Source organism: Commensalibacter melissae, from assembly GCF_009734185.1.
GTDB classification, from domain to species: domain Bacteria; phylum Pseudomonadota; class Alphaproteobacteria; order Acetobacterales; family Acetobacteraceae; genus Commensalibacter; species Commensalibacter melissae.
Map to the genome: position 1 here is coordinate 1,225,244 of NZ_CP046393.1, position 57,671 is coordinate 1,282,914.

Below are 57,671 nucleotides of genomic sequence, written 5' to 3' on the forward strand. Positions count from 1 at the left end.
AAAACGCAATTTTTTCCATTTTGTCAGGACGTGCATATCCCGTGACATAATTAAATAATTTGGCCGCATCACGCGTTAATTCGGCATTACAGGTAAAATAGGATAAATCAGTATAAATTTTTGCTGTAATCGGATGATAATTGCCAGTGCCAAAATGGGCATAAGAGCGTATGTTTCCCCCCTCTCTTCTAACAACAAGACTCAATTTTGCATGGGTCTTCCAATCGGCAAAACCGAAAACAACCTGCACACCGGCTGCCTCCAAATCCCGTGAAAGACGAATATTGGCTTCTTCATCAAAACGGGCCCTTAATTCAACAATGGCTGTTACGGAAATTCCATTTTCTGCCGCCTCAATTAAAGCTTTGACAATGGGACTGTCCCGGGATGTTCGATATAAAGTTTGTTTAATGGCTAAAACCTGAGGGTCTTGAGCCGCCTGACGCAAAAATTGAATCACAACATCAAAACTCTCGAAAGGATGGTATGCCAACAAATCTTTTGAGCGTAACAGGGCAAAACAGTCCCCGGCACTTTCCCGAATACGCGCGGGAAGATGAGGTGCATAATATGGAAAAAGGAGATCTGGCCTGTTATCAACAATGAGTTGCTTAACATCCACCAATCCCAGTATTCCCTTATGAACCGTCACCTCTTCCGGAGGCACTTCAAGAGCATGGGCAACTATTTCACCAAGTTTTGGAGGGAAATGTTCATCGATATCCAAATGAATCACAACCCCGCGTCTTCTTCTTTTCAAGGCTGTTTCATAGGATCTCACCAGATCCTCCGCTTCTTCTTCAAATTCGACATCTGTATCACGAATAACGCGTAACAAGCCATAATTCGCAATTTTGTATCCAGGAAAGATCGATGAAATAAATATCCTAACCAAATCCTCCAATAAAACAAACCTTTGAATTTTATTGCTACATAACGATAAAGGCAAAGGTATAAAACGCAACAGCTGCGACGGCAATAAAATCATAACATATTTGCGGCTGTTATTTTGGCTAATCAATCTTAAAGCAATTGCGAGATTTAAATTCGGTATAAATGGAATGGGATGGGCAGGATCCAAGGCAATAGGGGTTAGGATTGGAAAAATACGCTCCATAAAAAATTGATGTAACCAAGCCAGATCTTCCTTGTTCAACTCTTCTGCCTTACAAACAATGATACCTGAGTCACTCAATAATTTTATAAGTTCATGATAGATCCGTTGCTGGTCACTAAATAGTCCCTTAACCCTTTCCTGAATAGCAACTAATTGTTCTGCAGGTGTTAAACCATCAGGAGAAAGTGCTATCAACCCCTCTCTCACTTGACCGGTCAGTCCCGCAACACGTACGGAATAAAATTCATCAAGATTGCTTGCACTAATGGATAAAAAACGTACCCTTTCCAAAAGTGGATTATGTTTATTTTCGGCTTCCTCTACGACCCTTTGGTTAAAATCAAGCCATGATAATTCCCGATTAATAAAACGCTCATAATCCATTTTGATATTATTAGATATCTGAATACTGTTTCGCTGCTTAATTTTACGACCCGACTGTTTCACAGTAATTTTATTTTGTGTCAAATGATTGATATTCGATATATTTTTAGGATTTTTTTGGATCATGTAATATTACTTTATACTGAATTATTTGCATTAAAAATTATTTTATTAATTTATCAATTTTAACACAATTTTCTCTAGTTTTTTCAAATAATTCAAAATCACGTTTAATTATAACATATTATTTCTATATCATTATAAAATTGACAATTCATCAAGAATTTTCATGACCAGATTTCTGGTCATTCCCCCCTGTTCAACAAGGGTTATTTCATCTAACCGTTCAATAAACTGACGTACAGCAAAAGCTGTTCTTGGTAATCGTAACTGAATAATATCCATAATGGACGTTGGAATAACCAATTGCCTGTCAGCTACTAACCGAAGAAATAAAAGCCGTAATAATTCCTCTTCAGGTTGTTCAATTTTAATCGCTATGATTGACCGTAATCGACTAGCCAAATCGGGCAACTCAACTTCCCATCGAGCTGGTGGGGAACGCCCTCCTAGAACAGTTACGATCCGCAACTCTTTGGTCATGTTTAAAATATGCAACAATGAATGAAAATCAGTGACTAGATCGGCATCATCTATAACAATGGCTTTTATTTCTTTATTTTGTAATTTTTCCGACCAATATACAGAAGAGGTTTGTTGTAAAGCAGAAGCTGGAATATATAATGCCTGTTCCCTTTCCGCCCATATTTGCAATAAATGCGTTTTACCTGTTCCTGAATCTCCCCATATTGCCAAACGTCGATCTGGCCAATCTGGCACATTGTAGGTTGTTTTACTGATCCTAAGCCAGGTCCGTGCAGCAAAATTTGAAGGTGAATTTATAAAATCTGAAGAAATAAAACGAGGCTTATAGGTAAAGGGTAAAGCGAGCTGCCTTGACGTATTAAAAAAACAATTTTGTTTATTTTTTTCCTGCATTACTACTTTACCAAAATTCAATCTATCCTATAAACCCTATTATGGTGTAAAACTATCCTATAACCATTTCAAGATAAACCTATAAAGCAAGAATAGAGGCTGCTTAATAATGAAGTCAGATTTTTCTGAGAATACAGAACTAAATAACCAGCAGGATGAAATCACCTATGAAAATGCTGGTGTCAGTATTGCCACAGGGGATGCATTGATCGAAGCTATAAAACCGGTTGTCTCCCAAACTCATAATAATGGTGTTATGGGTAATCTGGGCGGATTTGGTGCGTTATTTGACTTAAAAGCAACTGGCTATCTAGATCCAATTCTTGTTTCAGGAACCGATGGGGTTGGAACAAAGCTTTTGCCCGCAATCGAAACAGGGCTGTGCGACAATATCGGATTTGATCTAGTTGGAATGTGTGTGAATGATATCGTTGTGCAAGGCGCAAGACCTTTGTTTTTTCTCGATTATTTTGCTACCGGAAAATTAGAGCTTGATCAGGCACAACGTATCATACAAAGTATCAGTAAGGCCTGTGAAGCAAGTGGCTGTGCCTTGATTGGTGGAGAAACAGCGGAAATGCCGGGGATGTACAAGGAAAAGCATTATGATCTGGCCGGATTCGCCGTTGGAGCAGTTGAAAGAGATCAGATTCTACCCAAAAATATCACTGGCGGTGATAAAATTATCGCTTTGACATCAAATGGTGTTCATTCCAACGGATTTTCCTTGGTACGCTCAATTGTAAAAGCCCAAAACCTGTCATGGGACGATGTGGCACCTTTCGATCCCAACCAGTTTCTTGGAGAGGCATTACTCGCCCCGACACAGCTTTATGTAAAACCTGTACTAAAACTTCATGAGGCTGGTCTACTAAACGGGGCCGCCCATATTACAGGCGGTGGAATTGTCGGCAATCTTCCACGTATTTTGCCAGACAATCTTGTGGCTGTTGTTGACGGACAAAGCTGGCCCATGCCACCAGTATTTTCATGGCTGGCCCACGCTGGCAACGTTCAACCAGAGGAAATGCTGAAAGTATTTAATTGCGGTATCGGCATGATATTGATCACATCAGATTTTGAAGCCGTGAATAAACTACTTAATGATACCGATGTCCAAGCTTATATCATTGGCCAGATTGAACCAAAAACCGAACTCGATAATGATCAACAGGTATTCTTCAGCGACCTACCCGATTTTACCTTTATTCCTGAAATTGATTAACAAGGTGAGAACCCTTTAAATGTCGAAGAAAAAACGTATAGCGATCATGATAAGCGGACGTGGTTCAAATATGCGTTCCCTTATTGATGCATGTGCCAAACCCTCTTTCCCAGCATCAATTGAGTTGATCATTAGTAATAACCCAGATGCAGAAGGATTGGAAATCGCCCGCAAATCGGGTATTTCCACTCAAGTCATTGATGACTATGATTTTGGCAATAACAGACAAGCTCATGAACGCCAAATTAATGCGGCCCTTCAAGCCCATCATGTTACAACAATCTGTCTTGCAGGTTATATGCGACTTTTAAGCCCGTTTTTGATCAATGAATGGAAAGGTAAAATCTTAAATATTCATCCAAGTCTCTTACCAGCTTTTCCTGGTTTAGATACCCATAAAAAAGCCCTTAAAAAAGGGGTAAAGATACATGGTTGCACCATTCATATCGTAACAGAAAAAATGGATGATGGTCCTATTCTAGGTCAGGCAGCAATTCCTGTTCTTCCCGATGATACAGAAAACACCTTGGCAAAACGTGTATTGGACCAAGAACATCTTCTTTATCCAAGAGTTTTAAAGAATTTTCTATTGGGATTTGAAGCTGATTCGACTTCTGATACCCTGATTAATGGATAAATTTAAAAAGGTTGGAGATAAAGATCTCCAACCTTTGATTTTATACGCAGATTTCAATGTCTGAAAAAAAGAAGCGAATTTCAATAGCTGCATTTTCGGCAGAATCAGATCCATGAACTGAATTGGCCTCAATTGATTCAGCAAATTGCGCACGAATCGTGTGTGCCTGAGCTTTTTTAGGATCTGTTGCACCCATGATATCACGATTTTTTTGAACAGCGTTTTCGCCCTCCAAAACCTGAACCACGACAGGACCACTTATCATAAATTCAACCAAATCATTGAAAAAAGGACGTTCTTTATGAACTGAATAAAAAGCTTCAGCTTGCTGCTTGCTTAGCTGAATACGTTTTTGTCCAACGATTTTTAATCCCGTCCCTTCAATTAAAGCGTTAATTTTACCAGTCAAATTACGACGTGTTGCATCTGGTTTTAAAATTGACAGCGTTCTTTGTAAAGTCATATTGAAATTTCCTTTAATCTATAAATATATTGCAGAGAAAAAATACTCTATTGGTAAATAGAAGTATTTCTCTTATCTTGTCGATAGTTTTTTTATCATATTTTGCAGGCAGATTTGTGAGTACGCTGGTTATAAATCACCTTACCCTTCGAATTTTAGGTCGCCCCCTCTTGGAAGATGCTTCCCTTACCATTGAGAATGGGCAAAAAGTTGGACTGGTTGGCCGAAATGGAACAGGCAAATCAACATTGCTAGCCGCAATTTCTGAAGATATATCAATTGATGGAGGTGAGATCCTTTTATCAAACCGTATAAAAATGGCACGGGTTAAACAGGAAACACCATCTGGTAATTTATCATTAATTGAAACAGTGCTTTCAGCGGATAAAGAACGTACGCATCTCATAAATGAGGCTGAATCAACACGGGATGGGTATCGGCTTGCTGAAATTCATGAAAGACTAATAGCCATACAAGCTGACAGCGCTCCAGCTCGCGCAGCAACCATTCTTGCAGGTTTGGGTTTTAATGCAGAAAACCAACAACGTCCTATTTCAGATTTTTCTGGTGGATGGAGAATGCGAGTTGCTCTAGCGAGCACATTGTTTTTAAATCCCGATTTACTGCTCCTTGATGAACCCACCAATCATCTTGATTTAGAAGCGACTTTGTGGTTGCAATCCTGGATCAACAATTTTTCTGGCAGCGCAATAATTGTCAGTCATGATCGCAATCTTTTGAATGAATGTGTTGATGCCATTGCCCATCTTCATCATCAGAAATTGTCCATGACAATTGGAGGATATGATGAATTTATCAAAATACATAACGAAAAAATACTTCAACAAAATCGGGAAACTGAAAAAATAGCCGCGAAACGTGCTCATATGCAAGCTTTTGTCGATCGCTTTCGTGCCAAGGCGACCAAGGCCAGACAAGCGCAAGCACGCTTAAAAGCACTTGAAAAACTGCCTGTTTTGGAAGAAATTGTTGAGGAAAGGGCAATACATTTCGAATTTCCCCAACCTGTACAATTACCGCCTCCATTAATTACCCTTAATCAAGTCAAGATTGGATACGGCGATCATGTTGTACTTTCCAATTTAACATTAAGAATTGATCCAGATGACCGTATTGCTCTCTTGGGTGCAAATGGTAACGGTAAATCAACCTTTATCAAACTTATCGCAGGTTGTCTGAAACCAATGGAAGGTAGCATTCATAATCACACCAAACTTTCTGTTGGTTATTTTGCTCAACATCAGTTAGAAGAACTTATTCCTGGTCAAACCCCATTCAGTCATCTTGAAAAGGTTTTACCAAAAGCCACACCCACTGAATTGAGAGCGCAACTTGCCCGATTTGGATTAAATACCGAGCAAACTGATACCCCTGTTCAATCCTTGTCTGGTGGAGAAAAAGCTCGACTTGTTCTGGCTCTTATCACACGTCATAAACCCAATATCCTATTGCTTGATGAACCTACCAATCATTTGGATCTTGATGCCAAAGAATCCCTAATTCATGCATTATCCTCCTTTGAAGGAGCTGTCATACTTATTTCCCATGATCCACGTCTGATAGAACTGATAGCTGACCGGCTTTGGTTGGTTAATAATGGTACAGTTGAATCTTTTGATGGTGATATCAATGATTACCGTCAATGGCTAACGGATAATAAACGTATTCTTGATTCATCCGTAAAAAATACAGAAACTGGCTCATCTCAAAAATTAGCACGCAAGGAAAGAGCGGAAAAACGGAAAATACTTCAACCGTTAAAAAATAAAATAAAGGCTCTTGAATTACTTATTCAGAAAAATAGTGAAGCCTATCTCAAAATTGAACAAAAAATGGCTGAACCAGAGTTTTATTCAAATGTATCAGCTGAAGAAATAACAAAATTACAAATCGAATTGGCTGAATATCAAAAACGAAAAAATCAAGCCGAAGAAGATTGGCTTATTTTACAAGATAAACTGGAAAATACTGAAAAAGAATTGTAAATAATTTATAATATACTAACAGGCAATGAATATGATTTCATCATTGCCTGTTAATAAAATATTGAATCAGTCCAGTTTAGGATGTTGATCAATCAGTATCTGTCTACGTCGTTCCAAATCTGCAATTTTTTCATCAATTTCCTCAACTTTTTGCTCTATCGTATCAAAATGTTCTGATAAAATTTCTTTGGCCTCATTACGATCGGAAGCTGTTGGTGTTTCACCTCTCAAGGGTTTATTGGCCGTTTCAGGCATTCGTATTCCTGTCCACAGTCCTATTAATGAAATACCCATCAAATAAAATGCAGGCATATTTAAGTTATGCGTTGCTTCAACCATCCATGCCACAATTGTTGGTGTCATGCCTGCGATTAAAATCGAAATATTAAAAGCAATCGCCAATGCGCTATAACGAATTTGAGTTGGAAAAATAGCTGGCAGGATTGAAGCCATCACACCGATAAAACAATTCAATAATATGGCAAGAATTAATAAACCAATAAATATAAAACCGACTGAATTGGTTTGAATCATCAAAAAGGCAGGATAAGATAATAAAAAAAGTCCAGTGCTACCCCCCAATATAAAAGGACGCCGTCCAATTTTATCACTTGTCATTCCAATTATAGGCTGAACAAATAACATACCAACCATTACGGCAATAATAATCAGTACGCCGTGATTTTCTGAATAATGCAAATTATGTGAAAGATAACTCGGCATATAAGTCAAAAGAACATAATACGTCACGTTGGTAACAATTACTATTCCAACACATATCATTAAACTTTTCCAATATTTACCGGCCACTTCCCGATATGATAGCTTGGGTGAATTTCTGAGGTTTACCTTACTTTCAGCCTCCATGTCCTCGACATGCTTTTGAAAGGCTGGTGTTTCCTCCAATTCATGACGCAAATATAATCCTATTGCTCCCAAAGGAAGGGCTAAAAAGAAAGGAATACGCCATCCCCATCTCTCAAACTGCACATCAGAAATCATGCTGGATATCAAAACAACAACACCAGCCCCAATTACAAACCCTGCGATGGATCCGAAATCAAGCCAACTTCCCATTAATCCACGTTTACGATCAGGGGAATATTCCGCGACAAAAATTGCAGCACCGGAATATTCTCCACCTACTGAAAACCCCTGTACAAGCTTTGCAATCAATAATAAGATCGGGGACATAATACCAATGGATTGATAACTTGGGATTAATCCAATACTACAAGTACCCAAGGACATTATGATTATAGTTATCGCCAGGATTTTTTGTCTTCCGTATCGATCCCCCAAAATACCACAAACTATTCCCCCCAATGGACGAACAAGAAAAGGAACAGAAAAAGTCCCCAATGAGGCAATCATTTGAACACTTGGTGAAGCATCAGGAAAAAAAACCTTACCCAATACAAAGGCCAAAAATCCATAAACCCCAAAATCGAACCATTCCATTGCATTTCCAAGTGCGGCTGCAGTTATGGCTTTTTTTAATTTATCATCATCGATAATGGTGATGTCATTAATATTCATTGGTTTATATATTTTTTTTACTGGCCTCATTAATATTTCCTTCAAAAGTATAATTTATCTTCATAAATCAATTTTTTTTATTTTTTAAATTTTTAATTTTTTTTGATTTTAACAAGATTTAAACATTTTAAGGAAAATCTGTCCTTTCATAATCATATTGATCAACAAGCTTTCTTAATGGATCAAAAGCACTATCATTACAATCTTTTACAAATATCTTGCTTTCACTCTCATTGATGACTTCATAAAATATCTTATTATTCCAATCCGCCTGACTGATCCCAAGCCACAATACCAAAGTGAAAGGATGAGGTTTTTCATGTTCAGGTTTGTTAATATAATAGTTTTTGTCCAGATCACGATTAAACTGAATTTCAACATCCCCGGTAGATGGCGGGTTCTGATGTAATGGTCCCCAACCTTTTAGATTGGATTTTATCCATTTCTTAACCAATTCAAGCTCTGAAGGTGTTAAACTACGTTTTTTGTGCAAGGGCCCAACAACAAGTTCCGCATTGACTATCGGTGGAAAAGTAACAGGTTGAATTTTATCCCTGACCGAAAGCCATATAATCATCACAATGGTAAGACAAACGATTAATACAAGGGTTAAAATTATATTTTGCTTTCTCATTCTTTTATTTTTTTACTTTTAAAACTGCTTGAATAACACGGTTAACCTGAGCATTCGAAAGTTCTGGATGAATAGGTAATGCCAAAATCCGTTTGGAAACTTCCTCTGATACTGACAAATATGTTCCATCATGATAGGAGTGATAGGCAGGTTGTAAATGCAATGGTAAGGGATAATAAATGGCCGAGGGAATATTTTCAGCCTTTAACGTATCTTGTACAAATTTGCGTTCTGCTTCATCACTTAATAGAATTGAATAAATTGCCCAGGCACTTTTACTATTTAATACCCGAGCGGGTATTTTTACACAAGACAAAAGCGCGGCATCGTATAAAGTTGCAATTTCTTCTCTTCTTACAAGCTCCTCTTCAAGATAACCGAATTTGGCCAACAATATTGCTGCCTGTATCGTATCCAAACGTCCATTTATTCCCGTTCGCAAAACCTGATAACGTGTTTGTCCTTCGCCATGCGAACGCAACGAGCGATAAAGTTCAAACTTTTCTAAACTGTTTGTAAAAATTGCACCACCATCCCCATAGGCTCCAAAAGGTTTGGATGGAAAAAATGAAGTGATCGTAGCATCTGCCTGACTCCCCAGCTTCTTTCCATGATATTGACCACCAAAGGACTGAGCACAATCATCCAACAAAAATAAATTTTCATCGTTAGCAATCTGGCATAATTCATTCCATGGCGCAGGCTGTCCAAAAAGATCTACCCCAATAATGGCTTTAGGTTTTAATTTATTTTCTTTTTTAACCTTATCAATTGCACTTTTGAGATTAATTGGATCAATTTGAAAAGTTTCAGGATTAATATCAACAAAAATGGGAGTTGCACCCAGCAATAATGGAACCTCAGCTGTTGCTGTATAGGTAAATGCAGGTAAAAATACAGCATCCCCTCTTCCAACATTTTCACCCATTAACGCAATCTGGATTGCATCTGTTCCAGATGAAACCCCTATACAATATGAAACACCGACATATTCCGCCAAACGATCTTCAAGCTCCTGAACTTCAGGTCCTAAAATAAACTTTCCATGTGAAAAAACCTTGTCTATACGATCTTTTAAAATCTTTCCTATACGTACCTGTTGTTTGTTCAAATCTAAAAATAATATCGGATCATTCATATTCACCTCTAGAATAATTTTTTTAAACTATCTTATTCGATTTTTTGATTTCGTTCATTTAATTCGACAAATGTTTAAATTCAGGCACTAATTTCTGCACATATGTTATTGCCTCAACAACATCATTATTATCACATGCATATCTAATCCGATCGATATATTCCGTAACCACCTTGATATCCATACCTTTGGGCGTTGCCATCAATAAACCGTCATGATCAGTTGGAACTGGGGCTTCACGACCATAAAATAATTCCTCAAATAATTTTTCACCAGGTTTTGCTCCGGTAAATTCTATGACTATATCCTCATCCGGTTTTAACCCGGCAAGGCGAATCATCTGACGTGCCAAATCCAGAATTTTTATGGGTTTTCCCATATCAAGTACAAAAATGCCCCCCTGATGCAACATCTCATCCGTTTTGTCTCCATTCCCAAATCTTATTGTTGCTCTTACGCTAGCCTGTAAAACCAACCCCACCGCTTCTGGAATAGTCATAAAATAGCGTTGCATATTTGGATCGGTAACCGTCAAAGGTCCTCCATGACTCAACTGACGTTTGAACAGGGGAACAACAGATCCTGTTGAGCCAAGAACATTTCCAAACCTTACCGTAATGAATCGCATTTTGCTCATACCCAACCATTCAAAACCCTGATTTTTCTTTTCAGAATCATTGTCACGAATGGTTTTATCGAGAGACTGACAATACATTTCTGCAATTCGTTTTGAAACGCCCATAAAGCTTGAGGGATTAACGGCTTTATCAGTTGATATCATAATAAATGCCTGTGTCCCGCATTTAACAGCAGCATCAGCCACAACACGCGTACCAATAATATTTGTTAAAAATCCCTCGATTGGATTATTTTCGATTGTAAATACATGTTTCAATGCTGCAGCATGAAAAACCAAATCTGGTTTATATTTTTGAAAGAGGGAATCCACTCTTTTCTTTTCTCGTATATTGATTAAGATCGTTTCCCTTAAACCTGCAAAATTACTTTCCGATAATTCAATATTTATCTTCCATAGTGCATATTCGCTTTGATCAAGCAACAATAATAATTTAGGGGATAAATCAGCAACTTGCCGAACCAATTCTGATCCTATACTTCCTCCCGCACCTGTAATGGCCACGACTTTGCCCTTTATCATTTCAGCCATGCCAGCACGATCCAAGACAATCTGTGGCCTGTTCAATAATTCATCAAGAGCAATCGGTTTCAATTCTAAATTGGCGGCAGGTGATAAATGGGTAATTACTGGTGTTCTCTGAACATCAATATTCCATTTACCCGCAATTGCTAAAAAATCCCGCAATTGCTCCCCTCTTAATTCTTGACCAATAATCACGAATAAAGAAGGTAATTTTTTTTGTGCATCAAGCTGTGTAAGTATGACAGAAAAATCATCCAAACTTCCTAAAATGGGAATATTATGAATACGATGTCCTTTTCTATTCTGACGAAAAGAGATCAGTCCCATAACCGATAATGCGTTTGAATGATCAAGCCGTATAGCCCGCATAAACAGATCAATATCTGCATCATTTCCAACAATGATAATTTTTCTTTTTTTATTGAAATAATTTCTAAATGCTTCTGAAGATAAAATCCGGTAACCTATTCTACCACCGCCCATTAATAGCAAAAGAACCATTGCATAAATAAACGGAAATGTCACGGAAGGTAATGGATATCCGGTTACATACAATAAACAGGTAAATAATATCGCACTGCCTACAGATGCAGCGGCTATATTTAACAAATCTGCTATCCCGGAAAAACGCCAATATTGTTGTGGAATATGAAATGGTATTCCACTAACCAGCAAGGTCAATACACCACCCGTTAAAAACCATAATGGATGGATAAACCCGCCCTGTGGATCAGAAAGCCAACGTGCCAATGGAGCGGCAATGGCTGCCAACAGACCATCCATAAAAATATTGATAGCAATACGATTAAATATCTTTTTTTGTTGGCTAGAAATAGTTACATTAGGCTGTTGCAAAATCACTTTTCCATTTAAATAATGTAGAATAACTTTATTTAATTACATTACATTTAAAAAACAATGAACTCTGTAAACTATAAATATTTGTTACTTATCTGGCTTATCTCCAATACACTATTATCCGCAACAATTGTGAAATATGTTGCCTCAGTTGGTATTATGGATAATCCAAACCAACGGAGTTCTCATACATTTCCAATACCAAAAGGCGGTGGGATAGGTATCATTTCCGCCTTTTTAACTGCCAATATAAGTTTTATTTACTTATTTAACCAGCATTATTCTTTATCAATCATAGGTTTATTATCAATCATTACATTCATATCATTATTTTCGTGGCTGGACGATATCAAACAATGGTCAGCCTTATCCAAACTGGCAATTCAATTTATTGCATCCGTAAGTGTTTGTATTTTTGTCTTTCCAGCCTCTTTCTTAGAAAACCATTTATATTTGCTTCCTTTTTTTATAATCTGGCTTGTTTATATAACTAATGCTTATAATTTTATGGATGGTTTAAACGGTTTAGCTGCTGGAGTTGCCGCAATCTGCTGCCTGTTTATTTATTTTTATAGCACAAATCTGGAAAATAAAATTTTTGCATTATCTCTATTGACTGGATTGCTCGGTTTTCTTCCTTTTAATTTCCCAAAAGCTGAAATTTTTATGGGAGATGTCGGCAGTCAAGCTTGCGGTTTGATATTGGCCTCTTTTGCCATTATCCCCTTAGGCACAGCGATCAATTCAGACTTTGTCACCTTAATTTCTCAAAATGTAATAATATTTTTTCTTTTGTTTGGTTTCATTTTTGATGTGACTTTTACATTAATACGTAGAATAATTAACAAGGAACCTTATTTACAAGCACATCGCAGCCATTTATATCAAATGGCCCATCGCAGTCATATTTCTCCGATTTTAATCACGTTTATAGAATGTTTATTTTGCATTTGGGGTGGTTTTTTATTCTATATATTCCCGCTTACTTCATTGCAAAACATTGAACTCGCGTGCTCGCTACTGATTTTGCCTCAACTTATCTGGACTTTATTCATTCTTTACAAAACACAGTCTTTAAATATAAAAAAATGGTAACTGTATGATATCTAGTTACCATTTCCAAAAATTCAAACAACTATTTTTTCATTTTATCTAGTTGTTCACCATTTAATTCATCTGCAGTCATATGACTTTTATTTGCAGATTTTTTAATATTTTTTTCTTTCTGCTTGTCAGCTTCAGCTGCTTTTTGCAAATGTTTATCAACAAATTTAATTTCAAAACCTGCAGGTGCACCGGCCAATCTTCCGCCAACAGTGTTTGTATCCATTTTAATGATAACATTCTTTGCATTTTTTAGATTTCCAGCCCCTACACCAACACCAGCTGTGGCTTCACCCGTAGCGGCAGCATATTTTCCAGCAAAATCATATATATTTTTTAACTGAAAAACACGTCCTGTTGCTTGAGATTTTGAAAAACCTAATGCAACAACATCACCACCCTTTATCTTGAACTTGTAAACATGTCCTCTATAATGAAGAATACCATCTCCCCAAGTATAACCAACGCCTAAATCTGCTGAATGAAAGGTCATAGTCACCGTACCTACGGATTTTTCAGAAGATGCAGCAGCTTGGTGAACACGTTTGTGATGATTGGCCGCAAATATTGGATTAATTAAAAAAGACGATCCAATCAGAGTGGCGGCAAAGAGTAAGTTATTATTTTTCATTATGATTTCCCCAAATAGTTTCTGTACTATAATAACACTTACCTGGAAATAAATAAATATATTAAACTACATTCTCATTTTGGGTATTAAATAAAAAAGCAGTTATTGAATTAATAACTGCTCTTACAACATATATAGTAATTGTTATATAACCATTATTATTGCTTCACAGCTTCGCTCATAATGGATTGAATATTCTGCAAATATTCATAACCTTCTTCTGTACGCTGCACTAATACAGAGCGACGATCCATAGGGTCTGTTTTTCTACCTAGCAAATTGAGTTCTTCCAATCGATCCAGAGCTCTTGTGATAGCTGGTTTTGAAACTCTTAGAGCCGCTGCCAATCCACGAACAGTCTGAACTGTTTCATTCAAATAACAAATCAAGAAAACAGCCAATTGACGTGCTGACAAGTCAGGTTTATCCTGACGTACCATTGTCGTGATTGTATTCTGGAGAATAACAATCTGTTGTTCAAAAGGGATTTTTTTAGAAGTCATTTTATAACCTTTGAATAATTACTTACATATAACGTTGTGTCAGTTAAACAAATGAGTATTATGACTTAAAATATCAACCTTCTCTACAAAAAATTATAACAAATTAATTACAATTAATTTGACACACCAAAAAAACATAGGAAAAGTAATAAAAATTTCTCATTGAAAAATTAGTTTATTAAGATTTAAGCTTTATTTACCTCCTTTTTATTTTGATAGTAAAATTATTTTACTCTTTTTTTTTGATTTTGTAACTATATAATAACAAAAAGTAATAAAAATAAACCAAGCACTTCCGATATATAATGCCATACGCGTGTCAAACTGTATCATTAGCGTCAATAACGTGAAAAAAATAAATATTATGCAAAGAATACAGGAGATATATCCACCAGGTAATTTGAAGAAAGAACTCATGTGTTTATGAAAATGTTTTTTTCTATACTGGATATAGGACAGTAATATTAGCAACCAGGTAAATAATGAAATAATTGTCGCAATGGAAGCCACCAAAGTAAAAATTTCAATAATACTTTTATTATTAAAAAGTAATAAGATAACTGAAGTTAATAAACATAAGCAAGAAAATCTCAGACCATTTATCGGTATAGAATGTTTGGATAAATTCCCAAAAAAAGCAGGCGCTTTATTAAGTCTTGCCAAACCATATAACATACGGCTACTGGAAAATACCCCGCTGTTTGTGGATGATGCAGCTGACGTAATCACAACAATATAGACTATTGCAGCAGCTGCAGGGAGACCAGCAAACAAAAACAACATGATAAATGGACTTTTGGATGGATTGATACTTTGCCAAGGAATAACCGCCATAATAACCATTACAGAAAATACGTAAAACATCAAAATTCTTAAAGGGATATTATTAATGGCCTTGGGTAAATTTTTTTCCGGATCTTTAGATTCAGCCGCAACGGTACCAATCAGCTCAACTCCAATAAAGGCAAAGGTGGCACTTTGAAATCCAGCCAAAAACCCCTCAAATCCATTAGGAAACAAATTACCATGATTCCATATGTTTTTTACAGAGGTCACGTCTCCTGATGGAGAACGAAAACCCGTAACGATAAAAAAGATACCAACAAGAATTAAAACAATAATGGCTAGAATTTTGATAATGGCAAAACTAAATTCCATTTCACCAAATATTCGAACAGTCAAGCGGTTTAAAATATAAAATATTGCGATACAGCATAGAGCCGGTATCCAAGAATACAAATTGGGATAAAATATTTGCGTATATCCTGAAATGGCAATTAGATCTGCAATACCAATGACAATCCAGCACAACCAGTAAGACCAACCCAAAACAAAGCCGCAACAAGGTCCAAGCAATTCTGTAACAAAATCTACAAATGATCTGTATCGTAAATCAGATAAAAGAATTTCGCCCAAGGCACGCATTACAAGGAATACAATAATACCAATAATACAGTAAATAAAAATAATAGAGGGACCAGCAAGTGAAATCGTATTAGCCGCTCCCATAAAAAGACCAGTGCCTATACACCCTCCAATTGCAATTAACTGCATATGTCGGTTACTCAAATTTCTTTTTAGTTCTGTATCTATACCCTGACCCATAAAAAACCTTTGTTACATTGATTTTTCAAACGTGTTTGAAAATGATTAATTTTTTGCAAGCAATAAATTAATTATTTAATTATTAATTAAAATAAAATCTCAAAACAATTGTAATTTATAATTATCATTGAATGATTATCTAGTTAATTTATCTATTATCCTGTACGCTTATCAAAAACAGCTGATATAAATTATCTATAATGACACAAATCAAAGCAATACTTGGACCAACAAATACTGGCAAGACCTATACAGCTCTTGAACGCTTGCTTGCTTATCCTTCCGGAATCATTGGATTTCCCCTAAGGCTTCTTGCCAAGGAAAACTATGACCGAATGGTTAAAATCAAAGGAAAAAAAAATGTCGGGCTTATAACAGGTGAGGAAAAAGTTGTCCCACCCCAGGCAAAATGGTTTTCCTGCACTGTTGAGGCAATGCCTGTTCATATACCCGTTGATATTGTCATCATTGATGAAATTCAGCTTTGTTCAGATCCAGATCGTGGACACATTTTTACCCACCGGCTTCTTCATTGCCGCGGAACATATGAAACAATTTTTCTCGGAGCTGATACAATCATCCCTATTTTGAAAAAACTTGTTCCATCTATCGAAATACAAACACGGCCAAGACTTTCATCATTAGTATATAATGGATTTACCAAATTAACAAAATTGCCACCACGTTGTGCAATTGTTGCCTTTTCAGCCCATGAAGTTTATGCCATTGCAGAATTGGTCAAGCGTCAAAAAGGTGGATGTGCAATTATCATGGGACGACTTTCTCCCCGTACTCGTAATGCACAAATGGAACTTTATCAAAATAAAGAGGTTGACTATTTGATTGCCACCGATGCAATTGGCATGGGTTTGAATATGGATGTCAATCATATCGCTTTTGTGAATTTATCAAAATATGATGGACGACAGATGCGTAATCTCTATCCAAGTGAAATTGCTCAAATTGCAGGTAGGGCTGGGAGAGGCTCAAAGGATGGAACATTTGGCATAACCGCGAATTGTCCAATAATTTCTGATAAAATTGTCAATGCCATAGAAAATCATGCTTTCGATCCCATAAAACAAATTTATTGGCGTAATCATGATCTCGATTTTCAAAATCCCCTGACACTTTTTTCCACCTTATCCACACCTTCACTGTTTCCACAGCTTATAACTGGTCAATATTCTTCTGATCTTAAAAACCTATCTTATCTTATCCAAGACCATGAAGTACGTTCAATATGTACGTCACAATTTAAAACTGAATTGTTATGGGAATGTTGTCAAATACCCGACTTTAAAAAAATTGGCAGTGAATATCATGCACGGATATGTAAACAAATTTTCCTTTTTTTGATCAAACAAGGCCATATACCTGAAAATTGGATTGATCAGCAAATTCAACAGCTAAATCATTTGCAGGGGGACATCGATACCTTAATGCAGAGACTTGCCAGTATTCGTATCTATTCATTTTTAACAACAAAAAATAATTGGGTAGAATCATCATCTTATTGGCACGCCCAAACAAAAGAGATAGAAGAAAAACTTTCCGACACGCTACATGACAGTTTGGTATCAAAGTTCGTTAATCAAAGGGTCACAAACCTTATCCATCATTTATCTCACTCTAAACAAATAAATGCCTTTACCTCTATAACAAATGAAGGGAATATTTCAATTGATGGCGAGTTTATTGGTAAAATTCGGGGATTTTGTTTTCAACTTCCGGATTCAATCCATAAAGACGAACGCTCTTTTATTTTAAAAAAAATTAATAAATCGATTGAAAAATTTATCCCTCAACAGGTTAATCGATTAATTCACGATAATGATAAAGAATTTATGATAGATCATGATAAAAAAATTATATCATGGCAAAAATCACCAATCGCTCAATTAAAAAAAGGCAAGGATTTTTTTCATCCAGATATCTGCCTTTTAAATAAGGATTTAATTCAACAAGTTTTTCAAAATTTAATCTTGAGAAGATTGAAAGAATTTTTAGAAAATTATAATCGAAGATTATTTCCAAATTTTTTTAATGCCTTGGATAATGATAACAACACATCAGAACTACGTGGAATTCTGCATCAACTTTATGAAAATGGAGGCATTTTATGGACTGAACAATATTTCAATTTGTCAAAAGACACAATTAAACAATTGAAACATTACAAGATTCATTATGGAAATCACGCAATTTATATCGAAAACTTTTTTAAAGAAAAACAATATTATTTACGACATACACTCCTCACACTCAATGAACAGATTGCTAATCCTGTTTTACTTTCACCTAAACAAGTTGCTTATTTAACTTCTTCGACAATGAACAAAAATCTTGTTGCCAAGATGGGATGGCTTGTTGCCAATAAACAGATCATCAGATTGGATATTGCAGAAAAATTGACGTTCAAGCTTAAGAAAGCGTCAAAAAAACATCCTGTTTGTTTTCATAAAAAATGGATAGCACCTGTTCCATATTATAATGATAACATTATTCCACTACTTAAATCTCTAAAATTGCAACCCAAAAAACCTGAAAAATTAACATATGAAAAATTTGGCCCTCCAGCACCCTTATTAATTAAAAAAATTAAAATAAAAAAACAGCGCAAAATTAAACATATGACGCATCTTACCCAAGATAATCCATTTAACATTCTTAAAAACTTTCTTTTGAATCGTACATGAACTATCAAACTGAGCTAATCTGTCAACGTATTGATATCTGGCTTTGGCATGCTAGAATATATAAATCCCGATCGATTAGTCATTTCTCGATTAAAAACGAAATTATAAAAATAAATTCAAAATCAGTTATCAAACCTGCAACTTTAATAAAAAAAGACGATATCATTACCATTCCCTGGAATAATAGTAGCAGGGTAATACAGGTCTTGGGTTTTTCAACCCGAAGAGTTTCAGCAAAATTATGTCACTCTTTATACAAAGAAATTCTTGAAAAATAGATTTTGATGTAATAAAGAAAATGAATAATTTTCTTGTTAGTCATCAAGATGATACCTAACTTATATAAGTAAGCTATTTTATATAATTAAGAAAAACAATTATTTAGGGAAAAACCCTTATTTAACTAGTATGAATCGGAGAAAACAATGGCCTATGTGGTCACAGAAAACTGTATCCGCTGCAAATATATGGATTGTGTAGAAGTATGTCCCGTCGACTGCTTCTATGCGGGTGAAAATTTTCTAGTTATAAGCCCAGAAGAATGTATCGATTGTGGAGTATGTGAACCTGAATGCCCTGCAGAAGCTATATTCCCTGACAGTGATGATCGTTCTACCGACTGGATTGAGATCAATGCTGAACTGTCCAAATCATGGCCAAACATTACAAGAAAAGAAAATACACCTTCGGATGCTGATGAATGGAACGGAAAGCCTGATAAAAAAGATATGCTTTCCCGGGAACCGCATAAGAGCTAATGTATATCAGTCTTTAATCAATAAAAAACCCTTTATCAAATGATAAAGGGTTTTTTTACAACTTGATTTCATTTTGCCCCATAATGATTTACAGGACAAAACGTAAATATAATTATCGAGACATCATGTTATAACTTGCATTATGCATTACGAATAACGTTCCAAATACAATAACGATTGCTACGAAAAGCGAAAATGCATAACTTACCAAATCAACACGTTTTTCTGGAGACACACTGACATGCAAGAAAAATACTGACTGAACAATAATTTGTAATGCTGCCAATACCCCAAGCGTAGTTGCAGTAGCCATCGTTGAAAACATATGTTCCATAACGATATAAAAAGCAATTACCGTAAGGATGATCGATAATACATACCCGACTATATAGGATGCTACAGAGCCGTGTCCTGCCTCTTCTGAGGCTGTAGTGTGATTTTCTGTCATTATGCCATACTCAACAGGTAAACGAAACTAAATACGCAAATCCAAACAATATCCAAGAAATGCCAAAATAAACTCATACAAGCCAATCTTGGCATCATTGTTTTGTTTAGACCCTTTGTTACCAATTGAATCATCAGAACCGTCATCCAAATCAGACCCAAAGTAACATGTAAGCCATGCGTTCCAACAAGTGTAAAGAATGCCGACCAATAAGCGCTAACGGTTGGTGAGGCACCATGTTGAACAAAAGCGATAAACTCTTGAACTTCCAAAACAAGGAACCCTAAACCAAGAATGGCTGAAACCACCATCCATAAAAGTGTTCCATTGTTACTGTTACGACGCGCCTGAATCATCGCGAAACCGAAGGTAAGTGAACTTGTCAACAGCAAGGCAGTTTCAATAGCCACTCGTCCCAGTTCAAACATTTCTTTACTGGTTGGACCACCAGCAAACTGATTTCTTAAAACCGCATAACTGGTAAATAAACACCCAAAGACAATGCAGTCCGACATCAAATACATCCAAAAGCCAAAGAATGAATGATTTTCATGCTCATGTTCGTGTTCATGAACATTTTGTGAAGTATTTGACATCGTTGTACTCATATTCTCAGCCATTATTCAGCCACCTGTGTCATAAGTTTACGAGAATGTTCTTTTTCAATACGTTCAACTTCTGAAGCAGGAATGACATATTCTTTATCATCTTTAAAGCTATAGCCAATAGCTAATACAAAATTAAGAATTACGGTAACAATCACAAGCCACCAGATATGCCAAACTGCCGCAAATCCCAGAACCAATGCAAACATGCCATGCCAAAAACCTGCAGACGTGTTTTTAGGCATAAGAATATCCTTATAGGTTTCAGACGTACGACGTGTATCAATTCCATGCTCTTTATTATATGCATAAGCATCACGTGATTGAACAACTGGAATATGAGCAAAGTTATAAACAGGAGCTGGAGAAGAAGTTGACCATTCAAGACTACGACCATCCCATGGATCACCCGTTACATCAATATTTTCAGGTTTTTTCGCGTTAATAATACCAAGGAAAATCTGTAATAATTGGCAAACAACACCACAAAGGATACAAAATACACCAACACAGGCAATCTGTAACCAGAAATGCCAATTGGGATTGTCATAATGATTCAAACGACGAACCATTCCATCAAATCCGGTAATGTATAATGGAACAAATGAAAGGAAAAATCCAAAGAACCAGAAAAAGAATGCGGCCTTACCAAGTTTCTGACTCATCTTGAAACCGGTTACTTTTGGAGCCCAAAAATTCATCCCCGCGACATAACCAAAATAAACACCACCAATAATAGTATTATGGAAGTGAGCAATCAAGAATTCACTATTATGCAAAACGAAGTCACTGGCTGGAATTGCCAGCATAACCCCGGTCATACCACCAATAACGAAAACAATCATAAATCCGATTGTCCAATACATTGGTGCAGTAAATTCGATACGTCCTCTAAACATGGTAAAGAGCCAGTTAAAGACCTTAACTCCTGTTGGGATGGCAATGATCATCGTCATGATACCAAAAAAGGTATTAACATTTGCTCCGGCACCCATTGTAAAGAAGTGGTGAACCCAAACCAGCAAGGACAAGGTCGTAATCGCCAAACTTGCATAAACCATTGTTGCATAACCGAATAATGGTTTTTTGCAAAATACAGGAACAACTTCCGAGAAAACACCAAAGGCAGGAATTACAAGAATGTAAACTTCAGGATGTCCCCATGCCCAGATCAGATTCAAATACAACATTACATTTCCACCACCATCATTGGTAAAGAAATGCATTCCACAATAACGATCCAGTGCCAATTCAGCCACAGCTACTGTCAAGGCAGGGAATGTCGTAAAAATCATGATACAAGATGCAATAACAGTCCATGTGAAAACAGGAATACGCATCCATGTCATTCCTGGGGCACGCATTTTGACAACTGTAGTTATAAAGTTAACAGCAGTCAAAAGCGTTCCAACACCGGAAATCTGAACAGCCCAGATATAATAGTCTACCCCTACGCCAGGACTGAACTGCAATTCAGAAACAGGTGGATAGGCCAACCAACCAGCAGTCGAGAAATCACCAATAAACAAAGAGATGTTAACTAGTATAGCACCAGCAGTCGTTAACCAAAAACTTAATGAGTTGATAAATGGAAAAGCGACGTCACGAGCACCAATCTGCAAAGGAACGATAAGGTTAAATAGACCCTGCATAAATGCCATGGCCATGAAGAAAATCATGATTGTACCATGAGCAGTGAAAATTTGGTCATAATGCGATGGAGGCAGGTAACCAGGACTATTATAAGCCATGGCCTGTTGCAGACGCATCATGATAGCATCCGCAAATCCACGGAATAACATAACAAGTGCAAGCACGATGTACATTATACCGATACGCTTGTGATCAACCGAGAAAAGCCAGTTTCTGAACAATACACCCCATTTACCATAGTATGTGATCGCTCCTAAAACAGCCAATCCAACAATAACTACCCCAATAAATGTCCCTACCAATATAGGTACATGATATGGAATAGCCGAAAGACTTAATTTACCTAACATTTATCTATTCCTCTGCGTGCTTCATTTCACCAGATTGACTTGAGCTCATATGAATCATTTGCCCAGTAGCTTTATCCATAACCATACCATTGTTATATTTTGCTATGATTGTATCGAATAAAACCGGTTCAACATGAGCATAGTATTCAACTGGATTTTTGATACTATCTTCATGCAGTTTAGCATATGTTTCATTGTTCAAGTCTTGAGAAGACGCACGAACTTTTTCAATCCAGTCCTGAAATCCCTTTTCATCTTTAACCAATGTACGGAATCTCATATCTGAATATCCAGCACCACTGTAATTATTGGTTTCCCCCAAATAATCACCTTCTGTAGAAGCCAATAAATGCAATTGAGTTTGCATACCAGCCATTACATAGACTTGTGACCCTAGCTGCGGAATCCAAAAAGAGTTCATTGTTGCATCGGACGTTAATCGGAAGGAAACTGGTGTATTAACAGGTACCACCAATTGATTAACTGTGGCTATACCATATTCAGGATAAATAAATAACCATTTCCAGTTTAACGCAACAACCTGAACATCAATTGGCTTGACTTGTGGATTATCAGCAGGTGCAGCGATTGGTTTATAAGGATCCAATTCATGAGATGAAACAAATGTTTTATATGCAAGAAAAGCAATCAAACACATTGGAATTCCCCACATACATATTTCAATCGGAAGTGAGAAATCCCATTTTGGTGAATATGTTGCACTGGTATTTGATGCACGATAACGTCTTGCAATAATTAAGGTTGCAATAATAACGGGAATAACAACGCAAAGCATTGCCCCTACCGTCATCATAATCAATTCTTTCTCACTTTGTCCTATCGGTCCTTTTGGATCAAATAAAACCAAGTTACATCCACCCAACATAAGAGTAGATGTTAAACCCACTACCGATAATGTAATTTTCGGTAATAATTTTTTCATTCTATGCCTCGTTGATTCTGACATCGCTCAACTCATCAGCGTGTTTATTTTATAAAACTTCTTTTTAATTGAGAAATCATATAAAAAAACAGTTTTATATTATTAAATTTTTACATAAAATTCATTCTTCATAAAAAGACCACAATTTTTTCTAAATTTAGACATATAATCATGATCTTAGTATAATGTTATTTTATATCTAATTGTTTACTATAAATAACATCCCATTACAACTCACTTTATAAGCAAGCACTTATTTAAATATTGATTATGGATTATACCTATAGTCAAAAAAATAGTGCTGAAAAAAAACAGCACTATTTTCAACATTCATAAAACTGTCATTTTAAGCTTAGTTGTCGTTTTGACGAACACCCATGAATTGCAGCATAAACTGAAACAGGTTGATAAAATTCAAATACATACTTAAGGCATCATAAACGCTGGCTTTAAGCACGATATCAGACCCTTCATATTGATAAAGATTTTGATAGGAAAGCTTAATACGTTGAGTATCCGTAGCGGCAAGACCTGTAAAAATGATCACTCCAACTATATTAATGATTAATCCTAGTTGTCCGCTTTTGAAAAAAATATTCGCAACCATGGCTAAAACAAGACCAAACAGGCCCATCCCTAAAAAAGAACCTATTCCTGTCAAATCTTTGTGAGTTGAGTATCCCCACAAAGACATTCCCGCAAACATACCTGCTGTGACCACAAACGTCCTTACGATGGATTCACCTGTATATACATAAAAGATATTTGCCATACTAACGCCCATGACACCACAAAATACCCAGAAAAGTGTTTGGGCAGCTTGCGTTGAAAGGCGATTGACCCCAAAGGACATTACCAATACAAATGCCAATGGTGAAAAAATAGCGATATAACCCAATAATGTTGGTGTGATTCCAATGGTTCTGTACCCCATCACTACCGGATGATAAAATATATTACCTAAAGATGTGTTAACAACCAAATATGAAACTAATGCAGTTAGCAACAACCCTGATGCCATCCAATTATAGATACGAAGCATATAATTTCTAAGACCTGCATCATATGCGACTTTGGCATTGACATTGGTCATATTGTTATAAGAATCAGGACGAAATACCATTTACTTTACTCATTAAAATTTTCATAGACTTATATAATATATTTCATTTACAGCCCAAATATCAAGCGTTGAAAAAAAATATGTTATATTCATAATTAATACGCAAAGAGTTGAATTATAAAAACAGAATTGATCATATGCGCTTATTTATAGGTATTGATTTCCCAGATTATGTAACTCGCCATTTAAGTCAATTAAGAGGTAGTTTGACCTATGTAAGATGGTATGACCCTAGGACCTACCACCTCACACTAAATTTTATAGGTGAAATTAATGACTATGATCTGTTGAATGATCTTGATTTGACACTTGAAAAAATATCGCCTCCTTCATTCAATTTGACAATTGATAAGGTTAATCTATTTCAAACAGCTTCCAATACCCAAATATTATGGGCGGGGATCCAGCCTTCTGAGAGTCTGGTTCATTTACGTAAAAAAGTGGAACAAATCTTAAGACAATTAGAAATCAAAACTCAAAAACAAAAATTTGTTCCCCATATTACACTGGGGAAAGGTTCTTGCCTTCCTCAAGAACATATCAAACAATGGTTGAATCATTATAACCTGTTAAAAATTCCCGATATTGAAATAACCCACTTCTCATTGTTCAGCTCGTATCCTGGTAAAGAGCAGCCCAATTACATAATTGAGAAAAATTATCCATTATCTTTTCAAACTTAAGATTTTTTGAATTTACCAATCAGATTAATCATAAAACTAGCATACTGGACTTCACAACAAACAAAATGGTCCGTTTTATCCAGTTTCAAACTCGCTAATCCAAAATCATGATAAATGGTCAGGTATTTTTTTCCCGCACCCCAAAAACCAATAGACCGATTTTCTTGTAACGCCAAATCCCTAAGACGCCAGATAGTATTGACAATTTCACGTTCATTACCCACGGGATCTCCTATTCCGACTAAAAAATTATCCTTACGAATAAAAGGTATAGCCGTTCCCTCCTTTGAGCAGATCAAGATACCATTCGGTTTAATATCATCCAGTAATTTATTGTCTGTATCAGACATAACCCGATATAATTCTTTAGTTTCCCCTGACCAGGGCCATGAAACTATTTTTGCTGGAAGCATAAGCTTAAACAATATTAAAATTCCGCTTATTCCCACCACTGCAATAATTATTTTTGTTGCGATTGAAATATTGCCAGAGAAAAAAACCTGAACAACTCCATATTGGGCAATTGATTGCGGGATTAACCAGTTTATTATCAATACAGTGGTTAAAAATAAAATAACCTCTACAATAATTTTGCTGGAAAACGGTGCATCCGTTAAACTGGCTGATCGATAATAACATTTTCTAAACGGTGCAATAAAAAACGCAACCAAAGTCAGTATGGCCGGAATAATGAGATAAGTTCCCATAATCAACGTAATTACTGCTGATGCAATTAAAATACAAAGACTTAATCCCCATGCGAGTGTAATTCTACGGACTAATGACACCGTAAGAGTTAATAGGATAAGACCTAAAAATGATAAAATATAATCGCCTGTAAGTTCAATAAATAATGAAAAAGTTCCTGCATCGTGAAGAATCAATCCTGAATCAAACAAAGGCACAGCCAGATCAATCAAAGCGCAAATAAAAACTGCCGCTGCTGCAATGGCTACAGAAAAAGCCGCATCACTCTCCCGCAGATTTTCATCAATGAATAGAGATGGATTAAATCGTAACAAATTCTTTTTTCTGGGCTTATCAAATATGGATTTGCTTCTAATTAAAATTTCATGCACTGCAAACATACTGCCTGCAATAAACAATGGTATTAAATAATACAAAAACCGGAAAACAAATATAACACACATAATATTGGCCATTGGCATATAATTTTTTAAAGCCAATATCATGCTGCCCTCAAACACCCCTGCACCTCCAGGTACACTTGATATTAACCCGGCAATATAAGAAGCGATATAAATCGCCATAAAAGACATAAAATCAAGTGCAGGATAACCGATCATGATTGAATGAGACGGCACGACACAATAAGGGATTGCAGCCGTTATTATAACTTCAGCAGTTGCGACAACAATTTGTGAAATAGCCATGGATGGCCGAGGAAACGATAAAGTATATTTCCAAACTTTTAACGTGTTGCATCGGAATGAAAGAAAAATATAACCAAAGACCCCTAACCACGCGATAATTCCGATAAAAATAAATATCCAGCCTGGCAATGCCTGCCCAATGATTGGTAATGAATTCGATTTAAATATTAATAACCCGCCTACTAGCACCGCAACACCTATAAAATAGGTAATGGAACAAAAGGCGATAACCTGGAGGATTTCTAAAGGCTTAAGCCCCCAACTCCCATATAAACGGAAACGAACCATTGCACCAGAAACTGCCGACAAACCAATATTATGTGAAAGCACATAGGAACAAAAAGATGCAAAGGCAGTTTTCAAAAAAGACAAGCGGTATCCAATTTGTCTAACAGCCATTTTATCATAAAACGACAGGACAAAAAATGACAATAAAGTGCACACACCAGCCATTAACAAGGAAAAAGTGGGAATTTGTTCAAAAGATAGCTTAATCTCTTTCAGGCTGAGATGTTTGAATTCCTTTTGCACAACATAAATTGCAGCCACGAATAACAAAACACCAAGAATACGAGAACAATATTTTAAGTGAATCTTCCAACCCGTGTTTTTATAATGTTTCCCATCATTCTGGGTGTTATTGAGTTTTTCGAAATCCGATGGCTGCATGAATCTTCTATGTTATAATTGATAAAGCAAAATCTTTCGATCTTCTTATATTTATCTTTTTACCGCCTTGTTAATCAACTCTATTGTTTCTTTTATTCCATATACGGCGATAAACATTCCGAAACGTGGCCCATCTTTTTGTCCGAGTAACACTTCATAAAGACAACCAAACCAATCCCTTAACGGTTCAAATTCGTATTTTTTACCAATTGCAAACACCAAATTTTGTAAAATATCTGGTTTATGCTCTTCCGCTGGTAATTTCTTCAATTCAACAGATAACTCAATCAAAGCCCTTGCCTCTCGTTCATCCGGTGTACGATAAACCTTATGGGGACGAATGAAATCAGCATAATATGCCAGGGCATTCTCTACTAGCTGAGCCAACATGGGGTTATTATCTGGCGATACAGATTCATCATATCGTTTAAGAAATCCCCATAATATTTCGGCTCTTTCCGCATTCGCAACACTGGCAAGATTTAATAACATTGCGAATGAAATCGGACTTCCCGCTTTTTTTGGTAAAACACCTCCATGTATGAACCAGGCAGGATTAGCATATTTCTTTTCTTTTTCAGCGGGTCCGACACTATCATCTCCCCGCTCTGATTTCTGCCAATTTTCAACATGTTTAAGATATTCATCTGTAGTCTTGGGTATAACATCAAAAAATAATCTTTTCGCCCGCCTAGGTGCATTAAACATATATTGCGCAAGACTTTCCGAGGGACCATATCGCAACCATTCTTCAATCGATAATCCATTTCCTTTCGATTTTGAGATTTTTTGCCCCTGATCATCAAGAAATAATTCATATGTTAGATTGGCTGGTGGAGTGCCACCAAGAATTTTACAAATCTTGCTTGAAAGTCGAACACTGTCAATCAGATCCTTTCCTGACATTTCATAATCTACCCCCAGGGCATACCAGCGCATTGCCCAATCAGCTTTCCATTGTAATTTTGCATGTCCACCTGTAACAGGGGTTTCAAAAAGCTTGCCATTCTCATCACGCCATTGAATAGTTCCAGATACCGGATCAATTTTTTCCATAGGAACTTGCATAACAATTCCCGTTTCAGGATGGACAGGTAATACAGGGGAATAGGTGGCCCGTCTTTCTTCTCTCAGTGTCGGTGCAATTACAGCAACTATCTTGTCGTGAACTTCCAATATTCTTTTCAAAGCGGAATCGAATTTTCCTGATTGATAATATTCTGTTGAGGAGGCAAATTTATATTCAAATCCAAAATGATCAAGAAAGGAACAAAGTTGGGCATTATTATGTGCACCAAAAGATTCATGTGTTCCAAATGGATCAGGTATACTTGACAAAGGTTTTCCTAAATGTTCTTTTAACATTTCCTGATTAGGTACATTTTCTGGAACTTTACGTAAACCATCCATATCATCGGAAAATGCAAGAATGACAGCTTTTTTCCCTGTCAGGGCCTGATATGCCTGGCTGACCCAAGAAGTGCGAGCCACTTCGCCAAATGTTCCGATATGCGGTAAACCAGAAGGACCATATCCTGTTTCAAGCAAGGCGGGTTTATCCGATTTATCTTTTTTATTCCGAACATGTTCAGCCAATTTTACGGCTTCCTCGAAAGGCCATATTTTGGGTATTGAAGTAAAAGAAGAAAAATCGTTTATTGTCATTATTTTACAGCCACTATAAAAATGCCTGCCCTCTGATTAAATATGGATTTAAAAAACTATTATCTGTTAGATTAACAGGATAAAAATCAATATATTATCATATACGTATGAATTGTTAGAAAATAAATGGTTTTAAAAGATTATTCCGCATTAATTATTCATGATAATCAATTTTCATTATTTAATACGGATGGAGAAATTCTTAATTTACCGTTACAGACATTGATTGCTGAACTTGAACAAACAACTGAATTGCTGATCATACACAAATCTTATACCTACCGTAAACTAAAATCCCCAAAAACCATTCATACTGACCGGTGGCTTGATTTGCTTGAACTTGCCGCATTTGTATTTCCCGTTCAATCCTTTGGCTATACAGTCACAAATTTTGCCAATGCATTAAAAATCCCCATGCCTTTAAATCCTGAAGCTGATTTTTTAATAATTATCTGCGATTATCTTATCCTAAAATTCAAGGAAGAATATAATCATGGCAACAAAGACATGATTGCTGCTCGGCTAGCGGCCCTCTATCATGCACAATGGTTATGGGCTCCAATATTATTATCTGCACTTGATATTTCTCTACCGTTACCAGCGCAACAACTGCAAGCTTCCGACGCGCTCAGAATATGGCAACGATTACCAAAATGGCAAGAACTTTCCCCACGTCCCCAACCCAGCCAATTTCCTGTCAAACGCCAGGAAACCTTTAATCGTTTGGCCGAAATTCTGGGACTTGGCGCTGAAGATCGAGCTGGACAAATTGATTTTACAGATGTTGCCCGTTATGCATTTGAACCTTGTGTGGAACAGGGAAAACCCAATATTGTATTAGCCGAGGCAGGAACAGGTACAGGAAAGACCTCTGCCTATATTGCTCCAGCAAGTTTATGGGCTGAACACAATAAAGGAACAGTTTGGATAAATACCTACACGCGCCATTTACAAAGGCAAATCGAACATGAATTCCATCATCTTTATCCAGATCCTGCCACCCGCAAGAAAAAAATTGTTGTCCGAAAAGGTAGAGAGAATTATTTATGTTTATTAAATTTAGATGAATATATTACGCTTCATTTCAATAAAAATGATGGTAACGGTGATAATATCGCCATTATTTTATTATGCAACTGGGCTGAACAAAGTAATGATGGTGATCTTTTTGGAGGTGACCTGCCCAACTGGTTCCATGATCTTTTTGACAACAGAATATTATCTATTCTTGCTGAAAGACGGGGTGAATGCATTCATGCAAGTTGCCCACATTACCAAACTTGTTTTGTTGAACATTCCATTCGCAGAGCCCAAAATGCAGAAATTGTTATTGCAAATCACGCCCTGGTCATTAACCACTTTGCCTGGTCTTTAGATAATGCCTCTCCTGAATGGGAAAGTAATCTACCGTCCCGCTTGATTTTTGACGAGGCCCATCATATATCGGATGCAGCCGATTCAGCTTTTTCAACCGCTTTCTCAGCTACTGAAACCAGCGAATTGAGACGATGGCTATTAGGAAATGAAGGAAACAATACACGTTCAAAAGGATTGAAAAAGCGTATTCATGACGTAATTATTGGCAATAAAGCGCTTGAAAAAGATTTGGAAGAAATTATTGATTCCGCCTTTATTTTACCCCCCTTAAATTGGTCAAGTCATCTTGCATCATTTCATGACAATAAGAATGAAAACCTAACCAATTTATCTGAGCGTTTCTTTTACCTCATATATCAGCAAATACAAGCCCGTTCTTCCCGTAACCAAATTATCAATCAGTCCTACGCAGAAACAAGACAATATGAATGCGATCTCTATCCGCTATTACCGGAATTAGTTGCACTTGTACCAAATTTAATTCAATCCTTTCAAAAATTGCTAAACTATCTTTTAAAATTTACACGCAATATAGAAACCAAATTAAATAATGAAAAAGACTCTCTGGACAAAATGTCCCTTGAGAGACTTGAGACAACTCACGCAACATTAACCCGGAAAGCGGTTACTCCCTTAACTCTATGGTTGGATCTTTTGACTTCATTGAATAAACCAGAACATTCCAATAGCCAACCTAAAACTCATGTTTCATTTCTGAAATCTGAACATAAGAATAAAAATATAACAAACGTAGGTTTATTTCATCATTGGCTTGACCCAACCATTCCATTGATGAAAATGCTGGCACCTTCAATACAAGGTATGCTTTTCACCTCTGCAACCTTACGCGATGAAAGTAACAATGACACAGAAGCATCCTGGCAAGCAGCCGAACAAAGAGTTGGGACAGAACATCTTCCCGTTCAACCTCTTAGAGCTGCATTAAGTTGTCCCTTCAATTATGACAAGCAAGCCCGTGTTTTTGTAGTTAATGACATTAATATTCATTCCATCAATGAAGTGGCCCATGCCTACCTGCATTTATTCAAGGCCTCCAAAGGTGGCGCATTGGGATTGTTTACAGCAATTCATCGGTTACGTGCAATTTATCACCAGATTAATGAATCTTTGGAAAAAGATAATATTTCTCTTTTTGCACAACATATCGATCCATTGAGTAATAATAGTCTGGTTGAATTGTTTAAAAATGATATGCACTCCTGTCTATTTGGTACTGATGCCATGCGGGATGGAATCAATATTCCAGGTAATTCTTTACGCCTTGTTGTATTTGAAAGAATACCCTGGCCTCGCCCTGATATTCTTTATCGAGAAAGAAGAAAGTATTTTTATAAAGACAAACCCAATCTTTATGATGAGCAAATTGTTCGCTTGCGCTTAAGACAGGCTTTTGGCAGATTGATACGTACTCAATCAGACAAGGGAATTTTTATTATTTTGGACCGTCGTACACCAACTCGTGTATTGTCCGCTTTCCCAAAAAATGTTCCGATACGAAGACAGAGCCTACAAGAGATAATCAATCAGACGACCCTTTTTTATGAAAAATAAATCATCATAAACAACAAAACCAGCTCTTTATCAAAAGAGCTGGCTTGCTTACGGTAAATAGATAACTCTAATACCAGTAATCGTATGCTTCGATCTTACAAAGGCTTGAGATTAGCTGCAGCAGCTTTACCTCTTTCTGTTACAATATCATAGCTTACACGCTGATTTTCCTTCAAATCACGAAGTCCAGCAGCCTGAACAGCTGTAATATGCACAAAAACGTCCTTGCCACCTTCTTCAGGGACAATAAAACCAAATCCTTTTGTAGGATTAAACCATTTCACGGTTCCAGTATACATTATAACCGCGCATCCTTATCATATATAGAATATCAAGCCTTGAAACATAGACCTGATATAGAGTTAAAATCAAAACGAATAAATCGTTTACCTATTCAGAAAGAAAACTTTCATGGGACTATTTGACACATAAAATAAATAAACTGTCAATATAATTATTATTTATTAAATAAAAAAAACATATATATTGTAAATTTAATATAAAATATAAATAAATTTTTAGTATTTATTAAAATTTTATAATATTTATTTATTATTTAGAATAAAACACTTAAAAAATATATCGCAACATTTCATTTACAATATTATTCAAGACTATTTAATATGGTTAATTTAATAATTACTACTTCATAAGTGTGACCAAATATTCATATATATAAAAAGGTTACTGCCATTATTGACAGTAACCTTTCAGGATAAGATAATTATTTAGTTATTATCCTTTGTGCAATAAGGGAGAAATTAGAAATCCATTCCACCCATACCGCCCATGCCACCCATACCTGCAGGCATTTCAGGAGCTTTTTTCTCTGGACGTTCTGCAACCATCGCTTCAGTTGTAATCAACAGACCGGCTACAGAAGCCGCATCTTGTAAAGCGCTACGAACAACCTTTGTCGGATCAATAATACCGGCCTGAACGAGATCTTTATATTCTCCAACCTGAGCATCAAAACCGAAATTATATGAGTCATTTTCAAGAACTTTACCAGCGATAACCGCACCGTCTTCACCAGCATTTTCAACAATTTGGCGTAATGGGGTTTGCAATGCCTTGCGAACAATATCAACACCAACACGTTGATCATCATTTTCGTGAGTATGATTGGAAAGTCTTAAAGATGCACGTGCCAATGCGGTACCACCACCTGGAACAATACCCTCCTCAACTGCTGCACGAGTTGCATGAAGAGCATCATCCACACGATCACGACGTTCCTTAACTTCCACCTCTGTAGATCCACCAACGCGGATAACAGCAACACCACCTGCTAATTTAGCAAGACGTTCCTGTAATTTCTCACGATCATAATCTGAGGTTGTCTCTTCAATCTGAGCACGGATTTGGTTACAACGTCCCTTGATTTGATCAACGTCACCAGTACCTTCAACGATTGTTGTATTTTCCTTATCGATATGAACTTTTTTAGCGTTACCAAGCATTTTAATTGTAACGTTTTCAAGTTTAATGCCGATATCTTCACTTACAACCTGACCACCGGTTAAAATGGCAATATCTTCAAGCATTGCCTTACGACGATCACCAAAACCAGGCGCTTTCACAGCAGCAATTTTTAAGCCACCACGCAACTTGTTAACAACCAAGGTTGCCAATGCCTCACCATCAACATCTTCAGCAATAATCAACAACGGACGACCGCTTTGAACAACACTTTCCAACAAAGGCAACATTGGCTGTAAAGATGAAAGCTTCTTTTCATGGATCAAGATTAAAGGATTATCAAGATCAGCGGTCATTTTTTCTGCGTTTGTAACGAAATATGGAGAAATATAACCACGATCAAATTGCATTCCCTCAACAACGTCGAGTTCTGTTTGCAACCCTTTAGCTTCCTCAACAGTGATAACGCCCTCTTTGCCAACTTTTTCCATGGCTTTGCTGATCATATCACCAATTTCTTTTTCACCATTTGCAGAAATGGTTCCAACCTGAGCAATTTCGGATTGGGTAGAAATTTTCTTTGTTTTTGCCTTCAATTCTTCAACAACGATTGAAACAGCCTTATCAATTCCGCGTTTCAGATCCATAGGATTCATACCGGCAGCAACCGATTTTAACCCTTCACGAACAATCGCTTGAGCTAAAACTGTGGCGGTTGTTGTTCCGTCACCGGCAACATCATTGGTTTTTGAAGCAACCTCGCGAACCATTTGGGCGCCCATATTCTCAAACTTGTCAGCAAGCTCGATTTCTTTTGCAACAGATACACCGTCCTTGGTAATACGGGGTGCACCAAAGCTTTTATCAAGAACAACGTTACGTCCTTTTGGACCCAAGGTTACCTTAACTGCATCTGCCAGAATATCAACGCCACGTAACATACGTTGACGTGCATCAGCACCAAATCTTACATCTTTGGCTGCCATAATCTTAATCTCCTACAAGAAATTCTTTAAAAAAAGTCAAAATCAAAAGCTGGTGAAAAATTGCGGATTAACCTACAATTCCCATAATATCGCTTTCTTTCATAATCAAAAGCTCTTCGCCATTTAATTTGACTTCGGTCCCAGACCATTTACCGAATAAAACTTTATCACCTTTTTTAACATCCAGAGGAACAATTTGTCCCTGCTCATTACGAGCTCCCGGACCTACGGCAATGACTTCGCCTTCTTGAGGTTTTTCTTTTGCTGTATCTGGAATGATAATTCCACCGACAGTTTTTTCTTCACTGTTTAGCCGACGAACGACTACACGGTCATGTAATGGACGAAAATTCGTCATTTGGATCGCTCCATAATTTCTATATAATGCCCTTAATCAAAGCAGCATTATGGGTTTTAACTACGCGCGTTTTTGCCGCGTTACTCCAAATATTACAGTGGCATTATTGCCACTTATATTTGGTTTTAAGGTAACCATAATCATGTACAATGTCAACTAAATTTAATTCCTATACACAGATATAAGTTACTTAATTTTTATCGATTGATTTATTGTGTATAATTACAATATATTTTAAAGAATAATACTTATTAAGTAAGTTGCTTACAAAAGATTTTATCACATAACATAACGTGCTTTCAGACTTAAATCTCTTTTTCCGTAACCTCATATCGTCTTATGAATGCTAAAAATAAAAAAAATCTTCTTTTGAAAATTGGTCAGGAATTTTTTGCAAGCCAAGGTTTTACAAATGTTGGTTTAGCTGAAATTCTCAAACAAGCAAATATTCCCAAAGGCTCATTCTATTATTATTTCAATTCCAAGGAAGATTACGGCGTTCAGGTCATTGATCACTATGTTGACAATTATATAATGGCTCTTCAGTCCTTACTTAAGTCTTCTTCACTTTCAGGAAAAGATCGTCTACTTAAATATTGGGAAAAATGGCAATTTTCACAATGCGACAATAATTTTGAGGGACATTGTCTTATCGTTAAATTAAGTTCTGAGGTTACAGATTATTCCGAACCGATGCGTAAGGCATTCTGTAGAGGAACCGACCGGATATTATCCCTTATCGCACAAATTATTGCCATAGGCCAAAAAGATAATTCCATTCACAATCAGGCTGACAATTTTTTTATAGCTCAACAATTATATCAACAATGGTTGGGGGCAAGTTTAATGGTGAAAATACAAAAACGGTCTACAGCATTTACTATTGCTCTCCATTTCACAAACTTTCTTCTTGACAATAATATTTAATTTTTCATAGATTAATAGACGACCGGTCTACTATTTTTTTAAAAATATAATTATTAGTGAGGTTTACCACTATGCCTATCCTATTTGATCCCATTCAATTGGGCGCAATAAAAGCTTCCAACCGTATCATCATGGCTCCTATGTCACGTTCAAGAGCGACAAAAGATCACATCCCCACCCCTATGATGATTGAATATTATCGTCAAAGGGCAACAGCTGGTTTGATCATTTCCGAGGGTACAGGAATTTCACAAGAGGGAATGGGATTTCCCTATGCTCCTGGTATATGGAATAAGGAACAGGTTGAAGCTTGGAAACCCATAACCCGGGCTGTTCATGATGAAGGCGGTAAAATTATTTGCCAATTGTGGCATATGGGACGCACAGTTCATTCTTCATTTTATCCATCTCCCATTTCTGCATCAGCAACCACAGCGCCAGGTCATGCACATACTTATGATGGGAAGAAAGCCTATGTTCAGGCAAGGGCTTTACCTGTTGATGAAATTCCAAGATTACTCAATGATTATGCCAAAGCGGCACAAAATGCGATGAACTCTGGTTTTGATGGTGTCCAGATTCATGCCGCAAATGGCTACCTGATTGATGAATTTTTACGTGACAGCAGTAATTTCCGTCAAGATGAATATGGCGGTTCAATTGAAAATCGCCTACGTCTACTAATCGAGATTACGCAAAGGGTTTGCCATGAGGTGGGTTCAGATCGAACATCTGTGCGTCTTTCTCCAAATGAACGTGTACAGGGTGTATTTGACAGTAATGCCAAAAGTCTTTTTATCGCTGCCAGCCAAGCGTTGAGTAGAGAAAAAATTAATTTCCTGGAAGTCAGGGAACCACAAATCGGCAATAAAGATAATTATGTGGAGAAAGATTTGACAGAAGCTGACTATCATCCACCGATTTTTCCTTCTATGCGGGAAAATTTCAAGGGTAATTTCGTTATTAATGGAACGTATAATGGTCAACTGGCCCAAAAAATTGTTAAAGCGGGACAAGTCGATGCAGTTTCTTTTGGCCGTCCTTTTATTTCCAATCCGGATTTGGTCGAAAAAATTAAAACGGGTAAACCTTTTGTCGCACATGATTCGTCCATTTGGTATACTCAGGATGAAAAAGGCTATATTGACTTCAAGTAAAATAATGAACGAATAGCCTTCCCGTATCTTTAATGATAATATCATTATGTTCATTTGCTTACGTCAATAGATAAAACTGACTTAACAAGATAATAATATTGGAAAAATTAAATGGTTACTTTATTTGACTCTATTCAATTGGGCGCAATAAAAGCATCTAACCGTATCATCATGGCACCCTTAACCCGGGGACGGGCCACAAAGGATCATATTCCAACTTCTTTAATGATAGAATATTATCGCCAAAGAGCCTCTGCAGGTCTGATCATTTCAGAAGGAACAGGAATTTCACAAGAAGGATTGGGATGGGCATATGCTCCAGGCATATGGAATAAACAGCAAGTTGAGGCATGGAAACCTATAACCCAGGCTGTTCATGATGAGGGGGGTCATATTATTTGTCAGTTATGGCATATGGGTCGAACCGTACATCCATCATTTTACCCTTCTCCTATTTCCGCATCAGCAACCACAGCTCCAAGATATGCACACACATATGAAGGAAAAAAGCCGTATGAAAAAGCGCGTGCATTACCCAAAGAAGAAATTCCCCGATTAATCAATGATTATATAAAAGCTGCAAATCATGCCATGGAAGCGGGATTTGACGGTGTACAAATACATGCCGCCAATGGATATTTGATTGATGAATTTTTAAGAGACAATTGCAATTTTAGAACGGATGAGTACGGCGGAAGTATTGAAAATAGAATCAGGCTACTAATTGAAATAACACATAATGTCTGCAAAACAGTGGGATCAGACAGAACATCAGTTAGACTTTCACCAAATGAGGAAATTCAAGGCGTTCATGACAGTAATCCCGAACCATTATTTATTGCCGCCTCAAAGGCTTTAAGTAAAGAAAATATTAATTTTTTGGAAGTGAGGGAACCACGACCAGGTGAAGACAATTTCGTCATGTCAACCCTTACAGATCAGGATTTCTATTCCCCTATCGCTCCCGCAATGAGGAAAAATTTTAAGGGAAATTTTGTTATTAATGGTTCCTATAATGGGCACTCTGCTCAAAAAATTATCAAGAACAATGAGGCGGATGCCGTTTCATTCGGCCGACCATTTATTTCCAATCCTGACCTTGTTCACAAAATCAAAAATGATATCCCCCTAAAACCATCTGATAGCAAAACCTGGTTCAGTCAGGGAAAAGAAGGTTATACGGATTATCCCGTTGCAAAATAATCCAAGCTCTACTCTGGTTTATAAAAATTGATCAGAGTAGATTCAAAAATGAAATTATAAAACCCGACCAGCAATCGTTTTTAAACGTTCAACCAAAACAGGATCACGTTTTTCCGGTGCCGTTATCAATGCATAATCCAGGGCATGTTTACATTGACATTCACTGTTTCCCTGAGGTCTTTTCCCTAAAGCTGGAATAAATTTCTCAACCAAAGAGCTAGCATGTCTGGCATTTTGCTTCAGTATTCCGACAACAGCTTTAACGCTAACCGCATCATGTTCCTCATGCCAACAATCATAATCGGTAACCATAGCAATTGTCGCATAACAGATTTCTGCCTCTCGCGCCAAAGCTGCCTCTGGCATATTGGTCATACCAATAACCGATGCACCCCATGAACGATAAAGCTGACTTTCCGCCCGTGTTGAAAACTGGGGGCCTTCCATAACAAGATAGGTTCCCCCCTTGACAACTTTGATTTCTAATTGTTTTGCCTGTTCATACAGCATCTGACACAATTTAGGACAAAATGGATCAGCCAGAGATACATGGGCAACCAATCCCTTTTCAAAAAAACTTTTGGTTCGTAAACGTGAACGGTCAATTAATTGATCCACAACAACAAATGTACCTGGGGACAATTCCTCTTTCAGGGAACCGACAGCAGAAACAGAAACAAGATCCGTAACACCTAGTTTTTTCATCGCTGCAATATTCGCCCGATAATTCACATCTGTTGGGGAATATACATGGCCCCGACCATGTCTCGGTAAGAATACACAGGAAACACCATCAAGTGTACCTTTTAATAACTGATCGGATGGCTTGCCCCAGGGCGTATCAACTTCCACCCACTGTTGATCACTCAAACCTGAAATATTATATAATCCCGAACCACCGATAACCCCAATAACAGGTTTATCATGAGTATGACTATTTATTGACATTTGACCACACTTTACGATTAATAAGAAATACCAGAATAACGATAAAAATCATATAAAGGAAAAACATTATTCCCATACGATGACGTTCTGTCAAATGGGGATGTGCAGCCCAATTCAGAAAAATGACAACATCTTTTGCTTGTTGTTCAACAGTTGCTGGCGTGCCATCTTTATAATGAATACCTCCATCAGTCAAAGGAGGTTTCATCCCTATCTGGTGATGCGGTGCATAAAGATTATAATATGAGGCTTTATTGTCAAAATGAAAACCTGATGGTGCAGTTTTATAACCCAATAATAGAGCCATCACATAATTGGCCCCGTTTTTTCTGATCATCATGTAACGTGAAAAATCCGGCGGTATTTTACCGTTATTGGCTGTTTTCGCAATATTATCATTAAAGTACGGTTTTTTTAAATAATCAGTTACATTGGCTGGACGGTAATAATCCTGCCCTTGATTATCCTTGCCATCCATGACCTGCTCCCTATGGGCAATTTTATCAATATGCTCAAGAGTCAATCCCATTTGCTGCAAATCAGCATAACGCATCACATTGATGGAGTGACATGAGGCACATTTTTGTCTATAAACCTGATAACCCCTTTGCACACTCGCATTGTCAAAATATCCTAATGAACCGTTAAAGCTCCACTCATAATGCGGTAAAGTAATTTCATGATTTTTAATTAATTGATTTTTATCCGCTGCCCAGATTGTCATTATTGCCGTTATAAAAATCAGGATATTTAAGAAAAAACCTAGAACAATCTTCTTAATCATGCCCATAAATCGCGTCCTATTTATTATCACATAATGAAGAATCATGTAATTTACATCCAATTTCAAAACGGGCCGATAAGGGTAAAATCACTAAAAAATGGCAATAATAATACAATAATGAAAGGCGTCCCAACCATATAAGTGAGTTAAATGTATGAAATTTTCCTACAATACCCAACATTACGAAAGCAATAACCAAAATAATCAATGATATACGGTAAATAGGTCTGTATCGTGCCGATTTAACAGGTGATGAGTCCAGCCACGGAACCAAGAATAGAAGAAAAATCGTTCCTGCTGATAAAGCCATTCCCCCAAATTTATATGGTATTATTTGTAAAATTCCGTAAAAAGGTAGGAAATACCATTCTGGAGCAATGGACGCTGGGGTTTCCAGTGGATTGGCTGGAATATAATTTTCACTATTTGTCAACAACCCTGGTTCAAAAAAAATCAAAATAACCATTATTAATCCGGAAACGCCTAGAACCAGCCCATCTTTTGCCACAAAATAAGGAAAGAAAGGAAGAACATTCTTTTTTGATGTAATGTCGATTCCTTCAGGATTATTGGATTTTACATGATGCATGCAAATGATATGAAGAAAAACGATAAAACAGATTATAAACGCCATAACAAAATGAATTGTATAGTAACGATGTAATGTCAGTGCGTTTGGTATTTCCCCACCCATCAACCAACCGGACAAATTTTGTCCTATGATTGGAATGGATGAAATCGCTTGAATAACTACATTAGCAGCCCAGTAAGACATTTGCCCCCATGGCAATATATATCCAGCAAAAGCCGTTATCATTACAGAAACTGTCAAAATCATCCCCGAACACCAGACCAGCTCTCTTGGTGATTTATAAGAACCGTAATATAATCCCCTAAACAAATGCAAATATAGAAAAGCCAGAAACAAATTTGATCCTGCCATATGAATGGATCTAATTAACCAGCCGCTTGGCACCCTTCTTTCAATCATCTCTATTGATAGAAAAGCATGATAAGGCAAAGCCGTATAATATAAAGTTAAAAAAATCCCCGTCAGTAACATCAAGAATAAAATAACAGTTAAGGCAGCACCAAATGTCCACCAAATATTCAAATTCTTAGGCATTGGAAACTGAATGTATTCTTTCTGAATTACCGAAAAAAAGGGAAAACGTTTGTCCAGCCATAATTTAAAAGACTGTTTGTTCCTAACAGTTTTTTTTCTTTGCCCATTCTGGGATAAATTCAGATCACCCATGCCATTAACTTACTCAATAAAAAGCATACAAATTCTAAAAAATTATAAATAGTATAATAAATAACAATTTCGCCTTTATATTGCTACAATTCCATGTAAAATAAAACCAGTCATGTTTTTTATTAATGATTTACTTGTTTTTTCCTCTTAAAAAAATAATTTTCTATAAAGCAATCCTTCATGTCTTTATCGATATCCAGACGACATCTACTTAAATTTTTATCTCTGACAGGTATGACAACAGCTCTACCCTCATTACCTATTAAGGCTAATGAAGTTTTATCAACGGTTGACCCTACTAAAGATGGTAAAGATGACTATTCACTTATCGTGGGTGGTACAAAAGAAAGTCGAATAGGTCAATTTTCCAGCACACTAGCAGATTTATTTAAACAGAATATCGAGAGTAACCCTTTGTTATCTCTGCAATTCACAACTGGTTATGATAGTGTAACAGCATCAAATTTATTCGATACAAGATTAACCCAAGACGGCTCGATCGCATTGATAACTTCTGGATCTGCCATTATCGCAGCCTTGGCCGCTGATCCGCGTGTTCATTTTGATTATCAACATTGGATACCTGTATTTTCAACCATCACTCCAATTATTGTCATATCGAGGCAACCTTTTCACAACTCTATTCCTGATCTTTTAAAAAATAGAACAATGAAAGTTGGAGTCTCCACCCTTATTGGAAAAGAACTTCCAACATTATTGGGAATTGAACTTTTACAAATCAGTACTAAACCCGTAATCGGAATTACAACGTTATCAACTGGAATTGAAGCGTTACGTAACCGAACAATAGATATATTACAGATAGATTCCCCTGAGGGGTTTGCAGAACTGCCAAAATTGTTGGCCGAGGGATTTCATATCTTTTTTTCATTTGATCAGGAATCCTCGTATAGCCCTTCTTTTTCCAGTCTCTACACGAAATTGCCCCATTATCGCACAGGCAACACATTATTTGAAATATGGCAAACCCTTGCCCTTGCAGCCAGAATTAATTTTGCCGTTTTCTTGCCCATGCTGACCCCTTCAGCGCTTGTTACAAAATGGCGTTTGAATTTCGAAAAAATCACTGATAATCCTTATTTTCAATCAATTGTACATGCCAACAATATTGTCACTCAAAATAGTTTAAAAACAATTGATAATTTTTCAAAATTGATTCCTTCTGCTACAGCAACTTTGGCATTGAGACGCTGGTTGTCATTGAAAATTTCCCAATGGGAAAATTGAAAAAAATTCTAACGCCTTTTTTTTAGTAGAATTTTAACCGCTCCATTATTCGTAGCGGACACATAGGAAGTTGCAAGTATCATTGAATGTATATAAGGACGATTTAACCAATGAGGTAATTCTCTTTTGAGTATACCACCACCTTGGGATAGATTTCCAACACCTGTTATAATTTCGATACATCTTATTTGTTGTCTATAGGCATTTAAAATAAAATTTTCCAAGGCTAAAAATGCATGATGTGCTGTAAAACCGTGTAAATCTAATCTCCATTGCGATTTTAACTCGCCATTCTGAAACTTCTTCCAGGTATTTTTATCCAGTCCGGGTTGTTTCTGTCCAATTGCCATGAAAGAATCATTTTTATTATCTAATTGATTCTTATGAGCTTTAAAAAGTTTATAATGCTGTATGAACAAGGAATTTTCATTAAGCACTATTTTCTTAATATTGTTCGTCTGTTTGAAATTATTTTTATTCGTTTGTTTTTGAGACATGAAAAATGAATCAAGATCATTTTTTATATATATTAATTTATCCCGTTTTGCAGATTTTTTAATTGAATATGTAAAATTATCCCATAATATTCGTTCCTCTTTACTAAGCTGTCTTTTTTTCAAAATAATCCTCTTTCATTTACCCTTATCTTATCATAACAAAAAAACCTTTCACCCGTTTTAACAGGTGAAAGGTTAAACAAATAAACTAGCTTGAAATTATGGATTCATTTTATCAATAGCTTGACCTTGATATTTTCCTGTTAATGATTTCAGGAATTCTACAATATCATCAACATCCTGATCTGGAATTTGATGATCAGGAGTTTGATATTTAACCATTTCAATTACAGCCTCTTTTAGAGTTTTCGCGCTGCCATCGTGAAAATAAGGCGCGGTCAAGGCAATATTGCGTAATAAGGGAATCTTAAAGAAGAAACGATCATTTTGATTATGTGTAAAATTAAATCGGCCAAAATCCGCATTTGTCAAGGCTTTGTTTAGACGATCCTGGAAAAAATCACGTTGCAATCCCATTTTGGCAAAAGATGCTCCACCAACACCGACTCCATTATGGCAACTTGCGCAACCGATATTCTTAAAAACTTGATATCCATGTTTAGCCCGTTCACTAATCGCACTATCTATACCCTTTAAATACATATCAAAGGGACTGTCTGGCGTAATCAAGGTTTTTTCATATTCTGCAATCGCTTCTGTTATTGTTTTCTGGTCAATTACGGGGCTGTTATAGACATTCATGAAATCTTTTTCATATGAAGGGTCTTTACGTAATTTGTCAGCAACTTCCTCCCATTTTTTTGATCCCATTTCAATCGGGTTCATTACGGGCCCTGCAGCCTGTGCCATCAGATCGCTGGCTCTTCCGTCCCAAAACTGGGTGTGATTGAATACAGAATTATATACGGTGGGTACATTGATAGGACCTTTTTGACCATTAATCCCGGTTGCTGTTACAAGATTATCTACCCCGCCCTTTTTCAGATCATGGCATGAAGCACAGGTAAGGGTATTGTCACCAGACAAACGTTTTTCGAAAAACAGTTTTTCTCCCAGGGCAACCTTTTTGGCATCGACATCTAAAGATTCAGGAATAGGTTGAATGGGTTCATCAGCAAATTGTTCTGCCACACCTGATGTTGCGTAACTTTGTCTACGTTCACGCTTGATCCATTTAATCACGGTATCCCGTTGCTCAGCTGAAAGGCGTGCATGCCAGTGCATTAATAAATACAGTGATGGCGGCATAAGATTTCGTTGCATTACGAATTCTATACGAGACAGGGAAACATTATCAACTGGCTCGCCTTTATTCATCGCATCAAGAACGGGTTCAAGATGAAAATTTTCCAGTCCCTTTGTGCGATCACTTTGCATCAACTGATTTGCCACAGGTATCTTGAAATAGAAAGGCATATCCACTTTTTGCGTATGACAGTAATCACAACGGGCTTCCCTTAAAACATTAAAAACATCCATCGCCATTTTATCGTGACGCAATGGTGAACTATCTGACAAACTAGGAGCTGTAGAATGATCATAACGGGTTAAATACGTAACAACCCCTCCATAAACGATGGCAAAAACCACCAGAAGCATTAAAATAAGTTTTTTCATCCACTGTTTTCCAAACAATACTTAACCTAGAATTTTTATAAATCTTTAGAATTTCAAAAAAAATATCAAGTTTTGAATTAATAATAAATCAGAATTTATCTTTTATTTGGTCAATACCGCTTTTTCCAACCTTTCTTTGGCAATTTTTACATAATTTTTATCAATATCCATTCCTATGGCCCTTCCTCCTTCATAATGGGCTGCCAATAAAGTAGTTCCCGTACCCATAAACGGATCCACTACAACTGGATTTTTTCTTCCATGCAACCTTAGACACATTTGGGGCAACGCAATTGGAAAAGTTCCAGGATGATTGAATTTTTCCGATTTTTTTCTAATCGTGTCATAGGGAATAAACCATACATCACCTCGACAACGTAAATCATACGTATGAGATCGTCTAGCAATATTGGACTTATCCTTATATGGAACCCCTACATTGAGACGATTTAACTGCACGATTCCAGTTTTCGTCAAATGGAATATATATTCATGATTGCGATGCAGAAATCGTTTGCTGACTACAGGTTTGAAATGACCGTAACTTTCCTTACCTATTGAAATAGACTTCACCCATTCTATGTGATTTTGCAATATGAAAATTTTTCTCAATCGGACAATCAGTTCAAATGGCAACCAAGGATTTGATGATGATCCGGCAATATTCAAAAAAAACGAAGCATCATCCTTCATGACTCTTTTAATTTCAAAACATATTTTTTCAAGCCAATCGAGATATTCTGCCTCTCCCTTTTTATCCTGATAAGCGCTATAGATTATACCAAGATTATATGGGGGAGAGGTAATAAAAACATCTACGGAACGGTCTTTCATTTTTTGCAAAACCGTTAAACAATCCCCCCTAATAATAGTATGCCTATCAACCCTGAAGCTATATGGACGTAATAAAAGTTCCTGTTTTATTTGAACTTTGGTCTTTTTACGTAAAGACACCTAAAATCTCACTTGATTATCGCTTCACTGATGCAGGAACTGACTGATTGGAATGGGAAAACTGACGGGGCAACAAAAGATATATCTTTCCTTTTTCATTCATCAGCCCCGCATACCATTCAGCGGTCTTACCCCATCCGGTGAATAGGTCCAGCCGGTTCATTCCATGAATATCCCCGCCCAAGTCATGGGCAAAGACCATATGTTTCCATGACCTTTTATCCTGATGTCCAGGTTCAGGCATTAGGGTTTCAATCCATAAAGGAATACCCAACGGTATCCATTTTTTATCAACAGCAGCAGATCGGCCCGCACTTAAACTAACACCAAAAGCACCTTTTGGTCCTTCATCAAGAATTTGATTATTTAAAATTTTAAAGAAAACGTAATTTTTATTTTCTTCCATCAGGGAGAGTGCTTGATCAGGATGGTTGAATAACCACGTCCTTAATGAATAAATATTGATTGCATCAGAATTCATATATCCTTTGTCAATAAGGATTTTTCCTAATGGTGTATAGGGTTGTCCATTCTTGCCGGCATAAGCCAGACGTAAAATTTTACCGTCCGGTAACAAAATCCGGCCTGATCCTTGAATTTGCATAAAAAACAGATCTGCCGAATTTTTTAACCATACAATTTCAAGATTTTTACCGTTTAATGCCCCTCTGTCAATTTCAGCACGTGTGTAGTAGGGAATGAATTGATTATTCTGCATGTGACCATACTGAATTTGACCATCAACAGTTTTACGCGCTTTCAGATCGTTGGGACGTGTATATACAGGTACTTGATAATTGCCTGTTTTTACAGTTGACCCTTCAATTTCTGGTTCATAATATCCTGTCACCTTTCCTTTTTGAATTCTATAGGAATATTGATAGGGTTGCAGCCATTGTTCAAAAAAGTTTTTCACTTGTAGAGGTTGTTTGATATCAATCTGTTCCGCAGTAATACAAACTGGAATCCAATCCTTAGTCTGACTTCCTGGCAAACCGCTGACTCCACCTAGATAAGTGATAGATGGCAATTTTCTTATCTGCCTACAGGTCTGACGAAAAACTGTCAAAATTTGTGAGTGGTTTTCCTGATTCCATCCCTGTAATACCTGATAGGAAACGGGATAGAATTCTGACAGTTTTTCCTGACCTTCCTGTACACAAGCGGTCAGACATATCCCAAGGGATATCGATATTGCACGAACAAAGCGTTTCATAACAAGCCTATTAAATTCAAGTTCCTGTACGAGTTGATTTTAAACGCCAGGAAATATCCTGACCATTCATTCCTAATACACGTTCAAATAACCAGAAATCAATAAATTCCGTCACAGATTCCGTACCAACTACAGGTTCTTTCTTTTTATCAAATATACAATTCAGTTGATCGGAAATGATCTTAACCTCAATCAATGCTTTTTTAGGATCAACTTCAGATTTAATCTCAGCTTTTGTTATAGCGATCGAACAAATTGCTTTGATTTCAATTTTTTGAATTTCGTGTGCTCCTTGACGTTTTTCAATGGCCCTTTCAAATGATGAATAGGCATCTGATGTCAACATTGACCCAAGACTATTTAAGTCTGCATTAGCAAATGCAGTTAGAATTTTACGAAATACTATTTCAGTACCTGCTACAAATTTTTGCGGAACAAAAGTTGAATCGAGCGCACTAATTTTTTGTAAAGTCTGTCCTAATTCACTATTGGCAGCCGGTATTTCATAATTAACCTTGGGTACAGGTGCTACTGCTGGCTGTACGGGTTTATTTTTTGTATTTGATAAAAAAGCTGGCGCTTTAACTGTCAAGGAAATGGCTTCATGTTTCTCAAATCCAGTTTTTTTCCCTAATACGCTTCGCAAACGGAGAATCAGAAAAATCGCTATCAAGGAAAATATTATAATATCTATGGGAATATCACCTACAGAAAAATCCATCTTTTAACCTGTTAACTTGAACCTATATTGAAGTTATTTACTATATTCTTTTATGATCATTTAAAACATTAAAAACAAATTATTTTATTTAATTATTTCAATTTTTAAACTGCCTCTTGTTTTTTTATTATAAGTTTAATTAGTATAAATCGTTTTATTTAATGATAAAATTTATGTTATATGAAAATTTAAAAATTTTTAAATTAAGAATAAAGAATATATAGAGAATATAATGACTAACTCAACAAATACGGTATCGAGCAATCAAACAGAAGGAACACCCCCTTCCCTTCCATTAACCCTTAATATCCAGTTTACAAAAGATCTTTCGTTTGAAGTCCCTCACGGAGCTGCCATTTTCGCGAGTTTGCAAGAGGCTCCCCAAATATCGGTTTCAATTGACACAAATGCCAACCGATTAAATGAAAACGGAGTTTATGAGGTCAGTTTAAAAATTAAAATTGACGCTGTAGAGGCACAAAAACAAAATGAAGGTACCAGTCGCACAATTTTTATTGCGGAACTTATCTACTGTGCTGTTGTAACCCTGAATAATCCGCCAGAAGAATTGATTGAACCCATTCTTCTTGTCGAAGTTCCTCGTTTGATTTTCCCTTATGCACGAAATATTATAAGTGAAGTTACACGAGATGGAGGGTTTCCACCCGTTGTTCTACAACCCATAGATTTTGTTTCTTTATGGCAAAATAAACAACAACAGGCAGCCCAAACACATACCGAGGCAGGTCATGCATAATTTTGAACATGCTATCACTTTATAAGATAAAGCATGGATTCAGTAGAGGGATGATCCGCAACGACAATCCCTTTCCACTGAAAATTCTCCAATACCTTTTTCACTTTTTCACTTATTGCAATAGCATAAATTTGGTTAAGCAAATATCTATACTCTTCATATAAAAGATCCTTAAAAAACTGGGCTGTTTCCGAAGAGAAAAATAGAATTGTACTAATTTCCCCCTGTTTGAGTTTCTCAATAAAAGAAAAAGGTATAAAATTTTTTCGTCTGGTTTCGTACACTTCTTCCACAATCATTTTGAAACCAGAATTCTGTAAATTGGAAATCAATTGTTTTCCCTGCCCTTTTCCTACAGGAAACAATAAACCGCCTTGTTTGGGAAACAATTCCCTTTGAATTAAATCATTCAAAGCGTTCGAATCTTTATGCGCACTTTGAACCTTTTCAAAACCAGCAATTTTAGCATCATGCGCAGTTATATCGCCAACAGCAAAAACAGGGATATCCCTATATCTTATATCTTGCCGAATAAATAATTTTACCGTAGAAATGATGGCTTGGCGGCTTGTAAACAAAATAGCCTGAATTTGATCAATATTGGTAAATTCAACAGATAATTGATTAACATTCATCAAGGGTAAGGCTAATGTTTTCCATCCCAATGTCTGAACCTTTAAAATCGTTTCACTCAACCCTGGTTCTGGCCGAGTTATTACAATATAATTTTTTTGCTTGTCACCCAATTTCAAGACTCAAAAATATCATTCGGACTATCTTTACGCAATTGTTTACCTAACTCATGACCGATCAATTCAGCTTCTTCCAGGGTTCCTATAACATCTTTTTTGATTAAAAAAGAACCGTCTCCTCTTGCAACCAATCCCGTTAAATGCAACCGTTCTTCCTGACCCGGAAAAGAAACAACCCTTGCATACCCGCCAATTGGTGTTCGACAAGATCCATCAAGCTCAGCCAGCAAGGCACGTTCAGCGCTGGATACCGCCTTTGCCTCCCTATTTTCAATTGCCGAAAGCATTTCAAGCAATTCTGTGTCTTTTTCTCTAACTGTGATTCCAACAATACCTTGACCCGCCGCTGGAACCATAATTGAGGGATCAATCAAAACATCAATTCGATGCTCCATATCCAGTCTTTGCAATCCTGCAGCAGCAAGAAAAGTTGCATCAAATTGTTTTGAGGTAATTTTATCCAAACGTGTCTGAATATTACCCCTCAACAATCCAAATTTCAAATCAGGTCTATAATGCAGCAATTGAGCTTGACGTCGTACGGAAGAAGACCCGATCAACGCGCCTTTTGGTAAAACATCAAATGGATTTTTAGAATCAATGGGTTGATATTCACTTCTAACAATTAAAGCATCCCTCGCATCTTGTCTTTTTAGCGTACATGCCAAAACAAGACCTTTGGGCAGGTCTGTTTCAAGATCTTTAAGGCTATGGACAGCAAAATCAATATTCCCTTCTAACAGCTGTTCATGAATTTCCTTGGCAAATAATCCCTTGCCACCGATTTCGGCCAAACGTCGATCCTGTATGCGATCTCCTGAAGTATGAATTTGAAATTCCTCAAACGCCCCAATCTGACGTAATAAAGGGCAGAATTGTGTTAATAATGTGAGAAAATTGCGAGTCTGGACCAAAGCCAAAGGAGAACCCCTGGTTCCTACTCGCAGGGGCAGTCCTCTTTTTCCATGGGTTTTAATATAGTTTGCTTTCTGTAATTCCGCAGCCTTGGCGGCAACCCGTTGTAAATTGGGATTTGAAGCAATATGTACTATGTTTTTGATATCCATAAAAATATACTTTATCTATATATATACTCATATTCTCTTTAAAAGAAAAATATTTATTATGATATCCATACACCAAACACGTATAAAAACAAATAACTGCTTTAAAATTCTGGCAATTGAATCTTCTTGTGATGATACAGCATGCGCAATCATTCGTTCAGACGGAATGGTTTTGGGAGAAAAGGTTCATTCACAAAAGGAACATGTTCATTTTGGTGGTGTGGTACCAGAAATAGCTGCCCGTGCTCATATGCACCATCTTCCTTTTTTGGTAAATTCATTATTGGATGAGGCAAAAGTTTCTTGGTGTCAAATTGATGCCATTGCCGCAACCTGCGGACCCGGTTTAATTGGTGGGGTAATTGTTGGCAGCAGTTTTGCAAAAGGTCTGGCACTTTCAAAAAAAATTCCCTTTATTGGTATCAATCACATCGAGGCTCATGCCCTTACCGTCCGTTTACCGGATATTTCAAACAAGAAAATAGAATTTCCCTATCTATTATTTTTAACATCAGGTGGCCATTGTCAATGTATCTATGTTGACGATGTCGGTAAATATCAGCATTTGGGAGGTACTATTGATGATGCGGCTGGCGAGGCTTTTGATAAAGTTGCAAAAATGCTTGGACTTCCCTGGCCTGGTGGTCCAGCCCTTGAAGCCTTGGCAAAAGAGGGAAATGAAAATGCATTCATCATGCCTCATCCTTTATATGGCCGTGACGGATGTGACTTCTCATTTTCCGGACTTAAAACGGCAGTGGCTAATTTACTTGAACCCTATAAGGACTTATCTTGCTTGCCACGCTCTTTGGCAGCTGACATTGCGGCGAGTTTCCAGAAAACTATAACGGATACCATTATCAACAGATTAGAGAATGCCATTCAAATGGCCCCTAAAACCAAAATTCTTGCGACAGCTGGTGGGGTTGCGGCCAACCAATATTTAAAGTTTCATCTAATGAGACTTGCCAGTCAATATAATATGGAATTTATAGCCCCTCCAATTCGTTATTGTACGGATAACGCAGTTATGATTGGATGGACAGCAATTGAAATTTTAAAAAAGACCATTACAAATAATTTTATTCCAAACGACATTGATTTGATACCTCGTCCACGTTGGCCTTTGTCTGAAATGAAGTCTCGTTTTGAACACTAAGTCTTTTATTATTTGAAGGATTATGAAACATGAAGAAATCAATTGCTGTCATTGGTGCCGGCGCTTGGGGAATAGCCCTTGCCATTCATGTTGCTCGTACAAATGCCAACGTATATTTATGGAGTAGAAAAGAGCTTCCCGATCCAAATACAAAAACACTTTCAAGATTAAAAAATTTCCCTTTACCAAATAATATTCAGGTTCATAATTCATTTCCAAAGAGGGCCGATCTTATTTTTTTGGCAGTACCTCTTCAATTTATCCGCTCCATTCTACCGAATATCAATAGTTTACAATGTCCGATTATTGTCTGCTGCAAAGGTGTAGAACAGCAAACCCTTAAATTTCCATCAGAAATAATTGAAGAATTTGTGCCAAAACAGAATATCGCCATTTTGTCAGGCCCAAATTTTGCTCACGAAGTAGCAGCAAATTTACCAACAGCCAGTGTTATCGCGTCTGACAACATACAAATGGCCCAGGAAATTTCAGATGAAATTTCAACTTTTAATTTTCGTTTTTATAAAAATGATGATCCCATTGGTGTTCAAATTGGCGGTGCTGCAAAAAACATATTTGCAATTGCCGCAGGAGCGGCAATTGGGGCCGGTTTGGGGGAAAATGCCCGTGCTTCGCTAATAACCCGTGGTATTAGCGAACTCTCGAGACTCAGTCTCGGATTGGGAGGATCTCCCAGAACATTATCAGGATTGGCTGGATTGGGAGACATGATTTTGACATGCACGGGAACGTCATCTAGAAACTATTCATTAGGAATCGAGTTAGGTAATGGAAAAAAACTTGACGCCATCCTAAAGGAAAGAACTGTCGTGACAGAAGGCGTTACAACCACTCCCGCCTTGCTTAAAAGAGCGCAAAACCATCATATTGACGTTCCAATTATTGAAACAGTCGCCGCCATATTAAGTGATAAAATCACCATTCATCAAGCAAAGGAAAGATTGATGTCCCGTCCCATTCCTTTCGAATAAATAAACATTTATATTTGAAATAATATTTAATATAATAAAAAAAATTTTAAAAATCTTGTCAACGAAACTGAATCCATAACATATATAATGACCACATCACTCTATGATTTAACTATATCCTCTTCTACAGGAGAAAGTATTAACCTTGGTAAATTTCAGGGTAAGCCTTTATTAATTATCAATACCGCGTCTCATTGTAAATTTACGCCTCAATATGAAGATTTACAGGATTTATGGCTTTATTTTAGAAATTGGGATTTGAATATTATCGCCATTCCTTCCGGTGATTTCGGCAATCAAGAGTTTGAAACAAATGAAGAAATCAGGAATTTTTGTCTTAAGCGTTATCATATTGATTTTATTCTGGCCCAAAAAAGCCATGTAAAGGGAAAACAGGCCATTCCACTTTTTCAATGGCTGAATAAGGCAGGGGGATATATATCAAAACCAAGATGGAATTTCTATAAATATATTATAAGCCGTCAGGGTAAGTTGTCATCTTGGTACTCATGTTTAACACGTCCTTCATCCAAGAGGTTTATTAATGCGGTTGAACGTGTAGCCTATGATTTATAAATCTGATAATAACTAAATAATATTGTTTTATAAAACACCTCCACCTTGGTAAAGGTTTCAATGTTTAAAAATCTTTTAACAGTCAGTGGATGGACCATGTTAAGCCGTCTTCTGGGACTGGTTCGGGATCAACTGCTTGCCGCCTTTCTTGGGGCCGGTTCTTTACAGGATGCCTATCAGGTTGCCTTTAGGTTACCAAACATGTTTCGCCGTTTATTTGGTGAAGGCGCTTTTAACGCCGCTTTTGTCCCCTTATTCACCCTAACTCTTGATAAGAAAAATATTAACGAGGCTAAGAAATTTGCAAATGAATCGTTCAATATTCTTATATTCATCTTGTTGATTTTCACCTTACTGGGTGAAATTTTTATGCCCCAACTGCTTCACATCATAGCTCCAGGTTTTACCACCGATAAAAATCGTTATCATGAAGCCATTATTTTAAGCCGTATTACCTTTCCCTATATGATCTTAATCTGTGGAGCAGCTTTATTGGCTGGTGTTTTGAACAGTTTACATCATTTCAGCATTGCTGCTGCTGCTTATGTCAGTTTTAATATATTTGGAATTGCCGCGCTGCTCTGGCTAACCCCTTTTATGCCAAACGCAGCATGGGCTGCAGCATGGGGTGTTACAATTTCAGGAGTGGCCCAGTTTGGCATTTTATGGTTAGCGGCAAGAAAAGCTGGGGTCACTATCCTTTTCCATCGACCAAAATTAAGTCCAAGTATCAAAAAACTCTTTAGGAAGATGACCCCCGGCATTATTGGAAGTGGCATCACACAGATCAATTTAACCATTGATACAATCATCGCCACCTTGTTACCGACCGGTAGCGTTTCAGTCATGTATTTTGCTGACCGAATTAATCAGCTACCCCTTGGTGTTCTAGGAGCTGCTGCAGGAACAACCCTATTACCCCTATTAACAAAAGAGCTTAATACCGGAAATAAAGAAGCTGCCTTATCCATTCAAAATAAAACTCTTGATTATTGTTTGCTTTTGACACTTCCTGCAGCTTTTGGTTTATTTACCTTGGCCCCTCTTATAATTTCAACTTTATTTGGTCATGGTGCTTTTAATCTTGACGCTGTCTATAAATCAGCTCAATCCTTACGGACCTATACAGTTGGCCTTCCAGCCTTTATCCTTATCAAGGTTTTATCTCCTGGTTTTTTTGCCCGTGGTGATACATCTACTCCTGTAAAAATCGGTATATTCACCCTTTTGTTGAATTTCATCCTGAATCTTATATTCATGTATCCTCTTGCCCATATGGGCCCCCCTCTGGCAAGCAGTATTGCGGCCATTGCTAATGTCGGGGCCCTTGCTTTCATTTTATGGAAGAAAGATGCGTTTTACCTACCAGTTTCTATAATAAAACGTATCATTTATATGATTGTTGCCGCATTCATCATGAGTTTGAGCATATTTTTGACAGAAATGATTTTCTTTCAAAATATAATTAAAAACCCAATTTTATTTCGTATAATAGATCTTTCTATTTTAGTATTAACAGGCGGACTTGTTTATGGAGGAATTCTTCACATTCTTGATATCATTGATTTGAATTCGACTTGCCTAAAAGTCAGACAAAGAATTTTGAAACGATAAATAAAAAAGCAGTTTAAACAGGTATATATGACACTTCCTTCTGCAAAAGGTGCCACACCCGTAATGGCACAATGGTTTTCTCTTAAAAAAGAACATCCTGATGCCCTTCTTTTCTTTAGAATGGGTGATTTTTTTGAACTGTTCTTTCATGATGCAGAAGCGGCGGCAAATGCACTCGATATTGCCCTGACTGCTCGTGGTACCCATGCCGGACAGCCAATTCCCATGTGTGGTGTTCCCGTTGGTACTGCTGCAACCTATCTTGCTCGTCTCATCAAAAAAGGATTCAAGGTTGCCGTTGCAGAACAAACAGAAAGTCCAAAAAACAGAGGAAAAAATCAAAAAGGCCCGCTTTCAAGAGCTGTTATACGTTTAATCACTCCAGGAACCCTGACCGAAGATGAATTATTAAACGCTTCTCAACCAAATTATATCCTTTGTATCATCCCTGACCTTAAAAAAAATTCCTCCAATCTGGGAGCGGCATGGATTGATATCTCAACAGGAATTTTTGAAACTAGCTATTTCAAATCCTTTCAATTAGATGATTTTTTAGCCCGTATCAATCCCTCTGAAATCTTGGCACCCAATCAATTATATCTAAATTCTTATGAAAATCGTCAAACAATATTGAATGAAATCAGTAATATCAAGATTGCTCAAAAACAACTTGCGACTTTATTCAATATCAACTCCTTATCCGCACTAGGTGATTTCAAAAATGAAGAAATTATTGCTGGATATGAACTGATCACCTATATTGGCCAAACACAAAATGGTAGAATTCCACAATTATCACGTCCTCAATCACAAAAATACGAATCAATCCTAGCTATTGATCCAGCAACGAGAAACAGTCTTGAAATTCTTGAAAATAATGCCGGCAACAACCAATTTACCCTATTTTCCAGCATTAACCGTGCCATTACGGCACCAGGTTCAAGAATGTTGGCAAATTGGCTGTCGTCACCCCTGACTGAAATCGATAAAATTGAAGCCCGACAAAAAGGATGGATTTATCTATATCAAAATACACAGCTTTTAACCCTTCTACGCCAGACCCTGAAAGGTTCGCCAGACATTTCCCGCTCTTTGGGTCGAATTTCGGTCGGCAGAGGTTCTCCCCGTGATCTGGCATCCATACGAAACGGTTTGCATGTTGCCAGAAAAATAGCACAAATCTTGTCGAAATACGAAAAAAAAATTGACCGGACTCCACCCTATATCCATAAAATCAAACATTATCTTTTATCAGGAAACATCCTTCTTGAAAATTTAACCAAAGCCTTGATGGAAAATCCTCCCCTTAAACTGGAAGAGGGTTCAATTATCAAAGAGGGTTATGATGAAAAGCTTGACACTTACCGTCATCTTCATCAGCAAAGCCGGCAAATAATTATTGATTTGCAACAAAAATACTGCAAAAAATATGATATCTCCACATTAAAGATTCGATTTAGCAACCAATTGGGATATATCATTGAGCTTAGTCGTACTGCAGCCGCAAAATTAAAAGATTGTCCAGAACTGATTTTAAGACAGGGAACAGTTAATCTTGCACGTTATACAACCGACGAATTAAATATCTTAAATACAAAGATCCTTGAAGCTTCCTCCAATTCTGCAGAATATGAAAAGATGCTTTTTGATAAGCTGATTGAGGAAACGTTACGGGAAAGGGATTTGCCGCTTCTGGCAAACGCCATTGCCGTCATTGATGTTTTACAGGCATGTGCGACGCTTTATTCCTCGCAAGAATGGTGTGTACCAACTTTAACCAATGATACACGCTTCACACTTAAAAACGCACGCCATCCAGTTGTTGAGGCTGCGTTACAAAAACCTGATAAGTTTACACCCAACTCCTGCAATTTATCCAACAATAAAAGGGTTATGCTGCTTACAGGTCCTAACATGGCCGGAAAATCAACATTCCTAAGACAAGTCGCCCTAAACGTCATTCTTGCACAAAGTGGTTTGCCCTTACCTGCAATAAATGCCGAAATTGGAATTGTCGATCGCCTGTTCTCAAGGGTGGGTGCCTCTGATGACCTTGCCAATGGCCGATCAACCTTTATGGTTGAAATGACCGAGGCAGCTTCAATTCTAAATCAGGCTGGTCCCCGTTCTCTTGTTGTAATTGATGAAATAGGAAGAGGAACTTCAACTCTGGATGGATTGGCCATCGCTTGGGCTATATTAGAAACCTTGCATAATACGATACAATGTCGTACAATTTTTGCCACACATTTTCATGAATTATCACAATTGACCCATCATTTGCCATTTATACAAAATTTTACCATGAAAATTAAAGAATGGAAAGGTTCCATAATTTTCCAATATGAGGTAGTGCCTGGCGCAGCCGAACATAGTTGGGGTATTCATGTCGCACAGTTAGCAGGTGTGCCAACAACAACGTTAAACAGGGCAAAATCGGTTTTACAAACTCTTGAAACGCAACAGTATGGTTCCCAAATCTCACTTCCTCTATCAGACACTGATGCAACGGTTGGAAATCAGGATCATTCCCAAGTAAATTTTGATACTAAAAAACGAAAAATGCTTAATGAAATAGAAACTGCCTTTATGGAAATCAATCCTGATCAAATCACTCCAATGGATGCCATAAATATTCTTTATAAACTAAAAAAAGTTATTGATAGATGATGATTTTTTTTTAATTATTATCTGTAAATGCCCTTTATTCTATTATGAAATTGGTTAAATAAATTGAAGCAATCTTTACTTAATTTCTCCTCTAACCCTGAAAAAGCGACAGAATCTCTTCGCAATTACGTTCAAAAGATTTTAAATAATAATCCAGATTTATCCAGAGAGGAATTGCTTCAAATTTTCAGACGTCATCTCGGGCGCATACAGACACAAATTCAATCCGAATTTGAGATATCCAAAATTCCAGGACTGAAAGCCGCCACGGAACTGGCCGAATATATTGACGGTTTAATTACCGTTATATTTGATTTTATCTATAAAACCTTACCTGCCACAGATATCGCCACACATTCCATAGCATTGGTCGCGACAGGTGGATATGGAAGAAAGGCCCTTGCCCCGTTCAGTGATATCGACCTTCTTTTTTTAACGTCTGAGCATCCCTCAAGCAATCTGCTTAATACGATTGAACAATTTTTATATTTTCTTTGGGATTTAGGGTTAAAAGTTGGTCATGCCACACGTTCCATCTCGGAATGTCTTTCAACAGCACAAAAAGACATAACCATTTTGACCACTTTACTTGATTCACGTTTTGTAAGCGGAGATCAAAAACTTTTCAACCAATTTAGTATTGAATTCAAAAGGACCCATGAAAACGTGGGTGATGTTCGTTATATTCAGGAAAAGCGTAAAGAGAAAAAAAACAGGTACAAAAAATTTGGAGAAACTCCGTATCTAGTTGAACCTAATATCAAAGAAGGTTTGGGAGGACTAAGAGACTTACAGACAATTCATTGGGAATGCCGCTATATCC

The 57,671-nt window shown here is 36.9% G+C and carries 50 protein-coding genes (2 of these 50 running past the window's edge); 20 read left to right on the forward strand and 30 right to left on the reverse strand.

The genetic code is table 11. The features are described 5' to 3' along the window. Both GN303_RS05460 and GN303_RS05465 read right to left on the reverse strand, forming a co-directional pair. Window positions 1–1,501: the 5' portion of an RNA degradosome polyphosphate kinase gene (locus tag GN303_RS05460; protein WP_231504078.1), read on the reverse strand. It extends 569 nt beyond the left edge of the window; 1,501 of the gene's 2,070 nt are visible here — the first part of the coding sequence; it begins with the start codon at window positions 1,499–1,501; its stop codon lies off the left edge, out of view. Window positions 1,502–1,759: 258 nt separating this feature from the next. Further along, window positions 1,760–2,500: a P-loop NTPase family protein gene (locus GN303_RS05465; RefSeq protein ID WP_110438172.1), complete on the reverse strand. Its 741-nt coding sequence runs from the start codon at window positions 2,498–2,500 to the stop codon at window positions 1,760–1,762. Window positions 2,501–2,609: 109 nt separating this feature from the next. Here GN303_RS05465 and purM point away from each other — a divergent pair, with 109 nt between their 5' ends. Beyond that, entirely contained in the window at window positions 2,610–3,725 is a 1,116-nt protein-coding gene (gene purM, locus GN303_RS05470; protein WP_110438173.1) for a phosphoribosylformylglycinamidine cyclo-ligase, read from the forward strand. A 19-nt stretch (window positions 3,726–3,744) separates the two neighbouring features. Beyond that, window positions 3,745–4,362, forward strand: a complete 618-nt coding sequence (purN, locus tag GN303_RS05475) for a phosphoribosylglycinamide formyltransferase (protein WP_110438174.1) — start codon at window positions 3,745–3,747, stop codon at window positions 4,360–4,362. Between the two features lie 40 nt (window positions 4,363–4,402). Here purN and ndk read toward each other — a convergent pair whose 3' ends face one another. Then, window positions 4,403–4,825 (reverse strand): nucleoside-diphosphate kinase, encoded by a 423-nt coding sequence (gene ndk / locus GN303_RS05480; RefSeq protein WP_110438175.1) that lies wholly within the window; start codon window positions 4,823–4,825, stop codon window positions 4,403–4,405. A gap of 116 nt (window positions 4,826–4,941) precedes the next feature. Here ndk and GN303_RS05485 point away from each other — a divergent pair, with 116 nt between their 5' ends. After that, entirely contained in the window at window positions 4,942–6,831 is a 1,890-nt protein-coding gene (locus GN303_RS05485) for an ABC-F family ATP-binding cassette domain-containing protein (RefSeq protein ID WP_110438176.1), read from the forward strand. 66 nt (window positions 6,832–6,897) lie between these two features. Here the strand turns inward: GN303_RS05485 and proP are convergent, their stop codons facing one another. The 4 genes from proP to GN303_RS05505 all read right to left on the reverse strand — a co-directional run bounded on the left by proP (window position 6,898) and on the right by GN303_RS05505 (window position 12,159). Continuing rightward, the gene (proP, locus tag GN303_RS05490) at window positions 6,898–8,400 is read right to left on the reverse strand and encodes a glycine betaine/L-proline transporter ProP (protein ID WP_110438177.1); all 1,503 of its coding nucleotides are present in this window, start codon (window positions 8,398–8,400) and stop codon (window positions 6,898–6,900) included. A gap of 97 nt (window positions 8,401–8,497) precedes the next feature. Further along, window positions 8,498–9,004, reverse strand: a complete 507-nt coding sequence (locus GN303_RS05495; protein ID WP_110438178.1) for a hypothetical protein — start codon at window positions 9,002–9,004, stop codon at window positions 8,498–8,500. A gap of 4 nt (window positions 9,005–9,008) precedes the next feature. After that, window positions 9,009–10,142 (reverse strand): DegT/DnrJ/EryC1/StrS family aminotransferase, encoded by a 1,134-nt coding sequence (locus tag GN303_RS05500; RefSeq protein ID WP_110438179.1) that lies wholly within the window; start codon window positions 10,140–10,142, stop codon window positions 9,009–9,011. A gap of 58 nt (window positions 10,143–10,200) precedes the next feature. Further along, complete coding sequence (locus GN303_RS05505; protein ID WP_231504006.1) at window positions 10,201–12,159, reverse strand: polysaccharide biosynthesis protein; 1,959 nt, start codon at window positions 12,157–12,159, stop codon at window positions 10,201–10,203. A 63-nt stretch (window positions 12,160–12,222) separates the two neighbouring features. On the opposite strand from GN303_RS05505, the gene GN303_RS05510 reads away from it, so the two are divergent. Next, complete coding sequence (locus tag GN303_RS05510) at window positions 12,223–13,257, forward strand: MraY family glycosyltransferase (protein ID WP_110438180.1); 1,035 nt, start codon at window positions 12,223–12,225, stop codon at window positions 13,255–13,257. Window positions 13,258–13,297: 40 nt separating this feature from the next. Here GN303_RS05510 and GN303_RS05515 read toward each other — a convergent pair whose 3' ends face one another. The 3 genes from GN303_RS05515 to GN303_RS05525 form a co-directional block, all read right to left on the reverse strand. Next, window positions 13,298–13,897 (reverse strand): hypothetical protein, encoded by a 600-nt coding sequence (locus GN303_RS05515; protein WP_110438181.1) that lies wholly within the window; start codon window positions 13,895–13,897, stop codon window positions 13,298–13,300. A 158-nt stretch (window positions 13,898–14,055) separates the two neighbouring features. Beyond that, window positions 14,056–14,400 carry a MarR family transcriptional regulator gene (locus GN303_RS05520; RefSeq protein WP_110438182.1) on the reverse strand — a complete coding sequence of 115 codons (345 nt, stop codon included), beginning with the start codon at window positions 14,398–14,400 and terminating at the stop codon, window positions 14,056–14,058. A gap of 207 nt (window positions 14,401–14,607) precedes the next feature. Next, entirely contained in the window at window positions 14,608–16,005 is a 1,398-nt protein-coding gene (locus GN303_RS05525) for an amino acid permease (protein WP_110438183.1), read from the reverse strand. A gap of 200 nt (window positions 16,006–16,205) precedes the next feature. Here GN303_RS05525 and GN303_RS05530 point away from each other — a divergent pair, with 200 nt between their 5' ends. The 3 genes from GN303_RS05530 (at window position 16,206) to fdxA (ending at window position 19,462) form a co-directional block, all read left to right on the forward strand. Continuing rightward, a complete protein-coding gene (locus GN303_RS05530; protein WP_110438184.1) occupies window positions 16,206–18,704 on the forward strand; it encodes a helicase-related protein in 2,499 nt (832 codons plus the stop codon). Then, window positions 18,701–18,982 carry an RNA-binding S4 domain-containing protein gene (locus tag GN303_RS05535; RefSeq protein WP_110438185.1) on the forward strand — a complete coding sequence of 94 codons (282 nt, stop codon included), beginning with the start codon at window positions 18,701–18,703 and terminating at the stop codon, window positions 18,980–18,982. The genes GN303_RS05530 and GN303_RS05535 overlap by 4 nt, the downstream gene beginning before the upstream one ends. Window positions 18,983–19,129: 147 nt before the next feature. Then, window positions 19,130–19,462, forward strand: a complete 333-nt coding sequence (gene fdxA, locus GN303_RS05540) for a ferredoxin FdxA (protein WP_110438186.1) — start codon at window positions 19,130–19,132, stop codon at window positions 19,460–19,462. A 112-nt stretch (window positions 19,463–19,574) separates the two neighbouring features. Here the strand turns inward: fdxA and cyoD are convergent, their stop codons facing one another. The 5 genes from cyoD to GN303_RS05565 all read right to left on the reverse strand — a co-directional run bounded on the left by cyoD (window position 19,575) and on the right by GN303_RS05565 (window position 24,584). Continuing rightward, complete coding sequence (cyoD, locus tag GN303_RS05545; RefSeq protein ID WP_110438187.1) at window positions 19,575–19,910, reverse strand: cytochrome o ubiquinol oxidase subunit IV; 336 nt, start codon at window positions 19,908–19,910, stop codon at window positions 19,575–19,577. Next, window positions 19,910–20,530 carry a cytochrome o ubiquinol oxidase subunit III gene (gene cyoC / locus GN303_RS05550; protein WP_196424137.1) on the reverse strand — a complete coding sequence of 207 codons (621 nt, stop codon included), beginning with the start codon at window positions 20,528–20,530 and terminating at the stop codon, window positions 19,910–19,912. The genes cyoD and cyoC overlap by 1 nt, the downstream gene beginning before the upstream one ends. Next, window positions 20,530–22,518, reverse strand: coding sequence for a cytochrome o ubiquinol oxidase subunit I (gene cyoB, locus GN303_RS05555; protein ID WP_110438188.1), 1,989 nt, complete (start codon window positions 22,516–22,518; stop codon window positions 20,530–20,532). Before cyoB ends, cyoC begins: the two co-directional genes overlap by 1 nt. A gap of 4 nt (window positions 22,519–22,522) precedes the next feature. Next, window positions 22,523–23,461, reverse strand: a complete 939-nt coding sequence (gene cyoA, locus GN303_RS05560) for a ubiquinol oxidase subunit II (RefSeq protein WP_110438189.1) — start codon at window positions 23,459–23,461, stop codon at window positions 22,523–22,525. 352 nt (window positions 23,462–23,813) lie between these two features. Next, window positions 23,814–24,584 carry a Bax inhibitor-1/YccA family protein gene (locus GN303_RS05565; RefSeq protein ID WP_110438190.1) on the reverse strand — a complete coding sequence of 257 codons (771 nt, stop codon included), beginning with the start codon at window positions 24,582–24,584 and terminating at the stop codon, window positions 23,814–23,816. Window positions 24,585–24,721: 137 nt separating this feature from the next. Here GN303_RS05565 and thpR point away from each other — a divergent pair, with 137 nt between their 5' ends. Continuing rightward, a complete protein-coding gene (gene thpR, locus GN303_RS05570) occupies window positions 24,722–25,267 on the forward strand; it encodes an RNA 2',3'-cyclic phosphodiesterase (protein ID WP_110438191.1) in 546 nt (181 codons plus the stop codon). Here the strand turns inward: thpR and GN303_RS05575 are convergent. Further along, on the reverse strand, window positions 25,264–27,330 hold the full coding sequence (locus tag GN303_RS05575; protein WP_110438192.1) for a lysylphosphatidylglycerol synthase domain-containing protein: 2,067 nt from the start codon (window positions 27,328–27,330) through the stop codon (window positions 25,264–25,266). The genes thpR and GN303_RS05575 overlap by 4 nt on opposite strands. A 51-nt stretch (window positions 27,331–27,381) precedes the next feature. Next, complete coding sequence (locus GN303_RS05580; protein WP_110438193.1) at window positions 27,382–28,995, reverse strand: lysine--tRNA ligase; 1,614 nt, start codon at window positions 28,993–28,995, stop codon at window positions 27,382–27,384. A gap of 126 nt (window positions 28,996–29,121) precedes the next feature. Between GN303_RS05580 and GN303_RS05585 the strand changes: the two genes are divergently transcribed. Then, a complete protein-coding gene (locus tag GN303_RS05585) occupies window positions 29,122–31,944 on the forward strand; it encodes an ATP-dependent DNA helicase (protein WP_110438194.1) in 2,823 nt (940 codons plus the stop codon). Between the two features lie 95 nt (window positions 31,945–32,039). Here the strand turns inward: GN303_RS05585 and GN303_RS05590 are convergent, their stop codons facing one another. From GN303_RS05590 to groES, 3 genes are all read right to left on the reverse strand, one after another. Further along, on the reverse strand, window positions 32,040–32,243 hold the full coding sequence (locus GN303_RS05590; RefSeq protein WP_110438195.1) for a cold-shock protein: 204 nt from the start codon (window positions 32,241–32,243) through the stop codon (window positions 32,040–32,042). A 462-nt stretch (window positions 32,244–32,705) separates the two neighbouring features. Continuing rightward, window positions 32,706–34,352, reverse strand: a complete 1,647-nt coding sequence (gene groL / locus GN303_RS05595) for a chaperonin GroEL (RefSeq protein ID WP_110438196.1) — start codon at window positions 34,350–34,352, stop codon at window positions 32,706–32,708. A gap of 67 nt (window positions 34,353–34,419) precedes the next feature. Beyond that, window positions 34,420–34,710 carry a co-chaperone GroES gene (gene groES, locus GN303_RS05600; RefSeq protein ID WP_110438197.1) on the reverse strand — a complete coding sequence of 97 codons (291 nt, stop codon included), beginning with the start codon at window positions 34,708–34,710 and terminating at the stop codon, window positions 34,420–34,422. A 339-nt stretch (window positions 34,711–35,049) separates the two neighbouring features. Between groES and GN303_RS05605 the strand changes: the two genes are divergently transcribed. The 3 genes from GN303_RS05605 to GN303_RS05615 all read left to right on the forward strand — a co-directional run bounded on the left by GN303_RS05605 (window position 35,050) and on the right by GN303_RS05615 (window position 37,997). Next, complete coding sequence (locus GN303_RS05605; protein WP_110438198.1) at window positions 35,050–35,637, forward strand: TetR/AcrR family transcriptional regulator; 588 nt, start codon at window positions 35,050–35,052, stop codon at window positions 35,635–35,637. Between the two features lie 71 nt (window positions 35,638–35,708). Further along, window positions 35,709–36,794: an alkene reductase gene (locus tag GN303_RS05610; RefSeq protein WP_110438199.1), complete on the forward strand. Its 1,086-nt coding sequence runs from the start codon at window positions 35,709–35,711 to the stop codon at window positions 36,792–36,794. 111 nt (window positions 36,795–36,905) lie between these two features. Beyond that, window positions 36,906–37,997: an alkene reductase gene (locus GN303_RS05615; protein ID WP_110438200.1), complete on the forward strand. Its 1,092-nt coding sequence runs from the start codon at window positions 36,906–36,908 to the stop codon at window positions 37,995–37,997. 54 nt (window positions 37,998–38,051) lie between these two features. On the opposite strand, the gene GN303_RS05620 is transcribed toward GN303_RS05615, so the two are convergent. The 3 genes from GN303_RS05620 to GN303_RS05630 are packed head-to-tail and all read right to left on the reverse strand — an operon-like array spanning window position 38,052 to window position 40,987. Then, window positions 38,052–38,945, reverse strand: a complete 894-nt coding sequence (locus GN303_RS05620; RefSeq protein WP_110438201.1) for an S-methyl-5'-thioadenosine phosphorylase — start codon at window positions 38,943–38,945, stop codon at window positions 38,052–38,054. After that, window positions 38,932–39,729, reverse strand: a complete 798-nt coding sequence (locus tag GN303_RS05625) for a cytochrome c1 (protein WP_158523853.1) — start codon at window positions 39,727–39,729, stop codon at window positions 38,932–38,934. Before GN303_RS05625 ends, GN303_RS05620 begins: the two co-directional genes overlap by 14 nt. A gap of 16 nt (window positions 39,730–39,745) precedes the next feature. Continuing rightward, entirely contained in the window at window positions 39,746–40,987 is a 1,242-nt protein-coding gene (locus tag GN303_RS05630) for a cytochrome b (RefSeq protein WP_110438203.1), read from the reverse strand. 180 nt (window positions 40,988–41,167) lie between these two features. Between GN303_RS05630 and GN303_RS05635 the strand changes: the two genes are divergently transcribed. Beyond that, window positions 41,168–42,235: a hypothetical protein gene (locus GN303_RS05635; protein ID WP_110438204.1), complete on the forward strand. Its 1,068-nt coding sequence runs from the start codon at window positions 41,168–41,170 to the stop codon at window positions 42,233–42,235. An 8-nt stretch (window positions 42,236–42,243) separates the two neighbouring features. Here the strand turns inward: GN303_RS05635 and GN303_RS05640 are convergent, their stop codons facing one another. The 5 genes from GN303_RS05640 to GN303_RS05660 form a co-directional block, all read right to left on the reverse strand. Next, window positions 42,244–42,732: a Smr/MutS family protein gene (locus tag GN303_RS05640; RefSeq protein WP_146206643.1), complete on the reverse strand. Its 489-nt coding sequence runs from the start codon at window positions 42,730–42,732 to the stop codon at window positions 42,244–42,246. A 219-nt stretch (window positions 42,733–42,951) separates the two neighbouring features. Further along, window positions 42,952–44,370, reverse strand: a complete 1,419-nt coding sequence (locus GN303_RS05645) for a cytochrome-c peroxidase (RefSeq protein ID WP_110438206.1) — start codon at window positions 44,368–44,370, stop codon at window positions 42,952–42,954. Window positions 44,371–44,472: 102 nt separating this feature from the next. After that, window positions 44,473–45,294, reverse strand: a complete 822-nt coding sequence (locus GN303_RS05650) for a DNA-methyltransferase (RefSeq protein ID WP_231504079.1) — start codon at window positions 45,292–45,294, stop codon at window positions 44,473–44,475. A 46-nt stretch (window positions 45,295–45,340) separates the two neighbouring features. Beyond that, complete coding sequence (gene mltA / locus GN303_RS05655; RefSeq protein WP_110438207.1) at window positions 45,341–46,540, reverse strand: murein transglycosylase A; 1,200 nt, start codon at window positions 46,538–46,540, stop codon at window positions 45,341–45,343. 16 nt (window positions 46,541–46,556) lie between these two features. Beyond that, window positions 46,557–47,261 carry a Tim44/TimA family putative adaptor protein gene (locus GN303_RS05660; protein ID WP_110438208.1) on the reverse strand — a complete coding sequence of 235 codons (705 nt, stop codon included), beginning with the start codon at window positions 47,259–47,261 and terminating at the stop codon, window positions 46,557–46,559. A gap of 232 nt (window positions 47,262–47,493) precedes the next feature. Here GN303_RS05660 and secB point away from each other — a divergent pair, with 232 nt between their 5' ends. Beyond that, entirely contained in the window at window positions 47,494–48,018 is a 525-nt protein-coding gene (secB, locus tag GN303_RS05665; protein WP_110438209.1) for a protein-export chaperone SecB, read from the forward strand. 14 nt (window positions 48,019–48,032) lie between these two features. Here the strand turns inward: secB and GN303_RS05670 are convergent, their stop codons facing one another. After that, on the reverse strand, window positions 48,033–48,764 hold the full coding sequence (locus GN303_RS05670) for a uroporphyrinogen-III synthase (protein ID WP_146206644.1): 732 nt from the start codon (window positions 48,762–48,764) through the stop codon (window positions 48,033–48,035). 2 nt (window positions 48,765–48,766) lie between these two features. Beyond that, window positions 48,767–49,837 carry a hydroxymethylbilane synthase gene (hemC, locus tag GN303_RS05675; RefSeq protein WP_110438211.1) on the reverse strand — a complete coding sequence of 357 codons (1,071 nt, stop codon included), beginning with the start codon at window positions 49,835–49,837 and terminating at the stop codon, window positions 48,767–48,769. Window positions 49,838–49,895: 58 nt separating this feature from the next. Here hemC and tsaD point away from each other — a divergent pair, with 58 nt between their 5' ends. The 6 genes from tsaD to GN303_RS05705 form a co-directional block, all read left to right on the forward strand. Then, a complete protein-coding gene (gene tsaD, locus GN303_RS05680; RefSeq protein ID WP_110438212.1) occupies window positions 49,896–50,996 on the forward strand; it encodes a tRNA (adenosine(37)-N6)-threonylcarbamoyltransferase complex transferase subunit TsaD in 1,101 nt (366 codons plus the stop codon). Between the two features lie 29 nt (window positions 50,997–51,025). Continuing rightward, on the forward strand, window positions 51,026–51,988 hold the full coding sequence (locus GN303_RS05685; protein ID WP_110438213.1) for an NAD(P)H-dependent glycerol-3-phosphate dehydrogenase: 963 nt from the start codon (window positions 51,026–51,028) through the stop codon (window positions 51,986–51,988). 87 nt (window positions 51,989–52,075) lie between these two features. Beyond that, window positions 52,076–52,564, forward strand: coding sequence for a glutathione peroxidase (locus GN303_RS05690; protein WP_110438214.1), 489 nt, complete (start codon window positions 52,076–52,078; stop codon window positions 52,562–52,564). 60 nt (window positions 52,565–52,624) lie between these two features. Further along, window positions 52,625–54,178, forward strand: coding sequence for a murein biosynthesis integral membrane protein MurJ (murJ, locus tag GN303_RS05695; RefSeq protein ID WP_110438215.1), 1,554 nt, complete (start codon window positions 52,625–52,627; stop codon window positions 54,176–54,178). 27 nt (window positions 54,179–54,205) lie between these two features. Beyond that, on the forward strand, window positions 54,206–56,848 hold the full coding sequence (gene mutS / locus GN303_RS05700) for a DNA mismatch repair protein MutS (protein WP_110438216.1): 2,643 nt from the start codon (window positions 54,206–54,208) through the stop codon (window positions 56,846–56,848). A gap of 63 nt (window positions 56,849–56,911) precedes the next feature. Next, window positions 56,912–57,671, forward strand: partial view of a [protein-PII] uridylyltransferase gene (locus tag GN303_RS05705; protein ID WP_110438217.1) — the 5' end (the start) only. 2,168 nt of this gene lie beyond the right edge of the window; the window shows 760 of its 2,928 coding nt (coding positions 1–760); it begins with the start codon at window positions 56,912–56,914; the stop codon falls past the right edge of the window.

What these genes read in the sequence shown, in the direction of transcription:
- GN303_RS05525 (WP_110438183.1), bottom strand. Translation starts at nt 16,005, where the DNA reads ATGGGTCAGGGTATAGATACAGAACTAAAAAGAAATTTGAGTAACCGA.
- cyoD (WP_110438187.1), bottom strand. Translation starts at nt 19,910, where the DNA reads ATGACAGAAAATCACACTACAGCCTCAGAAGAGGCAGGACACGGCTCT.
- purM (WP_110438173.1), top strand. Translation starts at nt 2,610, where the DNA reads ATGAAGTCAGATTTTTCTGAGAATACAGAACTAAATAACCAGCAGGAT.
- GN303_RS05465 (WP_110438172.1), bottom strand. Translation starts at nt 2,500, where the DNA reads ATGCAGGAAAAAAATAAACAAAATTGTTTTTTTAATACGTCAAGGCAG.
- murJ (WP_110438215.1), top strand. Translation starts at nt 52,625, where the DNA reads ATGTTTAAAAATCTTTTAACAGTCAGTGGATGGACCATGTTAAGCCGT.
- GN303_RS05515 (WP_110438181.1), bottom strand. Translation starts at nt 13,897, where the DNA reads ATGAAAAATAATAACTTACTCTTTGCCGCCACTCTGATTGGATCGTCT.
- tsaD (WP_110438212.1), top strand. Translation starts at nt 49,896, where the DNA reads ATGATATCCATACACCAAACACGTATAAAAACAAATAACTGCTTTAAA.
- GN303_RS05500 (WP_110438179.1), bottom strand. Translation starts at nt 10,142, where the DNA reads ATGAATGATCCGATATTATTTTTAGATTTGAACAAACAACAGGTACGT.
- cyoC (WP_196424137.1), bottom strand. Translation starts at nt 20,530, where the DNA reads ATGGCTGAGAATATGAGTACAACGATGTCAAATACTTCACAAAATGTT.
- proP (WP_110438177.1), bottom strand. Translation starts at nt 8,400, where the DNA reads ATGAGGCCAGTAAAAAAAATATATAAACCAATGAATATTAATGACATC.
- thpR (WP_110438191.1), top strand. Translation starts at nt 24,722, where the DNA reads ATGCGCTTATTTATAGGTATTGATTTCCCAGATTATGTAACTCGCCAT.
- GN303_RS05625 (WP_158523853.1), bottom strand. Translation starts at nt 39,729, where the DNA reads ATGATTAAGAAGATTGTTCTAGGTTTTTTCTTAAATATCCTGATTTTT.
- GN303_RS05605 (WP_110438198.1), top strand. Translation starts at nt 35,050, where the DNA reads ATGAATGCTAAAAATAAAAAAAATCTTCTTTTGAAAATTGGTCAGGAA.
- GN303_RS05610 (WP_110438199.1), top strand. Translation starts at nt 35,709, where the DNA reads ATGCCTATCCTATTTGATCCCATTCAATTGGGCGCAATAAAAGCTTCC.
- GN303_RS05690 (WP_110438214.1), top strand. Translation starts at nt 52,076, where the DNA reads ATGACCACATCACTCTATGATTTAACTATATCCTCTTCTACAGGAGAA.
- GN303_RS05510 (WP_110438180.1), top strand. Translation starts at nt 12,223, where the DNA reads ATGAACTCTGTAAACTATAAATATTTGTTACTTATCTGGCTTATCTCC.
- GN303_RS05630 (WP_110438203.1), bottom strand. Translation starts at nt 40,987, where the DNA reads ATGGGTGATCTGAATTTATCCCAGAATGGGCAAAGAAAAAAAACTGTT.
- GN303_RS05660 (WP_110438208.1), bottom strand. Translation starts at nt 47,261, where the DNA reads ATGGATTTTTCTGTAGGTGATATTCCCATAGATATTATAATATTTTCC.
- GN303_RS05645 (WP_110438206.1), bottom strand. Translation starts at nt 44,370, where the DNA reads ATGAAAAAACTTATTTTAATGCTTCTGGTGGTTTTTGCCATCGTTTAT.
- GN303_RS05580 (WP_110438193.1), bottom strand. Translation starts at nt 28,995, where the DNA reads ATGACAATAAACGATTTTTCTTCTTTTACTTCAATACCCAAAATATGG.
- cyoB (WP_110438188.1), bottom strand. Translation starts at nt 22,518, where the DNA reads ATGTTAGGTAAATTAAGTCTTTCGGCTATTCCATATCATGTACCTATA.
- ndk (WP_110438175.1), bottom strand. Translation starts at nt 4,825, where the DNA reads ATGACTTTACAAAGAACGCTGTCAATTTTAAAACCAGATGCAACACGT.
- GN303_RS05640 (WP_146206643.1), bottom strand. Translation starts at nt 42,732, where the DNA reads ATGTCTCAAAAACAAACGAATAAAAATAATTTCAAACAGACGAACAAT.
- hemC (WP_110438211.1), bottom strand. Translation starts at nt 49,837, where the DNA reads ATGGATATCAAAAACATAGTACATATTGCTTCAAATCCCAATTTACAA.
- GN303_RS05575 (WP_110438192.1), bottom strand. Translation starts at nt 27,330, where the DNA reads ATGCAGCCATCGGATTTCGAAAAACTCAATAACACCCAGAATGATGGG.
- mltA (WP_110438207.1), bottom strand. Translation starts at nt 46,540, where the DNA reads ATGAAACGCTTTGTTCGTGCAATATCGATATCCCTTGGGATATGTCTG.
- GN303_RS05620 (WP_110438201.1), bottom strand. Translation starts at nt 38,945, where the DNA reads ATGTCAATAAATAGTCATACTCATGATAAACCTGTTATTGGGGTTATC.
- GN303_RS05585 (WP_110438194.1), top strand. Translation starts at nt 29,122, where the DNA reads ATGGTTTTAAAAGATTATTCCGCATTAATTATTCATGATAATCAATTT.
- GN303_RS05565 (WP_110438190.1), bottom strand. Translation starts at nt 24,584, where the DNA reads ATGGTATTTCGTCCTGATTCTTATAACAATATGACCAATGTCAATGCC.
- purN (WP_110438174.1), top strand. Translation starts at nt 3,745, where the DNA reads ATGTCGAAGAAAAAACGTATAGCGATCATGATAAGCGGACGTGGTTCA.
- GN303_RS05530 (WP_110438184.1), top strand. Translation starts at nt 16,206, where the DNA reads ATGACACAAATCAAAGCAATACTTGGACCAACAAATACTGGCAAGACC.
- cyoA (WP_110438189.1), bottom strand. Translation starts at nt 23,461, where the DNA reads ATGAAAAAATTATTACCGAAAATTACATTATCGGTAGTGGGTTTAACA.
- fdxA (WP_110438186.1), top strand. Translation starts at nt 19,130, where the DNA reads ATGGCCTATGTGGTCACAGAAAACTGTATCCGCTGCAAATATATGGAT.
- mutS (WP_110438216.1), top strand. Translation starts at nt 54,206, where the DNA reads ATGACACTTCCTTCTGCAAAAGGTGCCACACCCGTAATGGCACAATGG.
- secB (WP_110438209.1), top strand. Translation starts at nt 47,494, where the DNA reads ATGACTAACTCAACAAATACGGTATCGAGCAATCAAACAGAAGGAACA.
- GN303_RS05520 (WP_110438182.1), bottom strand. Translation starts at nt 14,400, where the DNA reads ATGACTTCTAAAAAAATCCCTTTTGAACAACAGATTGTTATTCTCCAG.
- GN303_RS05495 (WP_110438178.1), bottom strand. Translation starts at nt 9,004, where the DNA reads ATGAGAAAGCAAAATATAATTTTAACCCTTGTATTAATCGTTTGTCTT.
- GN303_RS05590 (WP_110438195.1), bottom strand. Translation starts at nt 32,243, where the DNA reads ATGTATACTGGAACCGTGAAATGGTTTAATCCTACAAAAGGATTTGGT.
- groL (WP_110438196.1), bottom strand. Translation starts at nt 34,352, where the DNA reads ATGGCAGCCAAAGATGTAAGATTTGGTGCTGATGCACGTCAACGTATG.
- GN303_RS05615 (WP_110438200.1), top strand. Translation starts at nt 36,906, where the DNA reads ATGGTTACTTTATTTGACTCTATTCAATTGGGCGCAATAAAAGCATCT.
- GN303_RS05635 (WP_110438204.1), top strand. Translation starts at nt 41,168, where the DNA reads ATGTCTTTATCGATATCCAGACGACATCTACTTAAATTTTTATCTCTG.
- GN303_RS05685 (WP_110438213.1), top strand. Translation starts at nt 51,026, where the DNA reads ATGAAGAAATCAATTGCTGTCATTGGTGCCGGCGCTTGGGGAATAGCC.
- GN303_RS05535 (WP_110438185.1), top strand. Translation starts at nt 18,701, where the DNA reads ATGAACTATCAAACTGAGCTAATCTGTCAACGTATTGATATCTGGCTT.
- groES (WP_110438197.1), bottom strand. Translation starts at nt 34,710, where the DNA reads ATGACGAATTTTCGTCCATTACATGACCGTGTAGTCGTTCGTCGGCTA.